The organism is Corynebacterium sp. Marseille-P3884, assembly GCF_017942225.1.
Taxonomy (GTDB): Bacteria; Actinomycetota; Actinomycetes; order Mycobacteriales; family Mycobacteriaceae; genus Corynebacterium.
Genome location: NZ_JAGKSD010000013.1, coordinates 1 through 56,372, shown reverse-complemented (window position 1 = coordinate 56,372; position 56,372 = coordinate 1). Strand labels below are relative to the sequence as shown.

The 56,372-nt window shown below is 63.4% G+C and carries 52 protein-coding genes and 1 rRNA gene (1 of these 53 running past the window's edge); 18 read left to right on the top strand and 35 right to left on the bottom strand.

The features are described 5' to 3' along the window. The 11 genes from pks13 to J5Y21_RS08690 form a co-directional block, all read right to left on the bottom strand. Window positions 1-3,492 carry the 5' portion of a polyketide synthase Pks13 gene (pks13, locus tag J5Y21_RS08740; protein WP_210574539.1) on the bottom strand. 1,308 nt of this gene lie to the left of the window's left edge, so 3,492 of the gene's 4,800 nt are visible here — the first part of the coding sequence; the start codon lies at window positions 3,490-3,492; the stop codon falls past the left edge of the window. A gap of 80 nt (window positions 3,493-3,572) precedes the next feature. Beyond that, complete coding sequence (locus tag J5Y21_RS08735) at window positions 3,573-5,354, bottom strand: FadD32-like long-chain-fatty-acid--AMP ligase (protein WP_210574536.1); 1,782 nt, start codon at window positions 5,352-5,354, stop codon at window positions 3,573-3,575. Window positions 5,355-5,379: 25 nt separating this feature from the next. Next, the gene (locus J5Y21_RS08730; RefSeq protein ID WP_210574533.1) at window positions 5,380-6,312 is read right to left on the bottom strand and encodes a cutinase family protein; all 933 of its coding nucleotides are present in this window, start codon (window positions 6,310-6,312) and stop codon (window positions 5,380-5,382) included. A gap of 26 nt (window positions 6,313-6,338) precedes the next feature. After that, window positions 6,339-6,827: a DUF732 domain-containing protein gene (locus J5Y21_RS08725; protein WP_210574531.1), complete on the bottom strand. Its 489-nt coding sequence runs from the start codon at window positions 6,825-6,827 to the stop codon at window positions 6,339-6,341. Between the two features lie 5 nt (window positions 6,828-6,832). Beyond that, window positions 6,833-8,806: an alpha/beta hydrolase-fold protein gene (locus J5Y21_RS08720; protein WP_210574529.1), complete on the bottom strand. Its 1,974-nt coding sequence runs from the start codon at window positions 8,804-8,806 to the stop codon at window positions 6,833-6,835. A gap of 219 nt (window positions 8,807-9,025) precedes the next feature. Next, window positions 9,026-10,039, bottom strand: a complete 1,014-nt coding sequence (locus J5Y21_RS08715; protein ID WP_210574526.1) for an alpha/beta hydrolase family protein — start codon at window positions 10,037-10,039, stop codon at window positions 9,026-9,028. A 98-nt stretch (window positions 10,040-10,137) separates the two neighbouring features. Then, window positions 10,138-11,937 carry a hypothetical protein gene (locus J5Y21_RS08710; RefSeq protein ID WP_210574523.1) on the bottom strand — a complete coding sequence of 600 codons (1,800 nt, stop codon included), beginning with the start codon at window positions 11,935-11,937 and terminating at the stop codon, window positions 10,138-10,140. Window positions 11,938-11,947: 10 nt separating this feature from the next. Further along, window positions 11,948-12,931 carry a decaprenyl-phosphate phosphoribosyltransferase gene (locus J5Y21_RS08705; protein WP_210574515.1) on the bottom strand — a complete coding sequence of 328 codons (984 nt, stop codon included), beginning with the start codon at window positions 12,929-12,931 and terminating at the stop codon, window positions 11,948-11,950. Further along, the gene (locus tag J5Y21_RS08700; protein ID WP_210574513.1) at window positions 12,928-13,452 is read right to left on the bottom strand and encodes a phosphatase PAP2 family protein; all 525 of its coding nucleotides are present in this window, start codon (window positions 13,450-13,452) and stop codon (window positions 12,928-12,930) included. Before J5Y21_RS08700 ends, J5Y21_RS08705 begins: the two co-directional genes overlap by 4 nt. Next, window positions 13,442-15,379 carry a glycosyltransferase gene (locus J5Y21_RS08695; RefSeq protein WP_246875105.1) on the bottom strand — a complete coding sequence of 646 codons (1,938 nt, stop codon included), beginning with the start codon at window positions 15,377-15,379 and terminating at the stop codon, window positions 13,442-13,444. Before J5Y21_RS08695 ends, J5Y21_RS08700 begins: the two co-directional genes overlap by 11 nt. Before the next feature lie 872 nt (window positions 15,380-16,251). Next, window positions 16,252-16,485: a hypothetical protein gene (locus J5Y21_RS08690; protein WP_210574509.1), complete on the bottom strand. Its 234-nt coding sequence runs from the start codon at window positions 16,483-16,485 to the stop codon at window positions 16,252-16,254. 325 nt (window positions 16,486-16,810) lie between these two features. Here J5Y21_RS08690 and J5Y21_RS08685 point away from each other — a divergent pair, with 325 nt between their 5' ends. Beyond that, the gene (locus tag J5Y21_RS08685) at window positions 16,811-18,115 is read left to right on the top strand and encodes a glycosyltransferase family 87 protein (RefSeq protein WP_210574508.1); all 1,305 of its coding nucleotides are present in this window, start codon (window positions 16,811-16,813) and stop codon (window positions 18,113-18,115) included. An 86-nt stretch (window positions 18,116-18,201) separates the two neighbouring features. Here J5Y21_RS08685 and J5Y21_RS08680 read toward each other — a convergent pair whose 3' ends face one another. Further along, complete coding sequence (locus tag J5Y21_RS08680) at window positions 18,202-18,774, bottom strand: TetR/AcrR family transcriptional regulator (protein WP_210574506.1); 573 nt, start codon at window positions 18,772-18,774, stop codon at window positions 18,202-18,204. A 74-nt stretch (window positions 18,775-18,848) separates the two neighbouring features. On the opposite strand from J5Y21_RS08680, the gene J5Y21_RS08675 reads away from it, so the two are divergent. Then, window positions 18,849-19,523 (top strand): GAP family protein, encoded by a 675-nt coding sequence (locus tag J5Y21_RS08675; protein ID WP_210574503.1) that lies wholly within the window; start codon window positions 18,849-18,851, stop codon window positions 19,521-19,523. A 6-nt stretch (window positions 19,524-19,529) separates the two neighbouring features. Next, complete coding sequence (locus J5Y21_RS08670) at window positions 19,530-19,799, top strand: hypothetical protein (RefSeq protein ID WP_210574497.1); 270 nt, start codon at window positions 19,530-19,532, stop codon at window positions 19,797-19,799. Window positions 19,800-20,018: 219 nt separating this feature from the next. On the opposite strand, the gene J5Y21_RS08665 is transcribed toward J5Y21_RS08670, so the two are convergent. Both J5Y21_RS08665 and glf read right to left on the bottom strand, forming a co-directional pair. Beyond that, entirely contained in the window at window positions 20,019-21,239 is a 1,221-nt protein-coding gene (locus tag J5Y21_RS08665) for a DUF4143 domain-containing protein (RefSeq protein WP_210574495.1), read from the bottom strand. Between the two features lie 135 nt (window positions 21,240-21,374). Beyond that, entirely contained in the window at window positions 21,375-22,562 is a 1,188-nt protein-coding gene (gene glf / locus J5Y21_RS08660) for a UDP-galactopyranose mutase (protein WP_210574493.1), read from the bottom strand. Between the two features lie 143 nt (window positions 22,563-22,705). Between glf and J5Y21_RS08655 the strand changes: the two genes are divergently transcribed. Next, entirely contained in the window at window positions 22,706-24,856 is a 2,151-nt protein-coding gene (locus J5Y21_RS08655) for an N-acetylmuramoyl-L-alanine amidase (RefSeq protein WP_349236977.1), read from the top strand. On the opposite strand, the gene glpK is transcribed toward J5Y21_RS08655, so the two are convergent. Genes glpK through serS form a run of 5 tightly spaced genes read right to left on the bottom strand, consistent with a single transcriptional unit; the run spans window position 24,857 to window position 30,093 of the window. Next, complete coding sequence (gene glpK, locus J5Y21_RS08650) at window positions 24,857-26,377, bottom strand: glycerol kinase GlpK (RefSeq protein ID WP_210574486.1); 1,521 nt, start codon at window positions 26,375-26,377, stop codon at window positions 24,857-24,859. It lies immediately after the preceding gene. Window positions 26,378-26,398: 21 nt separating this feature from the next. Further along, window positions 26,399-27,220: an HAD family hydrolase gene (locus J5Y21_RS08645; RefSeq protein WP_210574576.1), complete on the bottom strand. Its 822-nt coding sequence runs from the start codon at window positions 27,218-27,220 to the stop codon at window positions 26,399-26,401. A gap of 6 nt (window positions 27,221-27,226) precedes the next feature. Beyond that, complete coding sequence (locus J5Y21_RS08640; protein ID WP_210574484.1) at window positions 27,227-27,961, bottom strand: lysophospholipid acyltransferase family protein; 735 nt, start codon at window positions 27,959-27,961, stop codon at window positions 27,227-27,229. Next, complete coding sequence (locus J5Y21_RS08635) at window positions 27,961-28,821, bottom strand: lysophospholipid acyltransferase family protein (protein ID WP_210574482.1); 861 nt, start codon at window positions 28,819-28,821, stop codon at window positions 27,961-27,963. The genes J5Y21_RS08640 and J5Y21_RS08635 overlap by 1 nt, the downstream gene beginning before the upstream one ends. Window positions 28,822-28,830: 9 nt before the next feature. Then, window positions 28,831-30,093: a serine--tRNA ligase gene (gene serS / locus J5Y21_RS08630; RefSeq protein WP_210574480.1), complete on the bottom strand. Its 1,263-nt coding sequence runs from the start codon at window positions 30,091-30,093 to the stop codon at window positions 28,831-28,833. 60 nt (window positions 30,094-30,153) lie between these two features. Between serS and J5Y21_RS08625 the strand changes: the two genes are divergently transcribed. Further along, a complete protein-coding gene (locus tag J5Y21_RS08625) occupies window positions 30,154-31,245 on the top strand; it encodes a septum formation family protein (protein WP_210574478.1) in 1,092 nt (363 codons plus the stop codon). Next, entirely contained in the window at window positions 31,245-31,592 is a 348-nt protein-coding gene (locus tag J5Y21_RS08620; protein ID WP_210574574.1) for a metallopeptidase family protein, read from the top strand. Before J5Y21_RS08625 ends, J5Y21_RS08620 begins: the two co-directional genes overlap by 1 nt. On the opposite strand, the gene J5Y21_RS08615 is transcribed toward J5Y21_RS08620, so the two are convergent. Together J5Y21_RS08615 and pheA are read right to left on the bottom strand one after the other, a co-directional pair. After that, window positions 31,589-32,218 carry a histidine phosphatase family protein gene (locus J5Y21_RS08615; RefSeq protein WP_210574476.1) on the bottom strand — a complete coding sequence of 210 codons (630 nt, stop codon included), beginning with the start codon at window positions 32,216-32,218 and terminating at the stop codon, window positions 31,589-31,591. The two genes, J5Y21_RS08620 and J5Y21_RS08615, sit on opposite strands and share 4 nt — an antisense overlap. Further along, a complete protein-coding gene (gene pheA / locus J5Y21_RS08610; RefSeq protein ID WP_210574474.1) occupies window positions 32,212-33,138 on the bottom strand; it encodes a prephenate dehydratase in 927 nt (308 codons plus the stop codon). The genes J5Y21_RS08615 and pheA overlap by 7 nt, the downstream gene beginning before the upstream one ends. A 24-nt stretch (window positions 33,139-33,162) precedes the next feature. Between pheA and J5Y21_RS08605 the strand changes: the two genes are divergently transcribed. Continuing rightward, entirely contained in the window at window positions 33,163-33,876 is a 714-nt protein-coding gene (locus J5Y21_RS08605) for a CPBP family intramembrane glutamic endopeptidase (protein ID WP_210574472.1), read from the top strand. A gap of 236 nt (window positions 33,877-34,112) precedes the next feature. Beyond that, entirely contained in the window at window positions 34,113-35,450 is a 1,338-nt protein-coding gene (locus tag J5Y21_RS08600; RefSeq protein ID WP_210574470.1) for an LCP family protein, read from the top strand. On the opposite strand, the gene J5Y21_RS08595 is transcribed toward J5Y21_RS08600, so the two are convergent. From J5Y21_RS08595 to J5Y21_RS08585, 3 genes are read right to left on the bottom strand one after another with little or no spacing between them, the layout of a single operon-like run. Next, window positions 35,447-36,799 carry an amino acid permease gene (locus J5Y21_RS08595; protein ID WP_246875098.1) on the bottom strand — a complete coding sequence of 451 codons (1,353 nt, stop codon included), beginning with the start codon at window positions 36,797-36,799 and terminating at the stop codon, window positions 35,447-35,449. The genes J5Y21_RS08600 and J5Y21_RS08595 overlap by 4 nt on opposite strands. A gap of 43 nt (window positions 36,800-36,842) precedes the next feature. Continuing rightward, entirely contained in the window at window positions 36,843-37,757 is a 915-nt protein-coding gene (locus J5Y21_RS08590) for a DUF5926 family protein (protein ID WP_210574465.1), read from the bottom strand. A gap of 24 nt (window positions 37,758-37,781) precedes the next feature. Continuing rightward, entirely contained in the window at window positions 37,782-38,561 is a 780-nt protein-coding gene (locus J5Y21_RS08585) for a glycerophosphodiester phosphodiesterase family protein (protein WP_210574463.1), read from the bottom strand. A 188-nt stretch (window positions 38,562-38,749) separates the two neighbouring features. On the opposite strand from J5Y21_RS08585, the gene J5Y21_RS08580 reads away from it, so the two are divergent. Continuing rightward, a complete protein-coding gene (locus tag J5Y21_RS08580; protein ID WP_210574461.1) occupies window positions 38,750-40,687 on the top strand; it encodes an alpha/beta-hydrolase family protein in 1,938 nt (645 codons plus the stop codon). Between the two features lie 8 nt (window positions 40,688-40,695). Here J5Y21_RS08580 and msrA read toward each other — a convergent pair whose 3' ends face one another. Then, window positions 40,696-41,337, bottom strand: a complete 642-nt coding sequence (msrA, locus tag J5Y21_RS08575; protein ID WP_210574459.1) for a peptide-methionine (S)-S-oxide reductase MsrA — start codon at window positions 41,335-41,337, stop codon at window positions 40,696-40,698. A 127-nt stretch (window positions 41,338-41,464) separates the two neighbouring features. Here msrA and J5Y21_RS08570 point away from each other — a divergent pair, with 127 nt between their 5' ends. Both J5Y21_RS08570 and J5Y21_RS08565 read left to right on the top strand, forming a co-directional pair. After that, window positions 41,465-42,067 (top strand): superoxide dismutase, encoded by a 603-nt coding sequence (locus J5Y21_RS08570; protein WP_210574457.1) that lies wholly within the window; start codon window positions 41,465-41,467, stop codon window positions 42,065-42,067. A gap of 229 nt (window positions 42,068-42,296) precedes the next feature. Beyond that, a complete protein-coding gene (locus tag J5Y21_RS08565) occupies window positions 42,297-43,520 on the top strand; it encodes an MFS transporter (RefSeq protein ID WP_210574455.1) in 1,224 nt (407 codons plus the stop codon). Here the strand turns inward: J5Y21_RS08565 and J5Y21_RS08560 are convergent. Continuing rightward, on the bottom strand, window positions 43,477-44,994 hold the full coding sequence (locus J5Y21_RS08560) for a TM0106 family RecB-like putative nuclease (protein ID WP_210574453.1): 1,518 nt from the start codon (window positions 44,992-44,994) through the stop codon (window positions 43,477-43,479). The genes J5Y21_RS08565 and J5Y21_RS08560 overlap by 44 nt on opposite strands. Before the next feature lie 94 nt (window positions 44,995-45,088). Between J5Y21_RS08560 and J5Y21_RS08555 the strand changes: the two genes are divergently transcribed. Together J5Y21_RS08555 and J5Y21_RS08550 are read left to right on the top strand one after the other, a co-directional pair. Continuing rightward, on the top strand, window positions 45,089-45,727 hold the full coding sequence (locus J5Y21_RS08555; protein WP_210574451.1) for a DUF6474 family protein: 639 nt from the start codon (window positions 45,089-45,091) through the stop codon (window positions 45,725-45,727). A 109-nt stretch (window positions 45,728-45,836) separates the two neighbouring features. Further along, a complete protein-coding gene (locus J5Y21_RS08550; RefSeq protein WP_210574449.1) occupies window positions 45,837-46,151 on the top strand; it encodes an Lsr2 family protein in 315 nt (104 codons plus the stop codon). 18 nt (window positions 46,152-46,169) lie between these two features. Here J5Y21_RS08550 and J5Y21_RS08545 read toward each other — a convergent pair whose 3' ends face one another. Beyond that, window positions 46,170-46,808: a response regulator transcription factor gene (locus J5Y21_RS08545; RefSeq protein WP_210574447.1), complete on the bottom strand. Its 639-nt coding sequence runs from the start codon at window positions 46,806-46,808 to the stop codon at window positions 46,170-46,172. Then, window positions 46,805-48,079 (bottom strand): sensor histidine kinase, encoded by a 1,275-nt coding sequence (locus J5Y21_RS08540; RefSeq protein WP_210574445.1) that lies wholly within the window; start codon window positions 48,077-48,079, stop codon window positions 46,805-46,807. The genes J5Y21_RS08545 and J5Y21_RS08540 overlap by 4 nt, the downstream gene beginning before the upstream one ends. Before the next feature lie 4 nt (window positions 48,080-48,083). On the opposite strand from J5Y21_RS08540, the gene J5Y21_RS08535 reads away from it, so the two are divergent. Beyond that, window positions 48,084-48,701, top strand: coding sequence for a DUF2020 domain-containing protein (locus J5Y21_RS08535; protein ID WP_210574443.1), 618 nt, complete (start codon window positions 48,084-48,086; stop codon window positions 48,699-48,701). 10 nt (window positions 48,702-48,711) lie between these two features. After that, window positions 48,712-49,866 carry an SGNH/GDSL hydrolase family protein gene (locus J5Y21_RS08530; RefSeq protein WP_210574441.1) on the top strand — a complete coding sequence of 385 codons (1,155 nt, stop codon included), beginning with the start codon at window positions 48,712-48,714 and terminating at the stop codon, window positions 49,864-49,866. 2 nt (window positions 49,867-49,868) lie between these two features. Here the strand turns inward: J5Y21_RS08530 and J5Y21_RS08525 are convergent, their stop codons facing one another. Together J5Y21_RS08525 and J5Y21_RS08520 are read right to left on the bottom strand one after the other, a co-directional pair. Continuing rightward, complete coding sequence (locus J5Y21_RS08525; protein ID WP_210574440.1) at window positions 49,869-50,021, bottom strand: hypothetical protein; 153 nt, start codon at window positions 50,019-50,021, stop codon at window positions 49,869-49,871. A 3-nt stretch (window positions 50,022-50,024) separates the two neighbouring features. Beyond that, the gene (locus J5Y21_RS08520) at window positions 50,025-50,819 is read right to left on the bottom strand and encodes a class E sortase (protein ID WP_210574438.1); all 795 of its coding nucleotides are present in this window, start codon (window positions 50,817-50,819) and stop codon (window positions 50,025-50,027) included. Window positions 50,820-50,902: 83 nt separating this feature from the next. Between J5Y21_RS08520 and yidC the strand changes: the two genes are divergently transcribed. Beyond that, entirely contained in the window at window positions 50,903-52,150 is a 1,248-nt protein-coding gene (gene yidC, locus J5Y21_RS08515) for a membrane protein insertase YidC (protein WP_210574436.1), read from the top strand. Here yidC and J5Y21_RS08510 read toward each other — a convergent pair. From J5Y21_RS08510 to J5Y21_RS08495, 4 genes are all read right to left on the bottom strand, one after another. After that, window positions 52,138-52,776 (bottom strand): TetR/AcrR family transcriptional regulator, encoded by a 639-nt coding sequence (locus J5Y21_RS08510; RefSeq protein ID WP_349236976.1) that lies wholly within the window; start codon window positions 52,774-52,776, stop codon window positions 52,138-52,140. The two genes, yidC and J5Y21_RS08510, sit on opposite strands and share 13 nt — an antisense overlap. 175 nt (window positions 52,777-52,951) lie before the next feature. Next, entirely contained in the window at window positions 52,952-53,221 is a 270-nt protein-coding gene (locus J5Y21_RS08505) for a GlsB/YeaQ/YmgE family stress response membrane protein (RefSeq protein ID WP_210574432.1), read from the bottom strand. A gap of 136 nt (window positions 53,222-53,357) precedes the next feature. Then, window positions 53,358-54,260 (bottom strand): universal stress protein, encoded by a 903-nt coding sequence (locus J5Y21_RS08500; protein WP_210574430.1) that lies wholly within the window; start codon window positions 54,258-54,260, stop codon window positions 53,358-53,360. 100 nt (window positions 54,261-54,360) lie between these two features. Next, window positions 54,361-54,507 (bottom strand): hypothetical protein, encoded by a 147-nt coding sequence (locus tag J5Y21_RS08495; RefSeq protein ID WP_210574428.1) that lies wholly within the window; start codon window positions 54,505-54,507, stop codon window positions 54,361-54,363. A gap of 106 nt (window positions 54,508-54,613) precedes the next feature. Between J5Y21_RS08495 and J5Y21_RS08490 the strand changes: the two genes are divergently transcribed. Both J5Y21_RS08490 and J5Y21_RS08485 read left to right on the top strand, forming a co-directional pair. Further along, window positions 54,614-55,075 carry a hypothetical protein gene (locus J5Y21_RS08490; RefSeq protein WP_210574427.1) on the top strand — a complete coding sequence of 154 codons (462 nt, stop codon included), beginning with the start codon at window positions 54,614-54,616 and terminating at the stop codon, window positions 55,073-55,075. Between the two features lie 105 nt (window positions 55,076-55,180). Beyond that, entirely contained in the window at window positions 55,181-56,164 is a 984-nt protein-coding gene (locus J5Y21_RS08485) for a pseudouridine synthase (RefSeq protein WP_210574426.1), read from the top strand. Window positions 56,165-56,253: 89 nt separating this feature from the next. Here the strand turns inward: J5Y21_RS08485 and rrf are convergent. Then, window positions 56,254-56,371, bottom strand: a 5S ribosomal RNA gene (gene rrf, locus J5Y21_RS08480). Between the last annotated feature and the right edge of the window lies 1 nt (window position 56,372).

Here is a 56,372-nt window from a genome sequence, read left to right as displayed (position 1 = left end):
CATCAGGGAGTCAAGGCCCAGGTCGATCAGGGGCAGCTCATCGGGAAGATCGTCGACGTCGTAGCCCATGGACTCGGAGACGATGGAGCGCAGGCGCTCCTCGACGGTCTCGGTCGCCGGGTCCCAGCGCACGACCTCCACGTCGTCCGTGGCACCGCGGATCAGCTGCTCACGGGCGGCCTTCACCTCCGGCGTGGGCTGCGGCGCATCGGTCACGCCGGGAAGCGTCGTCTGGCCCAGGTCCAACGTGGACGCGAAGCCCTCGGCGACGAGGATCGCACCGTTGTAGACGCTGATGGTCAGCCCACCGAGGCCGCGGCGGACCATGGTGGTCAGCTCGCCGGCGGCAGGCAGCGGCGCACGCTCCTCAGCGGCGACGACGCGGGCACCAGCATCCACCTCAGCGGCAGCGAGTTCCACGACCTGCATCGCGGAGAAGATCTGGTCGGCGGGTGCCGCGTAGACGATCGTGCCGTCCGGCAGCGTGACCTTCGGGCCGAGCGGGCCGGAGCCAGACGAGCTCGGGCGCGCCGAGGTCCACAGGTCATTGCGGTGCAGCGGCGTGTGCGGGACATCTGCGCGCGCACCATCGCCAGCCAGCGCCGCGAGATCGACGGGCATGCCGGCAACGTACAGCTTCGCGGCGAGGTCCAGCAGCGTAGCCACCTCGTTCTCCTTGCGCTTCAAGACGAACAGCAGCTGCGCATCGGGCTTGCCCACGGAAAACGCGGTATTCATCATGCCCATGATCGCCACCGGGTTCGGGGAGATCTCCACCAGCGTGGTGTGGCCAGCGGCGAGCGCAGCCTCCGTCGCGTCCTGGAAGAGCACCGGCTGGCGGGTCATGCAGATCCAGTAGTCGACGTCGTGAATCGTCTCACCCGCACGGTGCGTGCCGTCGACGGAACCGAAGTGCGGAATGCGCAGCGGTTTCGCCTCAATGTCAGCAATATCGCCGGCGAGCTCACCCAAAATCGGGTCGAGCATGCTCGTGTGGCCCGCGCCGCGCACATTCAGCTTGCGCGCGAACTTGCTCTCTTCCTCGAGCGCCGCGACCAGGTAGTCCACGGCCTTTCCGGGGCCGCCCACCGTGGTCATGCCCGGGCCCGCGTACACAGCAGGTTCGACGCCAGCAGCCTCAGGATGCTTATCGACGAAGGCCTCCAGCTCCTCCCGCGACAGCTCCACCACGGCCATCGCGCCTTCTTGGTCGGTGCCTTCGACGGTCTTCTCGCCCTCACCCATCAGTCGTGCGCGGGTGCAGGCGATGAGCATCGCATCCTCGGCGCTGATGCCGCCGGCGGCGTACGCGGCGGCGATCTCACCCATGGACATGCCCATCGTGGCAGCCGGGGTGATGCCGTAGCTGGCCAGCAGATCAGTCAGCGCGATCTGGATCGCGGTGACGGTGACCTGCCCAGTCTCAGTGTCGTAGGTCTGCTCGTCGTCGAGAATGATGTCCAGCATGGACCAACCGGATTCGAAGTCGACGACCTTGTCCAGCTCCTGCATCCGCGCGCGGAATGCCGGGGAGAGCTCCACCAGCGGCTTGACCATCTTGCGGTGCTGGGAGCCGAAACCGGAATACACGAACACAGGACCAGACGTCGACGGCGAATCCGCCGACGCGACCCCCTGCGTCACCTTTCCTTCAGCGACATAGCCCAGACGCTTGCGCGCCTCGTCGGCGGTGGATGCAGCGACGACCGCGCGGGAGCGGCCGTGATTGCGCGCGGCGAGCGTGCGTGCGACAGCCCGCAGGTCTGTCTTGTCGGTCAGCGACTCGGCAATGGTGCTGGCCAGTTCCCGGCGGCGCGAGGGAAGCAGACCGGAGACCGGCAGCAAGACCAAATCCGGATCAGCCGGGTCGATGAGTCCGGCGGCCGGTTCACGCTCGGGCACCTCGTAGTCGGAGGCCTTGAAATCGCTGACGACGACGTGCGCGTTGGTACCGCCGAAGCCGAAACCGGAGACACCGGCTACGCGTCGACCGGAGTACTCCGGCCACTCGCGCGGGTCTTCCACGACCTCGATCTTCGTCGCGTCGAAATCGATGAACTTATTGCCTTCGGTGAAATTCGCCGTCGGCGGGACGGTGCCGCGACTGAAAGCTTCGAGCACCTTGATCATGGCCACGACACCAGCGGCGGACTCGGAGTGACCGATATTGGACTTCGCCGAGCCGAGCAGCAGCGGGTCCGCATCCGCACGATTCACGCCGAGCACCTGCCCCAGGGCGGTCGCCTCGATCGGGTCGCCGAGCGCGGTGCCCGTGCCGTGGGCTTCGACCAAGTCCACCGTGGCGGGGTCGATGCCGGCGTCAGCGTACGCGCGGCGCAGCACGTCCACCTGCGCTTCCGGGTTCGGGGCAGTCAGGCCGTTGGAGTGGCCGTCGGAATTGGTGGCCGAGCCCTTGATCACCGCGAGCACCTCGTCGCCGTCGGCGATGGCGTCCTCGACGCGCTTGAGCACGATGAAGCCGGCTGCCTCCGCGCGGACGAAGCCGTCGGCGTCGTCGGAGAACGCGCTGATCTTACTGGACGGGCTGATCACGCCGAGCTCGGCGAATGCCGTGGAGATGAATGGGGAGGCGAGAATATTCACGCCGCCTGCCAGCGCCACATCGGCTTCGCCGCCGCGCAGTGCGCGCACCGCGTGGTGCACAGACACCAGCGAAGACGAGCACGCCGTATCCACATTCATCGACGGGCCGCGGAAATCGAAGGCGTACGAGATCCGGTTCGGAATCACCGCGCTCGACGTTCCGGTCAGCGCGTACGGGTGCGCAGATGCCGGGTCGGAAGTGATGAGCATGCCGTAGTCATTCGAGGACGAGCCGACGAAGACGCCGACGGACTCGCCGCGCAACTCATTCGCGGGAATGTGCGCGTCTTCGAGCGCCTCCCATGCCAGCTCCAGCATGATGCGCTGCTGCGGGTCCATATTCGCCGCCTCGAGCGGGGACAAGCCGAAGAATTCATTGTCGAAGCTGCGGATATCGTCCAGGTAGCCGCCCTGGACATTTTGCTCACGCATCTTCGCCGACATCACCGGATCCTGCGAGTACTCGCTCCAGCGGCCCTCCGGCAGCGGGCCGGTGACGGACTGGCCAGCAACGAGCATGTCCCAGAATTCATCGACATTCGCCGCCCCCGGGAAGCGCCCAGCACGACCGATAATGGCGATATCGCCAGAGCCCACACCTGCGCTGCGTCGGGCGGGGGAGGCAGAACCAAACGTCGATAAGCTCTGCGCGGAGCCTGCCGTCGGCGAAAGCAGACCGTGCGCGAGCGCTTCCACCGTCGGGTACTGGTACGCGACCGTCGGGTCGAGCTTGATGTCCAGCAGGCGCTCGAGCTCGCCGGAGAGCACGACGACATCGCGCGAAGAAAGTCCGAGGTTATCGAGCGGGACGGACGGATCGACCGTGTCAGCCCCCGTCGCATCCGCGATCCACGACTGCAACCAGGTGGTGAGCTCACTTTCGGTCATGCTTTAGCCCTACGTCCTTTTCTCGATCGATTGATTCCTACTGCCTATCTATCGGGCACCGCGGTCGACGCGTTAACGCGTTAGTTTTCTTGCAGGAACTTCCCGCGATTGACCACGCGAGCAATCTTGCCAGAGCTGGAACGCGCGATCTCGTTCGGCGCGTAGAAACGGACCACGTCCGGGCTGATGCCGTGCTTATTCGTCACCGCGCCGCGAATCGCGTCCTCGGCGAGGGCGTCGGCGGCCTCGTCGGCACTCTCGACGCGCTCAACGAGCAGAACAAGCTTTTCGACGTCCTCTCCTGGCACCGCGAACGCCGCCACCGAATCGGGCCGCACGTGGTCGGATGCCTCCATGACGGTGGCTTCGATGTCCTGCGGGTAGTGGTTGCGGCCCGCAATGACGACCAGATCCTTGATACGGCCGGTGATATAGAGATGACCCTGGTAGAAGGCAACGAGGTCGCCCGTGGCCAACCATCCCTCCTCACCGCGCAAGGTGTTGCCGAAGGTCTGCTTGGTGTCGTCCTCGCGCCCCTCGTAGCCGGCCGCGACGTTGTCGCCGTGCAGCCAGAGCTCGCCGATCGCTCCCTCCTCGACCTCCTCGTGGGTCTCAGGGTCGACGATGGCATAACGCATGTCCGGCACCGGCTGACCGTTGGAGGCGAACGGGATGCCGTCTTCTGTTTCTACGATGCGGCCTGCGCCGATCTCCTCGCGGTCGAAGCTCTTGAACAGCGGGCGCTCCTCGGTCTGCGGCGTGGAGACAATCAGCGTCGCCTCTGCCAGGCCGTAGGACGGGCGGATGACCTGCGGGTCCAGTTTGGAGGGGCCGAAGGCGTCCACGAAGCTCTCCACCGCTGCCTTCGTCACCGGCTCGGAACCGACGAGCAGGCCGTCGAGCCCGGAGAGGTCGTAATCGTCCGGGTTTTCCGGTGCCGCGTAGCGTGCGGCGAGGTCGAGCGCGAAGTTAGGCACGACGGTGTAGATGAAGGTCTCGTCCTCTTCGTCTTGCTCGCGTTTGGTGATCTGGTCGACCCAGCGCTTCGGCTGCTGAATGAAATCGCGCGGACCCATGAGCTCGAATTCGATGCCCATGATCGTGACGAAGACAGTGAGGATAATGCCCATGTCGTGGTGCAGCGGCAGCCACGTGGACAGGCGCAGCGGCATCTTCAGCTCCACCGCGTCGTAAATCTGCAGCACATTGGTCAAAATCGCACGGTGAGTGAGCACCACGCCCGCCGGCAGACGCGTCGAACCGGAGGTGTACTGCAGGAACGCGACCTCGTCGACGGCGTCGCCGTCGACGGGTTCATCCGGCGCGGTCCAGGACTCAGCCAGCGAATCCGGCAGCGCGTCGACGACGAGGATGCGCGGGCGCTCCGCGCGCGGCACCTCTGCGAAGAATGCGCGAGTCGCCTTGGCACCGGCATTATTGGTCAGCACCGCCGCCGCCTTCGAATCCGCAAGCACCGCGGTGAGCTGCTCGCCGTGGCCCGGCTCATTCGGGTCGTACAGCGGCACCGGCACCTGGCCAGCGTAGATCGCGCCCATGAAAGCGAAAATGTACTCCGGCGAATTCGCCGCCATGATGGCCACGCGGTCGCTCGGCTGCCCGGTCTGCTGCAGGCGCGCCGCCACCGCCTTGATGCGGGTGATCACCTCGTCGCGCGTGTAGTCCACGGCCACGCCATCGCGGTCTGAAGAGAAGTCCCAGTAGCGCAGCTGGTGCACCTCGCCGGTGCCCATCTCGGCGCTGCCCTGGTAGAGCATCTCGCACAGCTGGAACAGGGACAGTTCCGGCGGCAGATCGATCTTGTCGTCGTCGTAGAACTGGTAGAGCAGCTGCTCGAGATCCATGATGTGTGCGCTCCTTGGCTTCTAGTTAGTTTTTGCTGTCAATACTTTCGCGAATCCACTCTACGGCCCATTGGCTCGCGGTGGAGCCAGGAATCACGTCTGGATTCGATGCGTACATGGCGTGCACGCCCGTGGCTTCCACGAGCTCGCGTGCGCGGCCCAGCGCATTGCCCACGTCTTGGGGCGCGTCGCACACGGTGTCCGCGGGCGAGCAGATCTCGATCGCGCGGTCGTTGAGTGCCCCGAAGCCGCCGTCGCGCGGGCCTCGCATCGTCGCGCCCGGCACGACCGCCTGAACGACGCGGTTGAGTGGCTGCAGCGCGATCTCCGCACCGATGCCGCCGAGCGGGTTGCCCGGGTTGATGCCCACACCGTTTTCGCGGCGTCCATCAGCAATCATGATCGCACCACGAACCTTCTCCGGGGCGACCACGCCACGATGGTTGCCGATGTCGCTGGCGATATCGCCCACGATCACCGCGCCCTGGGAGAACCCGGCGAGAATGAACTCGGTGGAGGGGCACGTCTCGTCGATAAAGCGCAGCTCCGCATTCATCCGGTCCGTGCCCTCGTTGCGCGAGTCGTCGTAGCTCATCTCTTTACGGCCGTGAGAGGTCTGGATGTTCTTGAACTGCGCGGTGTACGGCAACGTCCACACACGGACATGGTTGATGTCGTACTGCTCCTGCAGCGGCTTCGTGATGGACAGCATGAAGCTCTTCGGGTTCGCCTGCGGCGCGAACGGGTCATCGTCCTTCGACGACTCCCACGTGCCCGGCGCGGAGATGACCTCCACCGCCGGGCACCAGTCCGGCTCCTTGGCCTTCGTCTCCTGCGGGCGGGGAGGAAAAGGCGCTTGCGGGCTATCGCCCGTGCCGAGCCATTGGGCCGCGCCGAATGCAATGACGCCGAGGACGGCGAGCGCGGCAATGATTGTGAGAACTCTACGGGTACGCACGAGCGTGCGGCCCTCCTTCTAGCTGCTTAGCAGAGGTTATCGCGTGCCGCGGTCTCGATGAGCTCGGACAGCTCTTCGACGTCCATGTCCGTAGCCTGCTGCTCGACGAGCTGCCCGGCCACGGCGTCACGCGTGACGGTACTTCCGTCGCAAATAGTACGAGCCGTACCTACCAGTTGCTCCTCATTTCCCTCGACGTTGACTCCGCCTTCGCGTAGAGCTTCCAGGAATGCTTCGTCCTTCTCCGGGCGCATCGGTGCGGCGTCGGGGGTGTTCTCCACCTCGCTCGCCGCTCCCTCGCCCGCCGCCGGGTCGTCGGCCGGCGCGGCAGGTGCTGAGGAACTGGACTCAGTCGATGCTTCCTTGCTCGTCGCAGTGGTCGTCTCTTCCGCGGAACTCGGCGCCGCCGGAGACTGAGTCTCCGTCACGTCGTCGCTGTCCACAGTCGCGCCCCCGCATGCGGCGAGGGTGAGCCCCGCCGCCGAAAGGAGCGCTGCAATCGCTGTTTTGCGCATACCGTTTAGTTCTTCCGCTCGCGGACCTGGCCGAAGATCTGGTCCAGGGTGCCGTTCTCGAAGGAGATGGTCAGGCCGCCGGTCGGGATCTCCTTCATATCGGAGGTCGGCCAACCGAACTTGCCCTGCTCCCAGCCGTTCTTGCCCCAGTGGTCGAAGATCTCACCGTGGTAGATCACGTGGGCACCGGTCTTCGGCGACCAGTAGATATTGCCCTTCTCGAATTCCTGGAAGAAGCCGCCCTTGATCTTCTTCTCGTTGTCCTTCGGGAAGCCCAAGTCGGAGCGGGCACCGCCCATCTCGCCGTACTTGGCGCCGATGGCACCGAACACGAAGAAGTGGTCGGTCTTACCGTCCTTCTCCGGGTTGCGGGTCAGGTAGCCCTTCTCGAATTTCTGGACGTAGCCGCCGTCCGCCGGCTTGGCCTCCTCGACTGGGTAGCCCAGGGAGCCCGCCTCGTAACCGGACTTGCCCCATGCTGCGAACATATCGCCCGGGATCGCCTGCGCGCCCGTGTCCGGGGTCCAGTAGACGGAACCGTGCTCGAAGTGGACGAAGCGTCCCTTGCCGTCCGGGGTTTTCAGCTCGCCGGTCTTCGGGAAGCCGAGCCAGCCAGCCGGGCCGCCAAGTGCGTTGTACTTGGCCAGGATGGCACCGAACAGGACCTGCGCCCCGGTCTCCGGGGACCAGAATGCGGTGCCGCCACGGAATTCCTCGGCCTTGCCCTTGCCGCCGGCAACGTCGTACTCGTTGGTGACGCAGCTGCCGATCACACCGTTCTTGGTTGCCTCAGCGATGGCGCCGACCGGCGCACAGTCTGCTCCACGGTCGATCTCGGAGACCTCGAGGGCATCGGCGATGTGCGGCCATGCCTGGGTCATCTCGAACTGCCAGTAATCCCAGGCGTGAACACCGGACGGGCGGTACCGCGTGATGATCGGCACGCCCGCCTTCTTCGCGTAGCGCTCGAAGGTCTGAGTGGACATGCGGGAGATGACCTCCAGGCCCACACCAGCCGGCACTGCCGGGCCGGTGGCAACGGAACCCGGCTGGCCGTAGTCGTCCTGGCCGGAGCCGGCGGAGACGTAGACGGTCTTGCCCTTGAGGTTCTCGATGCCCAGCTTCGGATCGTGGTCGACCCAGTCCTGGGAGCCCAGCGGGCCCCACATCGCCTCGGAGTCGTAGCCGCCAGCATCCTTCTGAGCCGCCTTGATAGCCAGCGGCATGCCGGTGGTGGTGGTGTCCAGGTAGCCGGAGAAGGAACCGACGAAGTTGAACAGGTGCGGGTTGCGCTCCGCCAGGTTGACTGCGGCGGTGCCGCCCATGGACAGACCGACGACGCCACGCTTGCCGTTGGAACGGTACTGGTTGTTCAGCAGCGGCACGAGCTCCTTGGTCAGGAAGGTCTCCCACTTGTAGTTCTTACCGTTATTGGGCTTCTGCCAGTCGGAGTAGAAGGAGGACTCGCCGCCGACCGGAAGAATGACGTTGACGTTCTTGTCAGCGTAGAACTGCTCGATATTGGTCTCGATGGTCCAGCCGGAATCGTCCTCACGTGCGCGCAGGCCGTCGAGCGCCCACACCTCGGGGAATTTCGCCTGCGGGTTGGAGTGCCAGTCGCGGGCCAAAAGGATCTGCACCTGGATCGGCTTCTCCGGCATCGACGGAGAATTGATGAACACGGCGACGCGGCGCTGCGTCAGCCACTCAATGCGGTCGACGGACACGCCCTCGGGCAGACCTTCGATCTGCGGGTGCTCGTCAACCTCGATCGGCGTGCGCGGCGGCGGATCGGACGGACGCAGGCCGTCAGAGATGCCTCGGCCAGAGGACAGGGAGCTGGACAGATCGGAGGAGCCGTTCTGCGCGACAGCCGGCACGACTGCTACCCCGACAGCGAGAGCTGTGGGAACTGCGGCGACTGCGAGCAACTGGCCTTTGGTGACCTTGCGGGGAGAACGTCGGGGTGTAAAGCGCATGTTAGAGAGCCCTTTTATTGCTTGACGGTATGGCGGACTAACGGGCGCTCCGCCCCGGGGGTTCCCCTCCCCCAGGCCGGGCCCGGTCTTCGTGATGAAGTTTAAGTTTCACTTGAGACTTTACCGCAGGGACACGCCGTAAACACAGAAAAACCCTGGGAAACAATGACCACAGCTGTATCTGCAGTCACCGTCACCCAGGGTGAATCTAGCGGCGATTTACCACGCGTTCATGTGCGTGAGCACGCGGCCCTTCGTCTTGTGCAGCTGGCTGCCGAACTGGTCCCAGTTGTGCAGACCCTGCGCCGGGTAGTCGGAGGTGACGCGCAGACCCTGCGCACGCGCCTTCGCCTCCCAGACGCGGGTGGACACCATCGAACCGAACTCGAGCGCCATGCCCGCAGCGCGGTGCTGCGGCAGGTACTTCGCATCGACCGCGCCCGGGGTGCCGGAGCCGGCGGAGACGTACACGTCGCTGTTGCGCAGGCCGCCCATGTTCAGGAACGGGTCATTGGCGAAACGGTTCGGGTTGAGCAGGGAACCGTACATCGCGTTCAGGTTGTAGCCGCCCGCGTCGAGCAGCGACAGACGCAGCAAGGTCTGCATGCCCGGCAACGTGGTGGTCAGGTAACCGGAGAAGGACAGGACCTGACGGAACTGGTTCGGGTGCTTGGCCGCCAAGTTCATTGCCGCCGTGCCGCCCATGGACAGGCCGATGATGGAGTTATTGGACGGCGAAACACCGAACTGACGCTGCAGGTAGCCCGGCAGCTCACGGGTCAGGAAGGTCTCCCACAGGTACGGCTTGCCTTCGCCGTACTTCGGGTCATACGCCCAGTCGGCGTAGAAGGAGCCCTCACCGCCGACCGGCATGACCAGCGTGATGTTAGAGTTCGCGTACACCGCAGCAGCGTTGACGTCATTGACCCATGCGTTGGTCTTTTCCGTCGCGCGGAGACCGTCGAGCAGGTACAGGCCCGCATTACCGCCACGTGCGGCCGGCACGATCTGCACCGGGATGGTGCGCTTCATCGCCGGCGAGTACACATCGCAGCGCTGGACCCAGTACTTGACCGGATCCCAGGTGCAGTGTCCGGTGGCATCGCGGCGCAGCCAGCCGCGGTTATCGGCAGCCTTGGCCCCTTCCGGAGTCGCCACCATCAACGTCATTGCTGCGGCGAGCGCCATGAGCAGGGCCAGCAGCGAACGACGGAGAGACTTAGTCGCGTTCATGTGTCCACCAATCAGATAAGTCAAAGATTTTCAGGATTACACACAGGTGTATCGCAAAGCGTTACCGTGATGTTATCAATCTCTGAATCTTAACTCTACTAGTCCGCTGGCCAGGCAACTCGCTGTCCAGATAGACCGACGTCTTCGCCGCGCGCAATGCGAGCTTTCGTTTCCTCATCGAGGTACACAGCCGGGTCCGAGGCGATTTCCAGGGTGCGCCCCTTCGTCAGCGCGAATTTCATATTCGCCATGAATCGTTCGGCGCTCATCGGCTCGCGCGAGGTAGCCAGCAGTTCAGCGACCTCAGGCGTGCGCAACGCCGCGCGCGCTTCACGCACTTTCTGCTTATCGTCGTCGTTCCCCAGCAGCCCCTCCACGTCCACCGCCGTGTCCGCGAATTTCCAGTGCCCCGGCAACTGTTTGTCGTGGCCGATCCGGCCGTCCTCGATGCGCGGTTGGCGTGCCGCAAGCGGGGTTGCCAGCCCGACATCGTCAAGCACGCGCATCTCCAAGTCGGCATTCGCGCTGATCATTCCCAGGTTGATCAGGTAGGCCGTGGGCGCGATATTCTGCAGATCCGAATCCTTCTCCACGCGATCCAGCGCCACCCAGTCGTAGACGAACGGGTCCTTCTGCTTCAGAATGATCGCGAGCGCACCCGCATTCTTGGCTTCGGCGTCTTCGACGCCTTCCGTCCACCCGTTCATCAGGTCGCTGGCTAGGAAGTCCTCTTTATACCGTGGCGGATCGCCCGACTCGCGCAGCAGCACCGCCGTCCAGAACTCCCGCTCGTCGACGATGGTCAGATTCTCCGGGCCCGCCTCGAACGGTTCGAAACCCAGCTCATGACCACGCGCGACCACGATGCCCGCCCACAGCGCCAGGGCCGCAGTACAGATGCCGCCCACCAGAGTTAGCGGCACCACCGCGACCGGCAACAGCATCGCGAATAGTGGCAGAAGCACCATGCGGCCGTGCATGAAGTCGCCGCCGACCCGCACGACATAGAGCAGGTGCAGCAGACCACAGCCGACCGCGACCGCCGCCACGAGCTTCTCCCGCGAGGACAAACGCAGCGCCCAGTAGATGCCGAGCCCGACAGCGACGATCACCGGTGCCCACAGCGCATACGGGCTGACCGTGTCCCACACGTAGCCTGCACCAGTACCCCAATGAGCACCAGATGCCGACTTCGCCACGGCAGTGTGCGGGGTGAGCAGGCCGTAATAGCCCATGCGGAAGATCTGGTAGGCAGCCGGCACCGGCAATGCCGCCGCCAGAATCAGGCCGATCCGCTTCCAATCTGTTCGCGCCGTCGCGAGCAGCACGATCCCGGTGATGCCGCCGTACAGCGCCAGTTCGGGCCTGACCAACCACGACAGCCCGGACCAGAATGCAAGCCACAGTTCGGCCCGCCCGCCGGCCGACCACTTGACCAGCAGCGCCCACCACACACCGATCCAGGCCAGGGACAGTCCCCATTCCAAACCGGAGGTGGCGAAGTCCCGTGCCGGCGGCAGCGCCAAGTAGATGAGCACGCCGAACGGCGCGACCTGCCCTGGGTGCACGCGCTGCCACAGTGTGCCCGACCCCATCGTCGCCGAAACCACGCCGATCACGGTCAGCACAAGCGCCAGCCACATGGCCACGTCCTCGAGGCGCAGGCCAGGTACCCAACTGAATGCCACAATCAGGTACTGCCACAGCGTCGACGTGTTCGTTTCCACGCGCTCGCCGATATTGAAGACTGGGCCGTTGCCTGCCAGGATATTGCGCACCGTGCGCAGCACGATCAGGCCATCATCGCTGATCCAGCGGCGGGCCCACCCGCCCACAAATGCAAAAACGCCCGCAAGAACTGCCGATACAAGCAGCGATATGCGGGCGCGTTTTTCCATGCGCGATATATTAACCCATCGCAGGCGCGACGTAGACAGCCATCACGATCGCGAGGATCCACAGCAGGGCGAGCGCCTGCAGGACGCGGTCCTCGAGCGCGATCTCGTCCGGCGCCCCGCCGTTGCCGCTATCCACCTCTGCGGCGTAGCGCAGGATCGCGATGATGAACGGCACCATGGAAATCTGGTACCACAGGCCCTGACCTTCCTCGACCCCGTCGCTAAGCGTGAAGCCCCACAGCGCGTACGACATGACCACGGCTGTCGCGGACAGCGTCCACACGAAACGCAGGTACGTCTGCGTGTAGCCCTGCAGGGACTTGCGGATTTTCGCGCCCGTGCGCTCCGCCAGCAGCAGCTCCGCGTAGCGCTTACCGGACGCCATGAATAGCGAGCCAAATGCCGCGACCAGCAGGAACCACTGCGAGAGGTCGATTCCCGCCGCCACGCCGCCGGCCATCGCGCGCAGCATGAAGCCCGACGACACCAAGGCGATGTCGATCACCGGGATGTGCTTCCAGCCGAAGCAGTAGCCGAGCTGCAGCAAGATGTACACGCCGACAACCGTGGCCAGCGCGCGCCCGTCCGTAGCCAAGAACGACAGGCCGATCGCGAGCGCGATGAGCACAACGGCCATGACATACGCGAGGTTGATCGGCAGCATGCCCGAGGCGATCGGGCGGAAGCGCTTCGTGGGGTGCTCGCGGTCCGCGTCGACATCGCGCGCGTCGTTGACCAGGTAGATCGAGGACGCGCCGAAGCAGAACACGATGAACGCCAGCGCGATATCGATGAAGGTGCGCGACGTGAACGAATCCGCCCCCGCGGCCAGCGGCGCGGCGAGCACCAGGACGTTTTTGACCCACTGCTTCGGCCGCAGGCCTTTGATCATCGCATCCGGCAGGTTCTTCGGAGCCGTCTTCTTCCGGTTGTAATCGACGCCCTCGGTGTGGGGCTCGGACTTCAGAAACGGCTCGTCTACAGGCTGTGTCACGCTGTTCGCCTCTCAATGTTGATTGCGGCTCGTGCCACCCCGATACCGAGCAGCGCGCCGGCCAGGGTGTCCGTGGGGTAATGCACCCCCAGGACCATGCGGGAGGTCATCATAATTGGAATTCCGACGTACGGAAGTTTCGACCCGGTGATGTCGGCAAGATGAACCATCGCAGCGCTTGTCGACGTCGCGTGCGAGGAAGGGAAACTCATCTTCGACGGAGTTCCCACACCGATTTTCACCCGCGGATCATCGGGCCGGCGCCGCCGGACAATGCGCTTGAGCACCACCGACGCCGCATGAGAGGTGAAAGCACCCGCACCCATGGCGAGCCATTTGCGCCGCCTTTGCTTATCGACGGCCGCGCCCGCCCCCGCGATCCCCATCCACCCCAGGGCATGCTCGCCAAAGTGGCTCATGCCGCGTGCGGCGGGGAGAACGCACGGAGCGTCGAAAAGCGCGCCCTGAATGCGCTCGAGGACTTCCGCTTCCTTGCTATCCCACGAGTTCTTATTGCTCATTGAAGATCTTCTCCCAGTTCTCGTGGCTGGTCAGCTGCGGTTTCGCCTCCCGGTACGCGTGGGTGAGCTCCGGCCACCGCTCCTTGATCTGCTTGTGCAGGGCGCGCGTTTCAGCCATCAGGTCATGCGCGAGCTGCTTGTCGCGCTTGCGGAACGCCACGCCCGTGCCGCCCGCCGTAGACACCGTCGCCGAATCCACGCGCGAGAGCGTGTACCAGCGTGCTTCCTCGGCCGTGAGGTTGAGCTGCGGCGCCTCCCAATGCGCGCGGTCTTCGTCCTTGCGCATGTGCAGCAGCGACTTCACTGCCCACGGGAGTTTCTTGACCTTGGCCAACCGTCCGCCGAGCTTGTTCGTGGGCACGCCCGGCGCGCCCGTCGGCGCCGGCAGATCCGAAGCCGACTCGATGATCTGCGCGTCTGAGTAGTCTTTGCGCACCCCCTGGATGCGCGGCAGGGAGGACTCGAGAATGTCGAAGAGCTGATCCGGCCCCGCGAGGAAGTCCTTGATCGCCTCGATCTGGATCGCCATCGTCGAGTACTCCATGCACATGAAGTGCTTGTAGCTCGAGCGCAGCATGGACCTGAGCAGGCCATTCGGCTCGCCGTCCAGGTACATCGACGCAACGATCAGGCGGTTGCGCATGTGGAAATACGCCTGCCAGTCAATCGCGTCGTCCTTATCTGCCCAGGCCATGTGCCAGATTGCGGCGCCGGGCCAGGTGACCGTCGGAAAGCCTGCTTTTCCTGCGCGCAGCGAGTACTCCGTGTCGTCCCACTTGATGAACAGCGGAAGCGGCAGACCCATCTGCTCCGCGACCACGCGCGGGAAGAGGCACATCCACCAACCGTTGAACTCGACGTCGATGCGCCGGTGCAGCGGGCGCGACGTGGTCTTGCGCGGGTCGAGGTCCTCTTCCTCCGTGCCCACGTAGCCGAGCGGGTACTTGGCGAAGTCGTGGTCGTACACCGCGTGCGGCGCCGCTCCCCACATGAAGTCCGCGCGCTTGACCTGCTCGCCCGAGGTGCGCAGCTGGCTGCGGTCCTGGAGGTTGAGCATCTGCCCGCCCACCAGGATGGGGCTCTTTGCATAGCGTGCCGCCTGCACCGCACGCAGGATCGAATCCGGCTCAATGGCGATGTCGTCGTCCATGTACAGAATGAACGGCGCATCCGTCTGGTGCAGTGCCTCGTACATGATGCGGGAGTAGCCGCCCGAGCCGCCGAGGTTGCCCTGGCTGAAGATCTTCAACCGGCCGCCGAGGTTCTCCTCTGCCTCCGCGAAGTCCGGCTCGTCCGCCGGGTGCTGGTTGCCCTGGTCCGGCATGAGCACATCCGTGATCGCGCCAAGCACCAGCGGATCTTCCGCCAGCACATGCAGCGCGTTGACCGCGTCGCGCGGGCGGTTGAACGTCGGGATGCCCACCGCGACCTTCTTTTCCGACGGTTCGATCGTCGTCCCGTCCGGCAGCACCTGCGGATCCGGTTCCTGCGGCGAGCACCAGCCCGCATTCGCGATCGTCGCGTCCGACTCAGCGTTGATGTCGAACCACAGCCAACCGCCGTCCTCGAAATTGGCCAGCTTCAGCGGGATCTCCACCCGCTCGTCCTGCGCCTCCACGTTGGTCACCGCGATGCGCACACCGTCGTGCTTGGAGCGGTACACCGAGATCGTCGCCGCTCCCTCAACATCCATGGCCAGCACCACCGTGTCCAGCTGCGACCAGCGACGCCAATAGCTCGCCGGGAACGCATTGAAGTACGTCTGGAACGAGACCTCCGCCCCTTCCGGCACGGTCACCCGCGTCCGGTCGGGCCAGCTCGCCCTCTTCGTGTTCTGCTCCGACTCGATCAGGTAGAGCATCCGCACATCGTGCGGCTCACCCTTTCGGGGCAGCAGAATGCGTTGCAGGACATCCACGGCTTTCATCTCAGTCACGGACTCAACGTTAATAGCTGGGCCAGAAATGCACTCCCCCGGCGCGCGGGGCCGAGACCGTAAAACCGACTAAAACGGCTCTTCCGGTTTCGGAGTGCGTAGCGGGGTGAAATAAAACACTGCGGGTTTAGCGGGTCACCCGCTGGATCTTGCAGCTCCTTGCCACTTTCATTCGTCGTAGGTTTGAGGTAAGCCGGTGACGAGCCGGACATCTTGGAAATCTGGAAAAGGGGTCATCATGTTCAAAAAAGGGCTGGCGTGCGTGAGCGCCACGGTGCCCTGATGTTGGAAATCAGCCGAACGATGTAATCCGGGTGGGGGAGACGACTAACCACACAAACCCGCGCTAAAACAGCAAACATGTATTTAGGAGGATGGCAATGATGCGTAAACAGAAAAGCGCAGCCTACTGGTGGAGCGTTACTGCCGTTGTAGTGCTGTTCATCGCAACGCTTGTAATCAATTATCTAGCAGGAATAAGTGCTGATGAATCATACTTTGGAGCACATTGGTGGCATCGTCTGGCATGGATTACGCCACTGTTGTTCTTGGCTTCTTTGATTTGGGCCTGGTTCGAGCACAGGAAGGTGCATCGGTATCCGCATTGACCCATATTTAGTAGCGTCGGGCGTGAATGAGAGCGGCACAGGCACCAGATCCACTTCTTCAAGCGCGATAGCTCGGATTCCGTCCCGGACAATCACTCCATTACTCACCGCTACAACTCGGTGAAGCCGCACCCAAAGCGATAGGAGTGGGTCGACGTTGACTCGGCCTCCGATTCCGCGGGCGGGCCTGTCAATGGATAATACGAAAAAGCCCCGCACCAGGGCATTCCTGGGACAGGGCAGATTCGGATCGCTTTATGCGGCAACCAGGGATCCGGAGAAGTCACCGGTATCGAGGGTGCCGTCTGCGAAGCGCGAGAGCTTTTCAGCTGTATCGCGGCCGGCGAGCACGGGAACCCAATCGGTCACGTTCGCCCGCTGCAGGTGCTCGCTCAGGGTGTCGCGGAAGATCGTCTCGACGATGTGTGCGCCGAGCTCCTCGTCGAACCGAGCGTGCAGGTCCTTGGAAATGTTGTTGATTGCGATCATGGCATCCTCCTTTCGTATTGCTGATTGCCATGAAATTGAAGGTGCACCCGAGGGGAACCCCGGGGCAAGGTCTCGAGCTCTCGCCCGTAGTTAACCTGACGTTAACTTTAGCAGATGGTTGGTGGACAACAAGCATTGATGACGCACAAACAAATAAGGGTGTCATACGCAGGTACTTCTGCGTGAATAAAAATAAGTCGAGTGTTGCCGCGGAAGCCGCGTTCATGACTTGTTCATTTAAGGACTTCAAAATGAACACTGCTGTTAACCTTATGGTCATTTTGCGGGGCTCGTTGTTCTATTTCGGCGTGCTAATCTCCCGGCTGTGCTTATCGACGACTCCCCTACGACCCGTCGCGCCACCGAGGCCGCGAGCGCACCGGTTCACCGAATCGCAATCCCACTGCTCTACACGCTGATGGGTTTCGTACTGCTCCGTTCGGCGTTCATGTTCCCGCTGACAAATCCGGGAACGGACTTCACGCCGATCTGGACGGCGGCGAATAAATACTGGGCGGGCGAGCCGGTATTCAACTCGGACTACACCATCGATATGCCGCACTATCTCTACAGTCCGGCGGGCACCGTCCTGATCTCACCGGTCGCGTTGTTCCCCACTGAGTCCATGGCCCGAGCCGTGATGGCCTATTTGGGCGCGGCTTCGATCATCGGCGCGATCGCATTGGCGTCGTGGATGGTCTCCCGCCGCTGGTTCCACATCGCGTTCCCGCTCACTGTGTCCTTCTTCTTCATCACCCCGGAGCCTGTCCAGTTCACGTTGGCACTGACCAATATCAACGGCTTCATGCTGCTGCTCGAGGTGCTGTTCGTGTGGCTTTCGTTGCGCCTGCGCGAAAAAGGTGTCGGGTGGAAGGGGCACTTCAACCGCCCGGAAGCGTGGGCCGCTGGCATCGTGGCCGGCATCGCGGTGTCGATCAAGCCGCAGTTCGGCGTCCTTTTCATCGTGTCGTTGGCGTTCGCGCAAGTCGCCGTCGTCGCTGTGGCAGCGCTGGTCTCGATCGTCACATTCGCGATCGGCTGGTTCACGATTGCCGAGCCCGAGCTGTTTTTCACCAACCTCGTCCCCTATTTGAGCGAACCCCGCCCCCGGTTCAACGGTTCCATCGGCGGGCTCGCCATCGTGCACGGTTGGTCGGATGCGACGGAGATGGCGCTGACGGTGTTGACGCTCGTGGGGACGCTGGCGGCCGTCGTCACGCTCTGGCGCTGGAAGGAAGCCGACCCGGTGATGTTCAGCTTCACGGCGATCGCTGTGTGTTTCGCCGGCGGCTTCATGGTCAGCGGGTTGATGCAGAATTACTACGCGATCTGGTTCATCCCGTTCGTGCTCACCGTGTGCCGCCCACACTCCCCCATGCACTGGCCGGTCACTGTCTTGGCGCTGCTGTTCACCGTGGCCAATCCGCTCTGGCCCGCCACCGGCCACGCCACGATCGATGAAATGGTCACGCACATGCCGGGCTTCATGTTCATGACGCTGCCGCTCATCGTCGCGGCGTGGGGGACGGTGCAGATCTTCAAAGATAGGAGCGAGCCAGAAGCGGTTGTTGAACCGGAGAGTTTGCGGTCCAACTCGCTAAGCACGGAGTCAGCATCAGCTGGGTTGTAGCACCACCCACGGCAGCCTTGCTGCATTTCGACGATTGCCTGTATCTCATCTCGCGTGCGCGAATGCTTTTCGGCAACACAAGGAAGCTAGCCGCCGAGAATCAAGCGAAGGCCTTCGCGGAGGTCGCCGACAACACGATCTGCCTCTGACTCAGGAGCTCCCAGGTTGTCAATAGTCAAGCCGTTCACCAGTGCCGTGATCAGCCGCGACTTACGCTCGGCATGTTCCTTGCCGCCTAGCGCCTCTACAACCGAATGCTGGAAATCGTGAAGCACCTGGCCGTAAAGCTCAGCTATCCAGTCACGCGTTGCCGAGGCCGAACCGTAAGTGACCCAGATCGCCGCATCCTCAAGGCGCTCGCCACCGAGGGGGAGAAGTTCAGAAAGCCGCACAACCCAGGCCTCGAACTCATCGTTGGGCACTTGCGCCCCGACCACGCGGGCGTTTTGCCGCTGAAAAGAGCGAATGAACGCGTGAGCCAGCAGGATCTCTTTATTCGGGGCGTGGTACTGCACGGATCCCGCGGCGAATCCGGACTCCTTAGCCACTTCGCGCACACTGACCGCGTCGAGGCCGCGTGACGCGATGATCCTGATGGTCGCATCCGCTACGGCAGCAGCCGATTCTGAGAACTGATGGTCCAGCGAAAAGTCATTCATGGTTGCACACAAGCCTAGCCTGTCGTACGTTCGTAAGAGTCCCTTACGATCGTACGATAAAGAAGGTTCCCGCCATGCAGTCCCTCCTTCCGCTCGCCGGTTTGGCTCTGCTCGACAGCTTGAGCATCGGCACGCTCGTCATCCCTCTTGCACTCATCCTCATGTGGCGAAACGTGCGCGTGCCCGCGCTCGCTGCCTACCTGCTCACCGTCGCGGCGGTGTATTTCGCCCTTGGAGTCGCCATGCTCCTCGGCTTCACTGGCCTCGGCTCGTACGTAGAACGCATCACCGACACGCCCGTCTTCCCCTGGATCACCCTCGTACTGGGAGCAATTCTCGCCATCTTCGGGATCTTCGCACCCAACCCGGTCAAACCTGCTCCGGGCGAGCTACCGAAGCAGCTGAACAAGCCCATCCAAACCAGCCTGCCCAAGATGATCATCTTGGGGCTGGGCGCCTCCCTGACGGAAGCGGCGACCATGCTGCCTTATATCGCGGCGATGGGAATCATCAGCGACTGGGACACCCCGATGGCAGGACAGGTAGCAGCCATCGCCGCGTACTGCGGGGTCATGATCGCGCCGACCGTGATCTTGGCGGCGATCGCGCTCGTTGCGGGACAGAGATTCTTCCCTCGCCTCGAGAAGGCCATTCCCCGCCTTCAGTACGAGGCCAAGGTGACGCTCCTCTGGGTCGCGGCGATTGTCGGCATCTACATGGTCGTCAACAGCGTGGGCGCTATCCGCTAACCCCTAGTGCCCACGCGGCTGATCGGTGCGCAGTCCGCACTCCCCCATACACTGGCCGGTCACCGTCCTGCACTGCTGTTCACCGTAGCCAACCCGCTGTGCCTAGCGACGGGCAACGCAATGCTCGACGAAATGGTCACGCACATGCCGGCATTCATGTTCATCGCACTGCCGCTCATCGTCGCGGCGTGGGGTGCAGTGCAGATCTTCAAAGGCCATTGCGAGCCGGACGCAGTTGTTGAACCGGAGGCCGCGGGCAGGCACGCGCTGACATAAGCCTCGCACCGGCAGAGCCAAATAGTAAAAATAGTAAAGATAGTAAGAGATAGTAAAGAGTGGGCATCCCTGCAATCGCGTGACGTTTTCTCCTTGGGCACCTCCGAAACGCAAAAAAGCGCGATAACCGCTTAGACCTTTTCAAGGCAACAGCTGCGGCAGCTAAAGGCCACACTTGGCTTACCTCCCTTCTAAGCTGCGGTGCGCCGCGCGCCATTGCTACGGTCCCAGCGCCCCGATCGGGATCACCGTGACGCCATCGTTGCGTCGGATGGCCGGGCCACCAGAAGTGATGACCACCAACGCCGGATCGTCCCCTAGCTGGCCAGCGAACCGTTTGAGCGTGTCGGCGGCGTGATCGATTACCTCGGGACTGTAGCCGAGCTTCACCTCAACGAGCACGTCCCGACCGCCGACGTTCGCGACCGCGTCTACCTCTAATTTCGTGTTCAACCGGGCGTGATAGACGGTCCGGCCCGTGAGCGCTCTCAGTTCGTGAACTACGAGGGACTCAAAGAGCTGGCCGAAGTAGGCGGGATCGCGCAGCAGGTGCTCCGGACCGCGGTCGAGTGCAGCCATGGCGAAGGAGGGGTCTGCGAGGTGGCGCTTTGGTGACTTCCGCAGCGTCGCCTTCGAGCGGAGGTGCGTGAACCACGCAGGCTGATCTACGGAGACGAAAATGCTCGCCAGTGCGCTGAGATAGTCCCTTGTCGTTTCACGCGAGGAATCGGAATCGGTCGCAATGGTTTGCAGCTCTAACTCCGTGCCGACGCCGCGAGCCAGCGAACGGATCGTCCGCCTCACGCGCTCCGAGTCACGATTCACCCCTCCAACAGTGTGGATGTCCACGTCCGCAACGGTTTGGATGTAATCCCGGACGTTGTCCAATGCATCGCCAAGCGGAAGCCCAACGTTGTACGGCAATCCGCCTCGGCATACCCTTTCAGCAAGTTCCGGCAGCGTCAGTGCGGGCACAGAGAACGGCAACGGGTCACCAGCGACCACCGCGGCAAGAGAAACCGACCCGTCGGACTCCCCGGTCTCAAATAAAGTCATCGTCGACATAGTCATACGGGCGAACCGGCCCGCGCCCGAGTGGCTCGTCGCGTCCGCCCCGGGTGCCGTGGAACCGGTGAAAATGAACTGCCCTTTCGCCCGACGCTCATCAATCGAGTGCCGCGCGAAATCCCAGAGGCGCGGTTGCAGCTGCCATTCATCGATCAGGCGCGGCGTCGCGCCCTCTAACAACAGCCGCGGGTCCGTATCCATGGCAAGTGAGACACTGGGATCCGTCTCCACGTTGAGGAAACTCGCAGCTTGCCGCTTCGCCGTCTCCGTCTTCCCGCAACCTTTCGGACCCTGAATCAGCACCCCGCCCTGCCGACGGAGCGCCCTCTCCAATTCGCCATCTGCAAGACGCGGTAGATACTCGCCAGCCATGGATCCATATCGTAGCAGCTAGTAGAACCAGGTTGGCGTTTTGAAAAAGGATTGCTTGGCGTTTTGAAAACGGTTTGCTTGGCGTTTGGGAAATTGGCTTAGGGTGAACCGTCGTTTAGCAAAAATGCTCTAGCGCTAGTGCCCGCGCGGCTGGTCGATGGGCTTGCCGTCCTCGAAGTAAGTGCGGACGTGGTTGTCGAAGACGGACAGGGCTGCGCCGATGGCCATGTGCATGTCCAGGTACTGGTAGGTGCCAAGACGGCCACCGAACAGGACCTTGCTGTCGCGGGATTCGGCGGCGGCGAGACGTCGATAAGCTTCTAGCTTCGAGCGATCCTCGGGCGTGTTGATCGGGTAGTAGACCTCGTCGTCGTCCTCGGCGAAGCGGGAGTATTCCTTGACGATGACGGTCTTGTCGTCGCCGTAGTCGCGCTCCGGGTGGAAGTGGCGGAACTCGTGGATGCGGGTGTATGGGACGTCCGCATCGTTGTAGTTCATCACCGGAGTGCCCTGGAAATCGCCGGTGTCGAGGACTTCCTGCTCGAAGTCGAGGGTGCGCCAGCCGAGGCGGCCCTCGGAATAGTCGAAGTAGCGGTCGAGCGGGCCGGTGTAGACGACCGGGGCATCGGGGCTCTCGGCGCGCAGCTCGTCGCGGACGTCGAACCAGTCGGTCTCGAGCTTGACGTCGATGAGGTCGGAATCGGCCATCTTCTCCAGCCAGGCGGCGTAGCCGTCAACGGGCAGGCCTTCGTACTTGTCGTTGAAGTAGCGGTTGTTGAAGGTGTAGCGCACCGGTAGGCGGGAGATGATTTCCGGCGGCAGGTCGGTCGGGTCGGTCTGCCACTGCTTGGCGGTGTAGTGCTTGACGAAGGCCTCGTAGAGCGGCTTGCCGATCAGGGCGATGCCACGCTCTTCCAGGTTGGTGGCCTCGGCCGGGTCCTTGCCCTCGCGCTGTTCCTCGATGAGCGCCTTGGCCTCGTCGGGGCTGTAGTAGCGGCCGAAGAACTGGTTGATCAGGCCCAAGCCCATCGGGAACTGGTATGCCGTTCCGTCGTGCATGGCGAACACGCGGTGCTGGTAGTCGGTGAAATCGGTGAAGCGGTTGACGTACTCCCACACGCGGTCATTCGAGGTGTGGAAGAGGTGGGCACCGTATTTGTGGACCTCAATGCCGGTTTCGGGTTCAGCTTCGGAGTACGCGTTGCCACCGATGTGGGCACGCTTTTCGACGACAAGAACACGCTTGCCCAATTCGCTCGCTGCTTGCTCGGCAATGGTGAGGCCGAAGAACCCGGATCCGACGACGATGAGGTCATAAGTCATAGGCCCAAGGCTAGCGGGGCGCGGTCGGTGGTGGATGGCGCACACGCGACACGCCATAGAATCACATTGACCACAGTTTTCACATTCGTCGCATAGGATCTAGATTAGTCACAGCTGTCACTATTTACTCAGGAGCGTTCACCGTGAAACAACGACGTCGGCTGAATCCGTCTTCTGCCAGGAAGACCCCGGTCCTCGCGGCCGTCACCTCCGTCGCGCTTGTCGCCGCAGGCGCATTCGGCGGCAACGAGATCCTCAAGACCCAAGACGTGGGCGGCGGCGAGGTGAATGTCACCAGCTCGTCTGCTTCCTTCGGCGACGGCGAAAACGTCGTGGTGCAGGACGCAGCCATCGCGACACAGGGCGAGGGCGACGAGCCCCGCACGGTGAAGGAATTCACCCGCGACGAGGAATTCTCCATCTTCGGCCTCACGTGGAAAGGCGAGCGCGACATCGCGGCGTACGTCCGCGCGCAGCGTGCCGACGGCACGTGGTCGGAGTGGTACCGCATGGACCCCGAGCCCGGCCCGGAAGGAACCGAGGTCCAGGGCACCGAGCCGATCTACGTCGAACCGACGAAGAAGATCCAGGTCTCCACCGCCAACGTCGACCTAGGCGAGACGAACCTCGACATGGCCGAGACCGTCACCGACCAGGACGAGATCCCGGACGTGCCGGAAGAGCCGGCGCTTGACGACGAAGCCCTGCCGAGCTCCGAGGTCGTCGACCTGCCGACCGTCCCGGATCCGGGTACCCCGGCAGCAATTGGCGATGTGCCTCGCGCGCTGCCGTCCAACCTCGGCGACATCGCACCTGTCGCAGATGTTGAGGAACTGCCGGAGGAAGCCCCGGCCGCACCGGAAGCAGAGGAAGCTCCGGCGGATGCGCAGCCAACCAGTGCTGATGATCTTGAAGCTGTGTTCATCAACGGCGGCGAGGGCACGGTCGACGGTGAGATCGCGCCGGCGCAGTCCAACGCCAACGGCATGCCGCGCGTTGTCTCCCGTTCTTCTTGGGGCGCTGGCCGCAGCAGCAACCCGACCTACACCGAGCCGGTCAAGGCCGCGACTGTGCACCACACCGCGGGCTCCAATAACTACTCGTCGGCACAGGCGCCGGGCGTCGTCCGCGGCATCTGGCAGTACCACGCCGTGACCCGCGGCTGGGGCGACATCGGCTACAACGCGCTGGTGGACAAGTACGGCAATATCTACGAAGGCCGCGCAGGCGGCCTGGACCGCGCCGTTGAAGGCGCGCACGTCGGCGCCTTCAACCAGCACACCTTCGGTGTGTCCATGATGGGCGACTACAACTCGGCCACCCCGAGCCAGGACGCGCTGCGCGCCATGGGCGAGATCATCGGTTGGAAGGCCGCAGTGGCCAAATTCGACCCGACCGGCAGCTCTTACCTGCAGGCTAACTTCAGCTTCCCCGGCTCCAAGTACGGGGCTGGCCAGGGCAAGACGTTCCCGAATATCAACGCCCACCGCGACTTCCACTACAACGATTGTCCGGGCGACAACCTCTACGCGCAGATGGACACCATCCGCCGATACGCCAAAGAAAAGTACGACAAGACCAACGGCGGCAGCACGTCGCCGTGGCAGCCGTCGCAGCCGAGCAGCGACTCGAATGACTCGACTGATTCGAACACCACTGACTCGAACACTTCTGACTCGAACACGTCTGATTCGAACACCACTGGGACTGTCGCGAATGAGGACGGATCGACGACCACGATCAACAACCTGACTAAGACCTCGAGCGAGATCTCCTTCGAGAAGGTTCTCTCGGGTGACCCGACGGCGATTGCCGCTGCTGTCGGCACCGTCGCCGGTGCGCTGCTGCTGGCAGCGGCCGCGAACGACATGCTGCCGAGCCAGGTACAGCACATCGCGAACCTTGAGATCCTGCCCGGCATGACGCTGAGCAGCATGCGCCCCGTGGTGGGCCAGGTCGTCAACCTGGTCGGCAGCGAGGAAGCCAAGGACACCTGGGGCAAGCTCGAGCCGACGCTGGGCAAGCTCGACGGAGTTATCCAGGGCGTGGGTGGCGACCAGTACGGTTTCTTCGAGAAGGGCATCGCGATCCTGACCGGTGACGGTGAGGAGATCGTCATGCCGGAGAAGGTCGCCAACGCGTGGCTCAAGCAGGGCATGGATTTGGGTCCGCTGGGTCGCCCCGTCAAGAGTGACGGCGCGGCGAATAATGGTGACGCCCGCATCGAATTCGAACGCGGCAACATCACCTACTCGGCGAACACCGGCAACGTGGACGTGAACGTCGAGAAGTAATTAGGCGAGGTCGAGGGAGCGGGAAACCGCTTCTTCCCACTGCGCGATGAGCCGGTCCCGATCGGGGCCGGCCATTTTGCTTTCCCAGGTCGTTTCCCCGCCGAGGCTCAGCGGTTTGTCCGCGAAACCGGCGCCAACGCATGCGGCGCTCGCGGCACCCATCACGGTGGTCTCCATATTGTCCGGGCGGACCACATTGGCACCGAGAGCATCGGCCTGCATCTGCATGAGCAGGTCGTTGCCGGTCATACCTCCGTCGACACGCAAACTGTCCACCGTGATCCCGGAATCGGCTTCCATCGCACGAACGACCTCGACCGTCTGCAGGCAGGTCGCGTCGAGAGCTGCGCGGGCGATGTGGCGGCGATCGGTGAACCGGGTGATGCCGGTGATCACGCCGCGGGCATCGGGGCGCCAGCGTGGGGCGAACAGACCGGAGAAGGCGGGAACGATGACGACTCCTGCTGAGTCGTCGACCTGCGAAGCGAGTGTTTCCGATTCAGCGGAGGATTTCAAGATCCCCAGCTGGTCACGCAGCCACTGAATGAGCGAACCGCCGACGGCGACGGAGCCTTCCAGGGCGTAGACCGGCGGCTTGCCCGCCTCCTGGTACGCGACGGTGGTGAGCAAGCCGTGATCGGAGAACTGCGCCTCGTCGCCGGTGTTGAGCAGCATGAACAGGCCGGTGCCGTACGTCATCTTCGCTTCGCCTTCGCCCAGGCAGCCCTGGCCGAACAGCGCGGCCTGCTGATCGCCGAGCACACCGGTGATCGGCACATCACGCGTGCCCTTCTTGCGGCGCATCGCACCGAAAGACCCGAAGCTGGGACGAATCTCCGGCAGGATCGCGCGGGGCACGCCGATCTCTTTGCACAGTTTCTCGTCCCAGTCCAGGGTCTTTAGATCCATGAGCAGCGTGCGCGACGCATTCGTGACATCGGTGACGTGCTGCACGCGGCTGCGGGAAGTAAATAGGTCGAACATCCCGCCCTTCTTGCTGCTGTGCGCACCGCCGGTGAGGTTCCAGATCAGCCATGTGTCCACCGTGCCGGCGAGCAGCTCACCCTTCTCCGCGCGCTCGCGGGCGCCCTCGACATTGTCCAGGATCCACGCCCACTTCGGCCCCGCCGGGTACGAGTTGGCCAGCAGACCGGCTTTGCGCATGTAGCGGTCCTTCGGCGCACCCTCGGGACCGAATTCCTCGGTGCGGGTGTCCTGCCAGCAGATCGCGTTGTAGATCGGCCGGCCGGTCCGTTTATCCCAGATCACAGCGGTTTCACGCTGGTTGGTCAGGCCGACGGCGTCGACGTCTTCGAGCTCCAAGTCGGCGTCGACAAGCGCCTCTGAAAGCGCGCGCCGCGTATTGCGCCAAATCTGCCGTGGGTCGTGCTCGACCCACCCTTCACGCGGCATGATCTGCTCGTGCTCGAATTGCGCGGTGCCCACCACGTCGCCCTCGGCGGTGGTGATGTAGCAGCGGGTCGACGTTGTGCCTTGGTCGATGGCGGCGATGAACGGCATGGGGCTATTTAACCGTACGGGCTAGAACCATTGCTCGATGACTCGGGCGAGACCGAAATCATCGTTCGACGCGGTGGTCGCATCGGCGGCGTCGTGCACGATCGGCGCAGCGTTTCCCATCGCCACGCCCATTCCAGCCCACGCGAGCATTTCGATGTCGTTGGGCATGTCGCCAAATGCCACGACATCGGATGGGTCGATGCCCAGCTCAGTGGCCACGATCGACACACCAGCTGCTTTGTTGATGCCCGGCGCGCTGATCTCAATCAGACCGTCATTCATCGAATAGGTAACGTGCGCACGCGCGGGGTCCACAGCCGGAGCGATGAGGTCGAATAGCTCGGCAGAGGTCATCGCTTTGTGGCGCACGAGAATTTTCGCGGCGGGCACGGACACGAGTTCGTCGACACCGACGACGCCGTATCCGATATCCCACAAATCCGTGCTGTAACCAGGGGTGATCAAAAAGCACTGGTCTTCCGGGTCGAAAGCCGAATCGCCGACGCGCTCGACGCCGAAGCCGTAGTCGGTGTGGCCCGCAAGCACGTCTATCGCTGTGTTCGCGAGGTCCGCGAGAGTCTCGGGGTCCAGTTCGTGGCGGTGCAGCACGTCATCGCGCGACGGGTCGTAGACCACCGCGCCGTTCGCACAGACGCACATCGGGGTGAACGGCAGCTGGTCGAGCACCGGCGCCAGCCACCTGTGCGGACGGCCCGTAGCCAGCGCGACCTTCGTCCCAGCGCGCACGGCACGAGCCAGCGCGTCACGCAGACGGGGGCTCACGCGACCATTGCTGTCCAGCAACGTGCCGTCGATATCGCTCACGATCAGCTTCGGCGCCACCACGTTCTACCTCCCAGTTTCAAGCTCGGCGTACAGCTTCCGCGCTTCAATCAGCAGCTTATCGACGGCCCCTTTCAGCCGCTCCGTCGCCTCCTCCGCCGTGCCTGAGACATCCACCGGTTCACCGATGACCGTGACCACGGGCAGGTGCGCACGCCCCATTTCCTTGCGGCCGCTTTTCACCCAGAATTTCTGCGTGCCCCATGTGGCCGCGGGAATCAGAGGAGCGCCGGAGGCTTGGGCGATGCGGGCCGCACCAGTTTTGAAGCGGGTCAGCTCCAGCGTTTCGGACAACGTTCCTTCCGGGAAGATGCCGATGAGCTCGCCCTCCCCTAACCGGCGCACTGCTTCGTCAACACTGGCAGCGCCGAGCGACCGGTCGACCTCCACGTGGCCCACTGCGCGGGACACAGGGCCCATGAACCAGTGGTCGAACAGTTCCTTTTTGGCCATGTACCGCGTCGGACGGCGTCCGCGCAGCAGGCCGGGCAGTGCCCCGGAGATGAAGTCGTAGTAGCCGATGTGGTTGCCTGCCACGATCGCGGGCCCTTTGGCAGGCACATGCTCCAGGCCGTGGACGTAGAACCGCGCGCCCTGCAAGCGCAGCACCGTCGCCACCGTGGTCTTGATCAGCCGGTACATGTGCTCGCGGCGCCACCCGGGCTGCACCGGTGTGACCGGGGCGTCTTCTGGGACTAAGAAAACGTGGCTGTCAGCGCGGTATCCCTGGGGCGTATTCATCAGGAACTGCCTTTTGCCTGCTTTTCCTGCTTGGCCTCTTTCCGCTTGCGCTTCTCTTCGCGCTCACGGGCCAAAATTTCATTCGCTTCCTTCAGCGTGGGAGCAGAACCGCCGCGGGAGGCCGGCATCCAGGCCTGACCGCCCGGGAACGGGCCGAAACGGTCCTCGTACTCGTCCCGGTTGGCGTCGAGAAGCCCTTGCATGGCGTCTTTGACGCGCTGCGTATCACGCTCGGGATCGCCGGTCGCGGTCACGGGCTCACCGTAGGAAACGATGATCGGGGTGTGCGAGCGGCCGAGGTTCTTCTTCAGGCCCTTGGTCAACAGGCGTTGGGAGCCCCAGATCACCGTCGGGATCATCGGCACGCCGGCCTCGTGGGCAATGCGTGCAGCCCCTGTCTTGAACTCGGCGAGCTCGAAGGAGCGCGAGATCGTCGATTCGGGGAAAATGCCGACGAAACCGCCGCTGCGCAGCCACTTCGTGGCCTCAACGATGGATGCCGCGCCAGCCGCACGGTCGACCGGGACGTGCTTCATGCCGCGCATGAGCGCACCGACGATCTTCATATCGAAGACCTCTTTTTTCGCCATGAACCGCACGAGGCGGTTGCCGCGCAGGTGCGGGCCGATACCGGCGATGATGAAGTCGTAGTAGCCGGTGTGGTTGATCACGAACAGCGCGCCGTCCTCGGTGGGGACATTCTCAGCGCCGTTGACGTAGAACTGCAAGCCCTGGGCCTGCATGATCTTCTTGAAGCCGCCGATGATTGCCTGGTAGAAGCGCTCTTTCGATTCCACCGGGTGCGGGGCGGGACGCTCGAAATCATCCGGGACATTGAATAGACGGTGGAACCTGCGCATGGTGTGTTTTTATCCCTTCTTCGGGGTCAGAACGTCTTTGCCCACCCAGGGACGAAGTGCTTCGGGAACAGCCACAGAGCCGTCGGCACGCTGGTTGTTCTCCAGGATGGCCACGAGCCAGCGCGTCGTCGCGAGCGTGCCGTTGAGCGTCGCCGCAGTCTGCGTCTTGCCGTCCGCATCGCGGTAGCGGGTGCCCAGGCGGCGGGCCTGGAATGTCGTGCAATTCGAGGTCGACGTCAGCTCGCGGTAGGTGCCCTGCGACGGCACCCACGCCTCAGTGTCGTATTTGCGGGCAGCGGACGAGCCGAGGTCACCAGCGGCGACGTCGATAATGCGGTACGGCACCTCGACGGCAGCGAGCATCTCACGCTCGAGGCCGAGGAGCTTCTGGTGCATCTCTTCTGCGTCTTCCGGCTTGCAATAAGCGAACATTTCGAGCTTGTCGAACTGGTGGACGCGCAAAATGCCCTTCGTGTCCTTGCCGTACGAGCCCGCCTCGCGGCGGAAGCAGGAGGACCAACCGGCGTACAGCAGTGGGCCGTCGGCCAAGTCGATGATCTCGTCGCGGTGATAGCCGGCCAGGGCGACCTCGGAGGTACCCACCAGGTACATATCGTCGCGCTCGAGGTAGTAGATCTCCTCGTCGTGCGCGTCGAGGAAGCCAGTGCCCGCCATGATCTCCGGGCGCACCAGCACCGGCGGAACCATGACCTTGAAGCCAGCCTCGCGCGCTTTCTGCGCCGCGAGCATCAGCATGCCCAACTGCAGCCACGCACCGTCGTCGACGAGGTAGTAGAACCGCGCGCCACCGACCTTCGTGCCGCGCTTCATGTCGATGATGCTGAGCGCCTCGCCGAGATCCAGGTGGTCTTTCACCTCGAAATCGAATTCCGGGACCTCGCCGACATGCTCGAGCACAACGAAGTCTTCCTCGCCGCCGGCAGGGGCACCTTCCACGATGTTCGCAACGCGGTATTGGAGCTTTTCGACGTTCTCCTCCGCCGCCTTCTGCGCTTCCTCCGCCGCCTTGACCTTCTCCTTCAATTCATTGGATCCCTCGAGGAGTGCGGGGCGGTCCTCAGGAGCTGCCTGGCCAATCTTTTTGCCGAATGCTTTCTGCTCGGAGCGCAGCTCATCAGCTTTCTGAATACTGGCGCGGCGCTCCTCATCGGCAGCCAGGAGCTGGTCCACCAGCGCCGGGTCTTCGCCGCGGGCCTGCTGGGAGGCGCGGGCAACGTCAGGGTTTTCACGCAGAAACTTCAGATCGATCACGGGTATCAACCCTACCCCGTGGGATTAGGTCATGGCCCTAGATAAGGCATGATAGACACCATGGCTGCACGGAAATCCTCTCTGAGCACATCCGGCCTGCGCACCATTTTGGTGGCGACACTGGCCGGAGCTCTTGGCGTGGGCACCTACGCCGCCGCGGCAGGTTACGCTGTGAGCGACCAGGCGGGCGACGACCCCGCCGCGCCCGCTCAGCAGACCTCCGCGGCCGACGAAGAACCCACCCCCACCTTCACCGCCGCTGACCGCGGCGCGTGCCTGACCTGGGATGTCGCCGAAGACGGTACCGTTTCCGGCTTCACGGAGACAGACTGCGAAAACGAGCACCGCTTCGAGGTCTCCTCCCGCGAAGACCTGAACACGTACCCGACGGCGGAGTTCGGCCCCAATTCCGAGGCGCCGAATCCCACGCGCCAGGCGCAGCTGCGCGAGGAGCTGTGCCAGACAGCATCCGTCCGTTATCTCAACGGCCGCTACGATCCGACGGGCCGCTACTCCATCGCCCCGATCCTGCCCCCGGCTGAAGCCTGGGCGGAAGGCGACCGCACCATGCTGTGCGGGTTGCAGGAGACAGATTCTGACGGCACCCCGATCCTCACCACCGGCCCCGCCGCCGAGCAGGACCAGGCCCGCGTCGCTGAGCCCGGCACCTGCGAGGTCACCGACGAGGCCAATAACCTGCGCGCCGTCGACTGCACTGAGCCGCACCATATCGAGGTGACCAAGATCGTCGACCTCGACCCAGTTTTCTCCGACCGCACCCCCTCCCCGGAGGACCAGGACAAGCACTTAGGCGCCGCCTGCGCCAAGGCTGCCGAGGAGTACTTGGGCAACGAGGAGAACCTGTACCAGTCCACCTTGCAGGTGTACTGGGGAACCATCTCCACCCAGGCATGGGACGGTGGAAGCCGCTCCGTGAACTGCGGCCTCGTCGCGCCGAAGCACGATAAATTCGCCTCGATCACCGGATCGGCGAAGGACGGCCGCGAAGCGCTCAAGGTCGACGGCCAGACCCCGAAGGCCCCGCCGGAGCGTCGCCCGCTGCGCGAAGAGCAGAAGCGCCAGCAGGAGGCCGCGAAAAGCTCGACCTCGCCATCGCCTTCCGCATCGCCCGCACCTGCAGATCAGCCATGATGGATCCCGTCAGTGACGAAGTCTTCGAGGCAATGATCAACGATGCCCTCGATGAGATCCCCGAGGACTTCGCACGCCACATGACCAATATGGTCGTGCTGGCGCGGCCTTATAACGAGGACAACCCCGAGCTCCTCGGGCTCTTCGAAGGCGTCCCGCTGACCGAGCAGCACTCTAACCACACCGGGTTCCTCCCCGATGCGGTATTCATCTACAAAGACGCCCTGGAGGACCTCTGCGCTGACGAGGAGGAGCTACGCCACGAGGTGAAGGTCACCGTCTTCCACGAGGTCGGGCACTATTTCGGCCTCGAGGAACACGAGCTGCACCACCTCGGCTGGGGCTAGTCGGGCAGCGGGTATTCCGCCCAGCGCACCACGCGCCACTGGCCGAAATCCTCCACCGCATCGCCGGTCGGACCCGCGGCCGGGTCCAGCACGACGTACTGGCAGTTGGGAAGGTAGCTCACCTCGGCGAATTCGGGGCTCACTTCGCAGGCATTGGCCGCAAAAGCGCGGATCGCGCCGCCGTGGGACACAGCCACAGTCGTTCCCTCCTGCGAGGCAAGGGGGAGAAGACCGCCCTTGTAGCGGGAAAGGAAGATGTCGAGGGTATCGCCACCGTCGATAAGCGCCTCAAGCTGGCGGCGGTAGAACCCGCGGAACGCGGTCAGGTACGCTTCGTGCGCCTCGCGCGAATTGTGCATCTCCCAGCGCCCGGCGTGAACCTCGTGAATGCCGTCGATCGCCGGGATATCCGCGAAGCGCTCCCCGAAACCGATCTGCGCAGTCTGCTTCGCGCGGGTCGCCTGCGAGGAGACGACGCGGTCGACCTCGTAATTGGCCAAGATCTCTTCGCCCGCCGCCTTCGCCTGTTCGCGGCCGAGCTCGGTGAGCTCAGCGCCGGGAAGCACAGTGTCCAATTTGTGGTCCACATTCGACGTGGTCTGGCCATGACGCAGCAAGATCAGCATGAGGTTCCTTCCCGGGCCGCGCGGACCCATTGTTCTGCCTGTTCAAGACGTTCTGGATCGACGATGCGCTCGTCCCCGCCGCCATCGAAGCGCGGCCACGAGCCCAAAAACGCGATGGTGGTGGCCCGCAACCACAGCGAGCGCAGCGCCTCTGCGACGGGGACATCATCGATGTGGCCGACGAGGTCGACGTAGAAGTTATAGGTATTCGCCGTCTCGCGCGTCGGACGCGACTCGATACGGGTGAGGTCCACGCCCCGGTACGCGAATTCCTGCAGCGCGCCGACCAGAGTGCCCGGCTCATTCGGCAGCTGGAAAACCACCGATGTGCGGTCGTTTCCCGTGCGCTTCGTGGGCACGCCTGTCGGCCCGGCCAGCACGAACCGGGTGCGCGCCCCGCTCATGTCCGCGATGCCCTCCGCGTGGACGTCCAGCCCGAACAGGTCCGCTGCCCGGCGCGGGGCGGCTGCCGCATCGGCCTCGCCCTCAGCCACAGCTTTCGCGGCGGCGGCATTCGACGACGCGGCAGTGAACTCTGCACCAGGCAGGTTGTCCTCCAACCAGCGACGGACTTGGCGGTGGGCCACCGGGTGCGTTGAAAAGCGCGTTGCTTCACGCAACGGGAGACCAGGACGCGTCATGATGGCGAAGCTGATCGGCAGTTCCACCTCGCGGTAGATCATCACCCCGCCGCCTTCCACGAATGCGTCAGACGTGCTGGTCACTGCCCCATCGACAGAATTCTCAATCGCCACCACGGCACACTGCGCACGGCCCTCACGCACCGCATTCAGCGCCTCCGACGGCGAATCGACAGGCAGCGGCGTGATCTCGCCTTCAATGTGGTCGCGGAACAGCCACAACGCTTCCTCAGTGAACGTCCCGGCAGGCCCCAGGTACGCAACGGTCGTCGTGCTCATGCTTCCACAGCCTACAGTTGACCCATGACCACCGACCGGCGCCGCCTCACACTCGAGGTGCTCCTCGTCCTCGCTGTCACTTTCGGCATGTCCGGCGTGCGCGCGGGGCTCAAGCTTATCGACGCCGCCCTCTCCCCCACCCCTCTCAACCACCAGCGCACGGTACTCAACGACGCCGCCTCGTCCCTGTCCTGGCTCGATGTCGCTTTGCAGCTCGCGTCGGCCGCGACTCTCATGGCCTGGGGCGGTTTGGCGTTATATCTGCTCGGCACCCAATTGCAGCGGCCGCGCTGGCGTGACTGGGCTTGGGGTGCCGGTTTGGCCGCACTCATCGGCATCCCCGGACTCGCCCTCTACGTGGTGTCGCTGCAGATGGGGTGGACCAAAGAGATCGTTCCCGCCACCGACGCCGCCAAAATCCCGCTCCTGCTTGTCTGGTCCGCCGCCAACGCTTTCGCCGAAGAGACCGTCGTGGTGATGTGGCTGCTCACCCGGTTAAAGCAGCTCCGCGTCCCAGTCTGGGCAGCCATCGCCGCCTCCGCCGTCCTGCGCGGAACCTACCACCTCTACCAGGGCTTTTCCGCCGGTGTGGGCAATATCGTCATGGGCGTCATCTTCGCCTACTTCTACCACCGCACCGGCGGCAAGGTCTGGCCGCTCATCCTCGCCCACTTCCTCATCGACGCCGTCGCCTACCTCGGCTACCTCTTCCTCGACCTCGGTTGGTTGGGGTTGTGAAAACCCCATTTCTAGATGTGAGCCCTAGATGTGAACCCCAAAACTTAGTTTCCCCAGGTCACGATTGTCGGCCGATTCTTCCGACCTGGGGTAACTCACATCTGGGGTTAACATCTGCAGCCCGGGTCGGCGCGACAAACCCCCACTAACTATGCAGTGCATAGCGCCGTAAAGTTCCCTGCTGTTACAGCCGTTAAATACTGTGACTAGTGGGGGCGGCGTTTAAGATATATTCCATGTCGACGACCCCGCATTCCAACGACCCCCGGGACAACCCGGGGGATTTCCTCGTGGGCAAAGACGGGAAGCCGCTGATCGACAGGTACGGTCGCCCGATCCGGAAGCGGTCCGCGAGCCGGCCGCCACACGAGTCGCCGGAGCGAACGGTGCGGCCGGTAAGAAGCGAGCGCCCGGTGCGGGAAACTCTGCAGCCGAGACAGGCAGGAGAGCCAAGAGAGCAACGACAGTCGCGACCCCGCCAGTACATGCCGCAGGACACGGCGTACGAGCCGAGGCGAACACCGCTGGCCAATGAGCAGCGGCGCAGGGACGTCCGCTCGCCCAGGCGTGAGGAGCGCTGGGAGCCGGAGTTGGAGCTGTCGCCGAAACGGCATGTTCGGGCGGAGCGTCCGGCCCCCAAGCAACGGAACCGTCCGAAGTTTCGCGTGCCGCGGCCGCGCATGGGCTGCGTGGGGTGCATCCCGACGCTGCTGTCCCTACTGATCGTTCTGGTCGTGGCCGGCGGACTGTTCGTGGACGCGCGACTGACCCGCGTGGACGCATTCCCGGATAATCCGGTGGCGAATACAGCGGGCACGAACTGGCTGATCGTCGGTTCGGACTCACGCGAGGGGCTGACCGAGAAGGACGTGGAACGCCTGGGCACCGGCGGCGATATCGGCACCGGACGCACAGACACGATCATGATCATGCACATTCCCAACGGCGGAAAAGCGACGCTGGTGTCGATTCCACGTGATTCGTATGTGGATATCCCGGGCTACGGCATGGACAAGATCAACGCGGCATTCGCATTCGGCGGGCCGAAACTCCTTGCCGAGACCGTGGAGAACGCGACGAATCTGCGGATTGACCATTACGCGGAGATCGGAATGGGTGGTCTCGCCGGCATCACTGACGCGGTCGGCGGCGTGGAGCTCTGCCCGAAAGAGCCGATCGACGACCCGTTGGCCAAGATCAATATCCAGGCCGGATGCCAGAAGATGGATGGCCCGACGGCACTGGGGTACGTGCGCACCCGCGCGACCGCGATGGGCGATCTCGACCGGGTGGAACGGCAGCGCGAATTCGTCAGCGTCCTGATGAAGAAAGCACTGTCACCGGCTGTGCTGCTCAACCCGTTCCGGCTTGTGCCACTGGTGCTGCGAGGAAGCAGCATGTTCATCGTGGGCGACGGCGACCACGTGTGGCACCTTGCGCGCATGGCATTCGCACTGCGCGGCGGGGTGAACACGGAGACAGTGCCGATCGGCGATTTCGTGGACACCGAAGTGGGCAGCGTGCTCGTCTGGGACGACGTCGCCGCAGAGCAGCTCTTCGCCGGCTTGCGCTAAGAGCTTTCGCTCACTGGCGCCGGCTGCTCCGGCAGCTTGTGGCGGCCGGTTATGTAGTACATCGCCACGCACACCACGCTGAACGCGAGGCCGACAAAGAACGCGCCACGGAACTCGGGCAACCAGACCATGATCCCGAAGGTGAACAGGATGAAGAAGATCGCGAAGTACTGGCCGTACGGGAACAGCGGAGTCTTGTAGTCCAGGTCGGCGACGTCTTCCGCGGTCATCGACCGGCGCGAAGCGAGGTGCGCGAGCAGAATCATCAACCACACGAAGATGGTCGCAAACGTGGCCAGAGAGGCGACGATCTCGAAGATGCGATCCGGAATCAGCGTGTTCGCGATGACGCCGATAACCATGACGAACAGCAAAATCACCGTGGTCATGACCGGCACGTCCCGGACGGTCCGGGCCATGATGCGCGGGGCAAAGTGCTGCTTGGCTAGGCCGGTGAGCACGCGGCCGGCGCCGAAGAGGTCCGCATTGATGGCGGACAGCGCGGCGGTGATGACCACGAAGTTCAGCAGGCCAGCAGCCCAATTTACGCCGAGGGTGGAGAAGATCTGCACGAAGGGGGACTCGTCGCCGGTGATCGTGCGCCACGGGTTGATCATGAGGATTACCAGGATGGACAGCACGTAGAAGAGCAGGATGCGCACCGGGACAGTGTTGACCGCTTTCGGCACAGCTTTCTTGGGATCGGTGGCCTCGCTACCGGCGACGCCGATGATCTCCGTGCCGCCGAATGCGAAGAGCACGAGGATGAACGATGCGACCATGCCGGTGAAACCGTTGGGGAAGAATCCGCCGTCGTTGACCAAGTTCACCGGGCCGGTGGTCTCCGCGGTGGACAGACCGAAAATGAGCACGGCCGCACCGGCGAGAATCATGGCGACAACTGCGCCGACCTTGACCACGGTGAACCAGAATTCCAGCTCACCGAAAGCCTTCGCGCTGGCCACATTGGCGGCGCCGACGATGAGCAGGGCTGCGACAATCCACACCCATCGTGAGACGTCGGGGAACCAGAAGCCCATGTAGATGCCAATGGCGGTGAGATCCGCCAAAGCCACGATGACCATCTCGAAGGCGAACATCCAGCCGGTCAGGTAGCCGGCGGCGCCGCCCAAGTAGGCGCGCGTGTACTCCGCGAAGGACCCGCGCACTGGGTGGCGGACCGACATCTCGCCGAGCGCGCGGAGCAGGAAGTACACCACTGCGCCGCCGAGCAAATACACCAGCAGAACCGACGGTCCCGCGGCCTGGATCGCACCGGCGGAACCGTAGAAGAGGCCGGTGCCGATAGCGGATCCGAGCGCAATGAAATTGAGGTGGCGCGTGCTCAAACCAGCGCGCCCTGACTGAGAAGCCAATGCTGACCTCGAAACGTTAGATGGTGACCTGGCGCGACTTGATGTTCTCCAGCTGCTTGCGCTCATCCGCGGTGAGCTGGGCATCATTGTCGTATTCGGCGCCGATCGCCTCGTTGACCTTCTTCAGCGCGTCGCCGTAGGAATCGGCGGCGACGGACGGGTCGAGATCGAAGACCGGCACGAGCAGGCCGTGGGTGCGGAAGGCACCGGCGAATTTGGTGCCCTCACCGAGGTTGAGCTCACCGCGGGCGGCGATGCGTGCCAGGGCGTCGAGCATCTTGCGCTCGTCTTCCTCTGGGCGGACCCAGCGGATGTGGGCCTTGCCGCCGCCCGGGTTGACCCACCAGATGGAGCCCGGCAGATCAGCGTCGATCTCTTCAGACGGCAGCACAGCGTCATTGGCGCGTGCCAGCGCCTGAGCGACCTGCGGGTTGCCGGCTGCGGACTCGGTGAACCACCAGTTGAAGTCGTCGTGGGCGGTGATATCCAGCTCAGTGGACTCGTCCAGCAGGGTGTTCAGCTCCGGCTGGTTACCGTCGGCGGCAGTCGAACCCAGGGTGGCACCCGGCTCGGCCTCGAGCACCCAGTTCAGGGCGTAGGCGAGGTCGCGGTTCGGGTTCTGGGAGTGGGACTGCACCTGGAGCGCGACGAAACGCTCGCCGCCGTCCTCCTCCGGGCGGCGCAGGGCTGCACCGGCGCCGGGCAGGACGGTGACGATGTTGACTTCAGTGCCCTTGACATCCACCTTCGCCACTGCGGACGGAACGAATTCCTGCAGGGCGACAAGGTCAGTCTCGGCTTTGAAACCCTTGTACGGGCGGGGGTCTTTCTGGAGTGCTTCGCGTTCTGCGGCGCGGGCGGCGAGCTTCGCCTGGCGGCGGCTCATGCCCTCGGGCAGTTCTTCCTTCTTCTTGCGGTTCTTCTTGGCCATGTCGACCAATCTACCGTGGTCAGATCACATGGCCGTGTCTGGGGTGCGGAAAGTCTCCACTGCGATGTGCGGGTGGTCGGTGGCAAAGACGTTGACGCCGTTGTCCCTGCACCAGCGCATGTGCTCGGGCTCGTTGACGGTCCAGGTGTACGTCTTCAACCCGCGATAGCCGAGCAGTTTCGGCTTGCCGCGCAGGTGGGCCAGGGCTGGGCCGACTCCATAGGGGCGCGAGAGCATCGTGTTGGTGGGGTTCCACTTCTTCTCACGGAGGCGGAACAGGTAGAACGTCTCCAGCTCCGGGACGACGTGGGTGAAATAGCGCATCGCGGAGTGGGAGAAGGAAATGAGGTGGACGCGCGGGTCTTCTTTCATTCCACGGTACCAAAGGGTGCGCACGGTCTGCTCGTCTACTTCAGGCCCGAAGCGGGTGGGGTGCTTCGTCTCGATGTAAATGTGCTTGTCGGGATAATCCTGAAGGAGGTCCAACAGATCGTCGAGAAGCAAAAGCTCCTGCGGGTCGTCCTCGGTGCCGTAATTGAATTGGCGCAGCTCGGCGAGATCCATCTTGGCGATGCGCCCGGCGCCGTTCGAGGTGCGGTTGATCAGCGCGTCATGGTGGACGACGAGACGGCCGTCGCGTGTGAGTCGGACATCGCATTCAATGCCGTGGACGCCGTCCATCTTCAACGCTTCGTCGAACGCACGGAGCGTTGATTCCGGGTGAAGGCCCGACGCGCCGCGGTGAGCGACGATGAGCGGGGTGGTGCTGGGTGCCGAAACCTGGGCGGAGGTGGCGATGGTCATGCCTGCGGAGTCTCCCCAAAAAACGCGTGCAAACTTGCCTTCCGACATTAGGCGCGGTTTCGCGCCCCTCAAAGCGCTAACCGCGGTAGACACTGAAGTATCACGCGAAGATAACGCGCCGTTCACCTCTCGTTGGTTTAAGCGGTTCCCAGCAGCGCACGGTTGCGATCTTTGCCACAATAGGGCGCATGCTGATCACTCCGCTCGAGCTTTCCTTCCGCACGCTACGCACTCGCGCCGGAGACTGGGCGGAAAGCGCGAAGGGCACCGTGAAGCAGTTGTGGCCGCGACGCACACACGCGGTCCGCGCGCCGCTGTACGCGGTGGAATTGCTGGCGGATCTCACGCCCGTGGTGCGCATGTCAGGGTTGCGCCGCCTGCCGGATGATTTCGCGGCGGGAATTCTGGGGGCGGAGGTCGCGGCGTGGAGCGCAATCTCGCCGTCGCTGCTCCCGCACCCGTGGTGGGTGACCACGGCGAATGTCGCGATCAGCCAGGCGGCTGGGCACACGGTGGGCGTCGGTGTGTCGAATCTGATTGCCGCGATCGCGTCCGCGCGCAACTGGACGTATCCGCGCGCGCTGCGCCGCAAGACAGCAGTTCCCGTGCAGATCGCCATGGGCACAATGACGGTCGCCTCGTATCTTTCAGCAGCTTTACGACGATCCGAGCACGAGCGCCTCGTCGAAGACCCCACCCGCCTGGGACCACTGCAGACCCTCGCCGGAATCGCGTTGGGTTCCATCGGCTACGGCGCACTCCTGCTGGCAGGTGAGGGCATCCAGGTCACGGCCGACCGGTTCAACACCGAGCTGCGCCGCTGGATGCCGCCGGCTGCGTCGTGGCCGTTGGCAATCCTGGGGCTTAGCGCGCTCGGCGCGGTGCTCACCGACAAGGTCGTTGTGCGCCAGATTCTCAACGCCGCCTACCGCAATGCGGATGAGTTGAACCGCGAATTCCTGCCCGGCGCGACGAAGCCGCGGGAACCAGAACGCTCCGGTTCGCCGGATTCGCTGGAGCGCTGGAAGTACCTGGGCCGCCAGGGCCGCGCCGTTGTCGCAGGCGGGCCGCGCAAGGCTGACCTTGAAGAGGTGCTCGGAGTTGAGGCGAAGGAACCAATCCGCGTCTTCATCGGGTTGAAGGACCGCAGCCCAGAAGAGCAGGCGCTATTGGCGCTGCAGGAGATGGACCGCACGGACGCGTGGTCGCGCAAAGCCATCGCGGTGCTGTCCTCGGCGGGAACGGGGTGGATCAATGACTTCCACACCTCCGGCTTCGAATTCCTGAACCGCGGCGACTGCGCGATCGTGGCGCAGCAGTACTCGTTCATGCCTTCGGCCTACTCGTACGCCTCGGACCGCAGCGTGCCGGTGCGCAGCTCGCGGGTGCTCATCAATGCGATCAGGGAACGCCTTGCCGAGCTGCCCGAGGACAAGCGCCCACGTCTCTATGTCGGCGGCGAATCCCTCGGCGCGTACGGTGTCGCCGACTCCTTCGACAGCGTCGATTCCCTGCTGGGCAGCATCGACGGCGGTGTCTTCACCGGAACGCCGGGCTTTACCGCGCGGCACGTCCAGCTGACCAAGAACCGCGACCACGGCAGCCCGGAGCGCCTCCCCGTCGTCGACGGTGGCCGACACGTGCGCTTCACCGCGCACCCGGACCACTTAGAGCACACCTTCGACGGCAGCGAGTACGAGCAGGAATGGCAATTCCCCCGCGCCGTGTTCGCGCAGCATGCCTCCGACCCGGTGGTGTGGTGGGACTGGTGGCTGTTCATCCGCAAGCCGGACTGGCTGCGTGAGCCGGGCTCACGTGGCGTGAAAGCGCCGGAAGCGCAGCACGTCGACGTTCTGCAAAATATGCGTTGGGTGCCGTTCATCACCGGCTGGCAGGTCGGTGTGGACCAGTTGACTTCGCAACAGCAGCCGGGCGGGCACGGCCACCAGTACCACAATGAAACGGTCGCCTATTGGAATGCGGTCCTAGATGCCGGCGCGGATAAAGACGAGATAGAGAAGATCTCCGAATGGATCCATGCGGACTCCACACGCATTCGCGCCAACGCCGCATCAGCGGCGAAGGAATCGGCGCAGAACACGTTTAGCCGGTCGGCGACCTCTTAGCCCCACCTTTAAATTCCGCAGGCCACCCCAGTGGAGTGATGGGGGCAATAGCCCTGCGGCACCTTGTGCAAGTACTGCTGATGCTCGTCCTCAGCCAAGAAATAGTCCACACCTGATTGCACTTCGGTGGTGATGGGGCCGTACCCGGCGTCGATAAGCGATTGCCCGTATTCTGCGACCCACCCGCGGATGAGCTCGGCCTCGTCTTCTGTGTCGGTGTAGAACGCAGAGCGGTACTGGGTGCCCACGTCGTTGCCCTGGCGGAAACCCTGCGTCGGGTCGTGCGCCTCGAGCGCGGCGCGGACGATCTCCTTGAGGCTGATTTCATTCGGGTCGTAGACGACCTCGACGAGCTCGACGTGGTTCGTCTGTCCGGAGCACACCTCGCGGTAGGTCGGGTTCGGCGTGACGCCGCCGCCATAGCCCACCGATGTGGACTCGACTCCGTTCATATTCCAGTACATTTTCTCCGCGCCCCAAAAGCAGCCAATGCCCACGAGCAGGCGTTTTTGGCCTTCGCGCCACGGGCCCGTCAGCGGGGTGCCCAAAACTGCGTGCGGCTGTGGAGCGGGCAGGACGGGCTCACTGCGGCCGGGCAGGGCACGGTCGGGATCGACGAGTTGCGGGGTGCGTCCGAAGAAAAATGCCATGTACTCCATAACTACTGGGCATGTGCGGCAATTCCCAGGCTCACCGCCAGAAATTTCAAATTTCCCTATCATGGGCGGGGCACGGCGCTTCTACCAAGCGCGAACGAAAGAAGAAAGGACATAGATCATGGCTGTTTACGAGCTTCCCGACCTGCCTTACGAATACGACGCGCTCGAGCCCCACATCTCCGCCGAGATTATGGAGCTGCACCACGACAAGCACCACGCGACCTACGTCAAGGGCGCGAATGCCGCTCTGGAGGCACTCGAGGCTGAGCGCAACGGCGAGGCTAACCCGGACAAGCTGCGTGCACTGTCCAAGAACCTGGCCTTCAACCTGGGTGGCCACACCAACCACTCCATCTTCTGGAAGAACATGAGCCCGAACGGCGACAGCGAGCCGGCTGGCGAGCTGGCTGAGGCTATTAACCGCGACTTCGGCTCCTTCGAGGGCTTCCAGAAGCAGTTCGAGGGTGTCGCCACCTCCCTGCAGGGCTCCGGCTGGGCTGTCCTGGGCTACGACCACATTGCTGGCCGCCTGATCATCCAGCAGCTGACCGACCAGCAGGGCAACATCTCCGTGGACTTCACCCCGGTCCTCATGCTGGATATGTGGGAGCACGCTTACTACCTGCAGTACAAGAACGTGAAGGCTGACTACGCCAAGGCGTTCTGGAACGTTGTCAACTGGGACGACGTCGCTGAGCGCTTCGCTAAGGCTGCTGCCTAAGCGTTTCGCTTCACTGAAATCAGAGGGCCGCGCACTGACCCAGAAAACAGTGCGCGGCCCTCTTTTCGCTATCCGGGGCTGGAGGAACCCGGGTAGCGCAACCTGATTTTCGTTGACGAGATGCGGTCTTTGTTCCGCCCTCAAAACAGAGTATAGGTTAGGCTGCCCTTAGTGCGCAAGGGGGCCCCGTTGTGGCCCTCGTCACTGACACATGCTTGGATAGTTGAACATGGAGCCACACGCACGAGAAGGGATTCGCAAAGGCACCGCCGAATACAGGCGGGCGAGCATCGCGCTCCTTTTCGCCGGGCTGGCTATCTTCAATGCGCTCTACACCACCCAGGCACTACTGCCCACCCTCACCGACGAACTCGGTATGACCGAGGGCGAAGCAGCCCTGACCGTGTCCGCCACCACGGGCGGGTTGGCGCTGTGCGTGGTCCCTGCCTCGATCCTCTCCGAACGCTTCGGGCGCGGTCGCGTGCTGATCATCTCGGCCTTGCTGGCCACATGCCTAGGCCTCTGCCTTCCCCTCGCGGCGACCGGCGGGCAGCTCATCGCCATGCGTTTCATCCAGGGCTGCCTCATCGCGGGCACCCCGGCAGTGGCCATGACGTGGATTTCCGAGGAGATCGAATCCGATGACGCGGCCGGAGCGATGGGGCTCTACATCGCCGGCAATTCCATCGGCGGGTTGATCGGCCGTCTTGTGCCAGCATTCATTCTCGAGGTAGCTAGCTGGCGGTGGGCACTATTCGGCGGCGCAGTCACGGCACTGCTCTTCGCGGTGATCATGTGCATCCTGCTGCCGCAGCAGCGCCGCTTCGAGGCCAAGGCACTCAAGCCCGGCCATGAATTCGCCGCGATGCTCCGGCATTTGAGCGACTGGCGGCTGGTCGGACTGTACGCGACCGCGTTCTTTGGAATGGGCATGTTCGTCTCGGTGTACAACATGTTCGGCTTCCGGGCGATCGACCACTTCGGGCTCCCGCCGGCTCTGGCCGGCCTGGTGTACCTGATGTATCTCTCCGGCACATGGTCGTCGGCGCGCGCGGGCGTGTACGTGAAGCAGGCGGGCCGCGGGCGTGTCCTCGTGGTCGCGGCCGGCATCATGCTGCTCGGCGCCATCACACTGATCAGTGGCAATCTGTGGTTCACACTGGCGGGCCTGCTGCTGTTCACGGCCAGCTTCTTCGCCATGCATTCGGTCGCCTCCGGCTGGGTGGGCCAGGTGGCTACGCGCGATCGCGCAGAAGCCTCGAGCACCTACGTGTTCTTCTACTACATCGGTTCATCTGCACTCGGCGCACTGACCGGGTGGCTGTTCCAGTTCACCGGCTGGAGCGGATTCATCGGGATCGTCGCCGGATTCCTCGTCGCACTGGTGTGCATCGCTGGTTGGCTGGCGCTCACAGTGAAGAAAGGCGCGGAATCCCCGGAGCACCGGCACTGAGGAAGCGGCGCACCGCGGCGGTGGCACGGCAGTCGTCGCCGTTGTAGCGGATGAGCATCTCGCGAGCCGCAGCGTCGCCCAGGCGAGCTTCGCGGCGCAGCGCGACGGAGCGTTCGCCGTCGACATCGTCGTCGTCCCAGACGAACCCGGCCACGGGCGCGACCACTTTGAGGCCGAGCCCGTCCGTGCCCACGAGGTGGCGACGAACATGGGAGAAGACATCTACCCACTCGTTAGAAGCGATGAACGCGCGGACCTCCGCCTCGTCGATGGAATCAAAACGCCGGGCCGATGCCATGAGCCAGTGGTTCTCGCCGCCGGCGGCGTAGCAATAGGCGCGGAACGTCTTCCCCGACTCGTGGGCCTGGGCCCGCACTGATTGGAGCCAGGTCCAGAATGCGAGGAAATTCTCCTCTTCGGCCTCGTTATCGGCCCCGCCGACGTCCTCCCAGGTGGCGAAGGCTCGGTAGCGGTCGCCGTCAAAGGCACCCCACAGGTAGGCGCCCTGGTCGAGATAAGCCTCCATATCCACGTCTACCTCGACATCGGCGCGCAATTCCTCCGCAGGAATGAAGTCCTCCCGGGCGAGCACCGGAATTCCTTCGCGCCAAGCACGGGCGATCTGGCTGGTCTCCCCCATGTTCGCCGCGATGGTCTCTGCCACCGTGGTGATCCCGCGTTCGCGCAGTGGACGCGCTTTTTGGCCGGGGAAGACTAGAGAGATGTCGTCCATATTTTTCAGTTCCGGCTCGCACAACGCCCAGTAGCGGCAGCTCGCGCACTGCTTCAAGCGCAGCGGATGCGTCGGCGTGGGCTTCGCCAAGGCTTCGCGGAGCGCCTCGACATAGCGCGCGGCATCCCCCACGTAGGCGCGCTCGCGGTCCTGGCCGACGACGGCGCCGAGCGGAGACGCACAACCAGCATCGGCAAGAAGCAGGTAGGCCATCGCTACCCGGTAACCGTCCACGGTGTGGTGGCGCGGCTTCGCTGCTGTGTCCAGTGGCTTTCCCAGCCCCAGACGGCGGGTGGGAATGAACTGCATGGTCGCGGTCTGGCTCGGTCGCGCCACACGGTGGTTGGACACGATCACCGGAAGATAAGTTCCGTCGCCCTGCCGGGCCAGGATGTCGATCTCGGCAAGCACCGGCACCCCGTCGATTTCGCCGGTCAGTGCCCCGTCGACGATCAAGGTAGTGCGGTCTTTCATGGCCTTTCGTGTGCTCGCCTCGCGCTCGGCCACCGGGAGCGCCGGGTCGAGGAGAAGGCGGGAGAAGGCTTTCCCGCGGCCGTCGCCAAGCGCCCTGCGCTCCGGCAGCAACCCGAAGACTGCCGCTCGCCCGGCATCGACCTGCGGCTGGCGCTCGAGCGCGTCGGGCAGCGGCGGGATTTCCGGGTGCGTCAGACGCTGGCGGAGGCGGTACCTGCACCCCACCAAGTCGCCTGCCCGCACCAGCGAAACATCATCGCTTTCCATTTCTTTCACCGAGCCCAAGCCTATCGGCTCAACACAGGTAAAGTTGAACGGGACAAATTGCGACGAAACGGAATTATCCAGGAGAACCGACACCATGGGACTGTTCGAATCGATCCGCGCTTCCCGCGCTAAGACCAAGGCAGAGATCAAGGCCGCCGAGGCACGCGCTCGTCAGCTGGCGAAGGATGAGGCCAAGCAGGACAAGCGCACCGCGAAGCTCCTCGATAAGGCAGAAAAGCGCCTGCTCAAGGAAGAGAAGAAGGGCCTGAAGAGCAAGCAGAAGCACGAGAAGCAGCTGGCTAAGGCCGAACTGAAGAAGATCCAGGAAGCTGGCTTCACCAAGAAGAAGGCCAAGCAGTGGGTCGGTGCTTCCCGCATTCTGCTGCCCATTCTCATTCCGCTGGCGTACCGCGCGCTGACCACCTACCAGGAGAAGCAGGTCAACGACCGCGCCCGCGCCGCTGGGCTTACCGCCACGGAAATGTCCCGCTACTCCAGCCAGGGTGCGGAACTCAAGGGCCGCGTGCAGGCCATCCGCCACCAGGTGGAAGAAAATGACGCGCTGGACAACAAGTTCCGCCGCGATGCGCAGGTGCGTCTCGACGAATTGGATGCTGCCGTGAACAACGTCGAGCAGATGAACGACGCTCAGCGCCGCCTCGCGCACGAGACTATCGACCGCGACATCAACAAACTCACCGCGGAAATCCAAGAGAAGACCTTGCGTAACTAACTGTGCGCAGTAGTTTTTTGCCCCTTAGTTCGGCGGTTCTGTTTCGACCAGCTAGTATGTTTATACAAATAAGTAAGTTGTAAAAACTTTTCCGTGAAAGGGGCTGGATATGGCGCGACGTGAAGTCACCCAGTTCTATGACGATCTCGATGGATCGCCGCTGTCAGAGTCTGACCATCAGGCTGTCCACTTCAGCTTCAACGGCACTGAATACGTCCTCGACCTCTCCAAAGAGAATGTGAAGCGCTTCCACGAGGCGCTCATGCCGTATATCGCGGCCGCACGCGAGGTGCCGGCTGACCCGCGCACCCGCGTTGACGCATCACAGATCCGCGCATGGGCGCGAAAGAAGGGAATGAAGGTCGCTCAGCGCGGAAAGATTCCCTTCGAGGTCATCGACGCGTACCGTCGCGCCAACGCGTAACGCTGCTGAATCTTTCTTTTACAGCACTCCCTGCTCGCGGGCCGATGCCACCGCGGAGGTACGGGAACGCACCCCGAGCTTGTCGTAAATATGCACGAGGTGGGATTTCACCGTCGCCTCGGAGAGCATGAGCTGCTGGCCGATCTCACGGTTCGATGAGCCACCCGCGACAAGTTGAAGCACCTCGAGCTCGCGCGGAGTGAGCGAGGAGCGTGGGCTGCGGTCCCGCGTCTGCAGACGGTTGCGCACCATCGGCGACATTGCCTGGTCGCCCTTCGCGGTCGAACGGACCGCGGCGAGTAGCTCACTCGGCGGGGCGTCTTTGAGCAGGTAGCCGACGGCACCGGCCTCTATTGCGCCGAGAATATCCGCGTCGGTGTCGTAATTGGTCACCACCAGCACCTTCGGCGGGTTCGCCATGGAGGAGCGGATCTCCGCAGTCGCCTCCGCACCGGTTGTCACCCGTGCGCCTTGGGCGCCGGCACCGAAGCGGAGGTCCATGAGGATCACGTCGATGCCACCCGCTTGGGCGGTCGCAATGGCCCCTTCGGCAGTGGCCACTTCACCGACGACGATGATGTCGTCGGCGGCCTCCAACACTGAGCGAAGGCCGAGGCGGACGATCTCGTGATCGTCGGCAAGCAAGACGCGAATCATTCTTCCTCCTCAATCTTTCGGTTGATCCTACTCTCCTTGTTGTCGGGCGCGGCCACCGACTCGTCCACGGGCACGGCGACCGAGACGGCAGTGGGCCCGCCCGGAGCGGATTCGAGGATGAGCTCGCCACCCAATTCCCGCGCACGCGTCCGCATTGCATCCACACCCAAGTGGCCGAGCCCGACCGGCTTTTCCGGCAACGCGGCCACATCGAATCCCGCGCCATTGTCCACGACATCCAGGCGCACCTCCCCCGGCGCGAATGTCAGGGTCACGCGTGCACGCGTCGCGCCAGAATGCTTGACGACGTTGCCCACCGCCCCCTGCGCGATCCGCAACAGCCCGGCTTCCACCCGCATCGGCAACTGATGCGGTTCCCCGTCCACGTCGATGTCAATGGCGATATCACCGGTGTGGGCGAAAGAGCCGGCGATCCGCTCCAGTGCCTCCGGGAGGGACGTCTCGGACAAAGGCGCCGGCGTGAGAGCCGCGATCATGGCGCGGGTTTCGGACAGATTGTCCGAGACCGAATGCCGGGCCGTCTCGAGCCTGCCCAACGGGACCCGAAGCTCTTCCTCACTCAACCCCGTACCGCGCAAATCCCGCTCCGCGGCATGGAGCAGCATCTGGATACTGGACAGGGACTGCGCCACCGTGTCGTGGATCTCGTGGGCGAGGCGTTGGCGCTCCTGGGCGATGCCGGCCTCGCGTTCCGTGGCGGCGAGCCGGTCCTGGGTGCTCACCAGTTCGTCGATCAGTGCTGCGCGTTCCGCGCTCACCCGGACGATGACTTTGAACGCGTACGTGATCATTACGACCACGAGCGCGGAGACCGCCGGGCCCATCACACCGCCAAGAGTCAGCCCACGCGGGACCTGCATGAATACCGCGATGGCCAACACCCCCGTCACACCGATGATGCCGATCCAATTGTCGGCCGACCGCATGAACAGGAAGAACAGCGTGAACACCCAGTACACCGCGACGGGAGTGAAGATCATCGCCACGATCCACACGCCGGTGAGTCCAAGCAACCACACGAGGCGCCCGACGGTATTCAAGCGCGGCATATTCAGCGCACCGAAGGCGTACATGAAGCCGAAGACAACGATCAGGAGAACCAGCACCGCCCCTTGCTCGAGGCTCGCGCCGACGATTCCGCCGAAGGACACGAGCAGCAGCGAGAAGGTCAGCAGCGCGATACCGACATCGAGCGCCCGCGTGCCGGGTGCGTCCTCCCCGTTTTCCCCTCTCGGTAGCATGGCTGTCATGCGAATGAGCGTACCTTCTGCCTGCACCCACGCCCGTACCACCGTCATCGGCGGTGCCCTCGTTTGCGCGGCAGCGCTCACACTCAGCGCCTGCACCCCTACCGCCGAACAGGATCCGCAACAGAAGCCGCCAGCCGACTCAACCACCGTGCCCGGGCAGGAAGCAGCGGCCCACGATTCCGGTCTCCCGGCCGACGCGCGTCCCGAGGTCGCCCGCGACGGCGTTACCGACTGCCCATTTTTGGAGACCCAATTCGTTGCGGAGACCAACGGCCAGAAAGTCACTGCGAGCGGCACGGACGAGCGCTTCGACACTCCCGCCTGCGTATTTTGGTCGTACCCAGAGGAGCCGCAGTTGCAGGTCATTGTCCGACACACCGGCAGCGCTGAGGAGGCCCGTGCGGTGGTGGACCACTTCGCGCCGGTGGACCTGACCGATCTGGCGGAAGATCCCGCAGGGTGGAGTGGCGGCCGCGCCGGCGGCGGCGTCATCCCCGGAGCAGACGGCGGCGTCTACGCGGTGGCAAAGGATGCAGTTGCAATCGTTGTTCTGACCAACCAAAAGGAATCGGTGAAAGCGCAGCTCATAGCTGAGCAAGCAATAGCGAATTTGTCCCTTTAATATGTGGGGCATGAACCGCTTCCGCCCCCGAGACCGAGGCACACGTCTCCGCGCCGCCGCCGTCCCGGCGGTAGCGGTGTCGCTGGTGCTCGCGCTCGCTGGCTGCGGATCGGACGGCGAATCCGAACGCGTCACCGTCGAGGTCCCCACCACTGTCACGGTGACTGCTGATCCGAAGGACCTGCCGTCCTCCTTTGATTTGTATGTCGCGCTCGGCGATTCGTATGCGGCAATGGGTTCGGCCGACGGTCCGTTCGAGGGGCCGGAATTCTGCGCGCGCAGCGAGGATAATTACCCGCACATGCTGGCGGATCTCTACCCGGGCATCAACGAGAAGCGCGGCTTCATCGATGCGACCTGCCAGGGCTCCACCACCGCGCACATCTACAGCGAGCGCGACATCAGCGACGCCCTCGACGCCGAAGAGGCGGAAGCAGCCGAGGACGCAGAAAAGGACGCCGAAAGAGACGCAGAATCAACAGCAGAAACCACGTCTCGCCCAACAGCCAGCTCACAGCAGACCTCCGCGACCGCGCCCACGTCGCCGAGTAGCACCAGCACGGAGCCGTCGACAAGCGAAGATGTGGGCGCCGAGAAGAACCCGAGCGTGCTCGCAGCGCAGATCGACGCGCTGGAGCCCGACACGGACCTGATCACGCTGTCGATCGGCGGCAACGACCTCAGTTTCGGGCCGTGGAGCCGCTGCATCACCGGCATGCTCGAAAACCGTGGCGAGGAAGATTGCGACGAAGGGCTCTACGACGAATCTGCCCGCGCATTGCTCGACCTTCCGAGCAGGCTCGACGACATTTACCGCCGCATCCACGAGAAAGCGCCCGACGCGACCATCATCACCACCGGGTACATGCCGATCGCTTCGCTTCGCGACGAATGCGAGGCCACCGCCGATCTGCCCAGCGGCACCCTGAACTGGGCAGCCGGCCTCACGGTGACCATGAACGCGATGGTGCGCGACGCCGCCACCCGAAACGGCGCGCTCTACGTCCTGCCCGCCAACGCGGAATTCCACTCCGTCTGCGCGCCCGCCAACGAGCGGTGGACGGACCCCACAGGCGAGGAAACCAATTCCTTCCCCGCACACCCCACGCCCGCCGGGCAGAAAGCAATGGCGGAAGCGATCGCGGACGTGCTGAAGAAGCTCTAGGGCTACACCGCCACGTCGTTGTACGGCATCAGCGGCGACAGCCACGGGAACACGACGTTCATCAGCAAGAAGAACACCGCGACCAGCAACGCGATGAGAATGAGCACCTTCACGGGAGTCGGCCCCGGCAGCGCACGCCACAAAATTCGGTACATGGTCTACGCGTCCTTTCCGCTCGTCATCGCCGGCGGCGGGCCAGCTGATTTATCCCGCGCGTCGGTCTGCACGGCGTGAATGATCATGCGCTCCGCATTCGAGAATTGCGGGTGGCACGTCGTCAACGTGATCATACGGCCAAGCCCATTTGCGCTCGCCCCTTCAGCGCCGGGCACCGGAGCGAGCACCGACGTGTCGCTCGGCAGCGTGATGTGGCGTCCGAGAACATGCGCGTAGCGCCCTTCCGCGACCTCAGTCAACATCGGTTCGGATAAACAGCTTGACGACGCCGCCGTGCGCCCTTCCTTCCCCTCCTCCATCGGGAGAACCCGGTAGGTGAACCACTGCGTCTGCGTTTCCACCACGATGGCATCGCACGCCTTCAGGTGGCCCAAGTCGTTGAACGGTGCGCCCTTGCCCACGCGGTGCCCCGCCAGCGCGAAATTGCCTGCCTCATCCGGCATCTGCGAGTCCGAATAATGTCCCGGGCCTGCCAGCAGCGTCTCATCGTCGGTGCCTTCCAGCACCGCGTAGTGGTAATCCGCGCCGAAGACGGGGATGTGCAGCTGCGCAAATGCCTCGCCCATTTCCGCGATGTGGTTGCCACGGGGATTACGCCATTCGTCGTCAAGCTGCTGTTGCGCTTCTTTCTGCATCTCACCTGACGTCAGATTCGTCCAGAATGCCTCGTAGAACGCGAAAAGCAAGAGAATAACACCGACGGTGATGAAGATTTCGCCGATCACTTCCCGCACTGTGACTCGGGCGCGTGCGGGAATTTCCACCGATGATGACATGGGCCTAACATTAACCCACAGCACGCCGCACCCCGGCGTTTCTGCTCTGCTGCCGCATCATTCGAGAGGAGTCCGTTACACCCATGCTTCTGCTTCTCGAAGCATTCGTCTGGCCCGTCTCCGCGGTCATGAAGATGTGGCATTGGCTCCTCGCGCAGGTCCTCGGCGTCGCACCCGACACCGCGTGGGTGATGTCGATCGTGCTTCTCGTGATCACGGTGCGCGCGCTACTCGTGCCTTTCAACTGGCAGATGTACCGCTCCACCCGCATGATGCTGATGATGCGGCCCGAGCAGGAGAGACTCGAGAAACGCTACGGCGAATCCACCGAGGTAGAAGATGTCGTCGCACACGATGAGGCCCTCAAAGAGCTGCATAAGGAATACGGCTACAACCCGATGACCGGCTGTATTCCGCCGCTGGTGCAGATCCCGTTCATCCTGGGTCTCTACCGCCTACTCATGTGGATGTCCGTGCCGGAGAACGGCCGCACCAACTCGAATATCGGCCTGCTCACCCCCGAAGACATCGCCAGCTTCCTCGACGCTTCCTTCATGGGCGTGCCGCTACCTGCGTACGTGTCCATGTCCGCCGAGCAATTCGCTGCCCTGGGCACCTCGAACGAACAAGTGCGCGCCGTCGCGATTCCTTTGCTCATCTTCGCCCTGATCTTCACCACCGTGAACACCTTCGTCGGGCAGCTACGCACCCGCACCCACCTGGATTGGAGCTCCACGGTCCCACGCACCGTCTACAAGTGGATGTGGGGAGTGATGGTCATCATTCCGATCATGCTCGGTTTCGCCGGCATGACCGGCCTCATCCCGGTGGCCCTTCTCATGTACTGGTTCCTCGGCAATCTGTGGACGCTGTCCCAATCCGTACTTATCTGGTACGTCCTGGCGAGGAAGTACCCGCTGCGCGAGGAGCACAAGGAGCAGATTCACACCTCCCGCGCCAAGGCCCTGGACGAGCAACGCGAAGTGAAGCAGATCAAGAAGACTGCCAAGCGTTCCTGGCGCCGCCGGAAGCTCAAAGCACTCGCCCACCCGACGACCATCGGACAGGTCCGCCGCGACATCAAGGCCGAAAAAGCGGCCATGAAGGCCGAGCGGAAAGAAGCCAAGCAAGAAAAGAAATCTCTTCAAAAAGCCCGCAACAAGGTCCGCTCCGATATCCGCAAGACCGAGATGGAAAAGCGGTTTGAAGAGCGCAAGCGGAAGAAAGCAAAAGCAGCTGGGGATGCGAGCTCGGATAGCTCCGATAGCTCGGATAATTCTGATAGCTCAGTGAGTTCCGATGGTGCCGCTGATTCCGATCAGATGGAGTAGTCCGCCGGCGGGGCGGACAGCATCTGCCGCGCCAAGTCCTTGGCAGTGAGCAGCGGCCCTACTTCACGGCTGATACGAGCTCCGGTCATGCCGCCGTCGAGAAAGATCAACAGCTGGCTGGCCTGAGTGCCGGACGGGTATCCGTTCTTCTTATCCAGCAGCTCGGTCATCGTGGCATGCATCCAATTGCGGTGATCCACGCAGGCGGCGACGATATTGTGCTCTGAATCCGTCTCCGGGCGCGGGTATTCCGTCGCGGCATTGACAAAGGGAGAACCGCGGAAATCCTTGGCGGGCTCCTCCTCGATGGCCATGTCGAAGAATGCCAAGATCTTCGAATCCGCATCCGTCATTGCGGCGGTGCGCTCGGACCACCGGTCCCGGTATTCGTCGTCAAGCTTTTGCAAATACACGATGACCAGGTTGTCCTTGGAACCCAACAGGGAGTACAAGGATGCCTTTGCGACGTCGGCTTCGCGGAGAATCCGGTCGATGCCGATGACACGGATGCCCTCTTCCGTGAAGAGCTTCGTCGCCGCGTCCAACAGGCGCTGACGCGGGGCCGGCCGGTTCCGTCGACGCGATGCCGGCTTCTTCTTCGCGGTGGCGGCGCGATCCTGAGTCACCACATTTCTCCTTCTAGCTCGACCATCTCCACCACATAATAGACAAACCGGTACGTTCATACAACGCATGGAGTTATGCGTGGATGTGTGCGTGCAGGTGCGGCTCCACGCATGAAAAAGCTCCCGCCCTCGCAGCGCGAGAAACGGGAGCTAGAGTCAGTGACCCCGACTGCCCTTAGCGACGGCGACCGGTGACCTGGTTGACGATCCAGAGCACGATCACGGAACCCAGGATGCATGTCAGGAAGCTGAAGAACCAGCCCTTGGACTCAACGTCAATGATAAGTCCAAGCAGGGCGCCACCGAGCAGACCACCGACGACACCGCAAGCGATGTTGGCGAGAATGCCCATGGAAGCGTCACGGTTCATAATCATCGAAGCAATCCAGCCGGCGATGCCGCCGAGCACGATCCAACCCAGGAAGCCCAGAGAAATAGTAGACATAATTTAATTTCCTCTCATTCTGAATGAAATACCGTACCTATTATGCCTTGTTAATAGGTCGCGTGGGCAACGAAAGCCCCACGGTTAGGTAACGTTTCGCCAACCGTGGGGAACATTTTCGTGCCGCAACCTGCGGTTATTTCGGCAGACGCTCCGGGCGCACGACCATCATCGGGCACGGCGCCGCCTGCAGCAGAGCGCGCGACGTGGAGCCGAGCAGCATGCCCTTGAAGCCGCCACGGCCGTGGGAACCGGTGATGAGCAATTGGGCTTCCTTCGCGTGGTCCACCAGGGCACGCACCGGACGGTCCTGCGTGACCACCTTGGTCACCTTCACGTCCGGGTACTTAGCCTCAAGAGGCGCCAGTCCCTGCTCCAGCTTCTCCCGGCGCTCCTGCTCGAAACGCTTCCAGCTTGCGTCGCCGAGGATCGCACCTGCGACCGGCTCGTGCACCTGGTTCTCCAGGTAGGTGTGCACAGCGATGAGCTCCGCGCCGCGGGCTTGCGCCTCCTCAAACGCGACCTCGGTCGCCTTAACGGAGACATCGGAGCCGTCCACACCGACAACTACCGGGCCGTACTTCGTCTGTTCGGTCACCGCATTGTCCTCGCGGACGACAACGACCGGGCAGGAAGCGTGAGCCACCACGGCCGCGGAGACCGAGCCGAGCACCATGCCGGACAGACCGCCGAGACCGCGGGAGCCCATGACGATCATGGTCGCGTCCTTGGACAGGCCAAGCAGCATGTCGATCGGGGAGCCCTCAGCGACGGTGTGCCCGATCTCCAGATCCGGGGCCACTTCCTTGGCGATCTCGCGAGCTGCCTCGATCTTGTTCAGGCACTCATTCTGCAGATCGTCAAAGAGCTCCTGCGGCGGGACCATGCCCTCGGCGTACAGGAACTGCGGCATGGTGTAGGAAGAGGCGAGCTGCAGCGGGACACCGCGCTTCAGCGCCGTGTTAGCAGCCCAACGGACCGCATTGTTTGAAGGCTCGCCGCCGTCGACAGCGACGATGACCAAATCCTGGTTGCTCATGGGAACGTGCCTTTCCGTAACCTACGACGTGACGCGCCTAGAGGTGGTGGTCACCTGACACCTTCATTGTAACCCTGACGACACAGGGCACGGGCAGAGCTTATTTGGGGATTTCGATCGGGAAAGCGGCCTCTGCGTTGGCCGGGAACAAAGCGGTGTAGATCGCCCACAGGACCTCAGCAATAGACTTGCCGATGCCGTGGCTGGAGAATTCGGTGAGCTGGGCAGTGATTCCATCAAGATTCATGTGACCTAAGTTAATACATGTGACTCGATATAGGAAATGTTCCGTCAGGGAAATCCTCACCGAAACCTCTACAGTCAACACTCGGCTCCGAGTAGAAAGTTGATCAATGAGTCGATTCGACCCCACCCACTGCTTGCAGGTGAACGGTTCATCGACCGACGAGATCTTGCCGATTGTGGACCCCGTCGAGACCGTCAAACGGGCGCCATCGCGCCTCGACGGTAGCACCACTTTCACACTCGCATTGTGGAAATTGCCGCCAGGCATGCGTCTGTGGGACGAGCTCCCCGGAGCGTGGCCCTATGAGTTCCTCCAAGCCATCGGGAGTAGGGAAGCGATGATTATCGAGATTAGCCGCGAGGACGCGTCAGGCGAGCTACACCTCTACCGGCTAGATCACCGTCCAGACTCATCCCACGCTGAGATCGTGCAGCTTGACGTACGGGGCAGGATAGAACGGGTGCGCGCTTCACAACTGTTCGACTCAAAGGAAGCCGCGGAAGTTTTTGCGGACTATTACCGCAACGGTTCCGTTTCTTCGTGCTACACACTTGACCAGCTGCAATAGTGCATCACGCGGTCTCGGCTCCGCTTCAGGATAGGGTCTGAAGTCATGCCCTCCTTTGAGAAAGGACAATAGCTTTGGAACAACAACTGTGCTGGTGACCCAATTTTGACTGACCGTAGCAAGAGCATCCATCACTCACGCCGCAAACGACGCCCTCCGCTCCCTCCGCGTGGTGGCCTCGGCGCCACGAGGGCGCGCGTTCCCGAGGGTGAGCCGATACGGGCATGGGATCTCATCTGGCACCTTGTTTCCACGCAACGCCACAGGCACCCAGAAGACAACGAGAGTGCCGTCAACGAGCGTTTCGCGCGGGGCGAGGTCGTGCTTATCGACGCCACCCCTGTCGCCCCCGACGCCCTGCTCTCCCCCGGGACCGATGTGTTCTTCTACCGCCGGCCCGCTCCTGAAGCACGCGTGCCATACGAAATCGACACAGTCTTCGAAGACGACAACATCCTGGTGGTGAACAAACCGCCCTTTCTGGCTACGATGCCGAGGGGATCGCACATCACGGAAAGCGTCACCGTTCGGCTCCGCCGGGCGACCGGCAACCAGGAGCTGACGCCGGCGCACCGCCTCGACCGGGCGACATCCGGCCTGATTTTGCTGACCAAACGCGCAGAGCTCCGTGGCGCCTACCAAGAGCTCTTCGCCCGCCGTGAAGTAGACAAAATCTACGAGGCGATCGCCGACGATATTGGGCTCAACGCTCCCCTTAAATGGGAGCACCACATCGAGAAGACCGAAGGCGAGCCGGCCGCACGCATTCTCTCCGAGCGGAAGCCGAATGCCCTCACACACGTTTCCGATATCGAACCACTAACCGACCGCCCCGGCGCCGCGCGATATCTCCTTCACCCTGTCACGGGGCGCACCCACCAACTCCGGGTGCAGATGCTCGCCGCCGACATCCCGATTCACGGCGATCCGATCTATCCCCGCATCCACGCTCTTGACGAGGAGGACTTCGCTAAACCGATGCTGCTCAGCTCAGTAGGACTCAGCTTCACTGATCCTTTGAGCGGCCAACGCCGAAGCTTCACGACGCCTGGGTTTTCCGGCCTCCCGATTCCTTCATTCGAACCGTGACGGCCGCGGTACCAGCAATTGGGCGCAACAAAAGACCGGCTACCGTGCCCGTCGTTGGGCCGGCAGCCGGTCTAATATGTGAAGTTTTTGGTCGGCGGTAACTTACTCTCCCACACCCTCCCGAGTGCAGTACCATCAGCGCGGGTGGGCTTAGCTTCCGGGTTCGGAATGGGACCGGGCGTTTCCCCACCGCTATCAACCACCGACA

What these genes read in the sequence shown, in the direction of transcription:
- J5Y21_RS08735 (WP_210574536.1), bottom strand. Translation starts at nt 5,354, where the DNA reads ATGGATCTCGAGCAGCTGCTCTACCAGTTCTACGACGACGACAAGATC.
- J5Y21_RS08725 (WP_210574531.1), bottom strand. Translation starts at nt 6,827, where the DNA reads ATGCGCAAAACAGCGATTGCAGCGCTCCTTTCGGCGGCGGGGCTCACC.
- J5Y21_RS08720 (WP_210574529.1), bottom strand. Translation starts at nt 8,806, where the DNA reads ATGCGCTTTACACCCCGACGTTCTCCCCGCAAGGTCACCAAAGGCCAG.
- J5Y21_RS08715 (WP_210574526.1), bottom strand. Translation starts at nt 10,039, where the DNA reads ATGAACGCGACTAAGTCTCTCCGTCGTTCGCTGCTGGCCCTGCTCATG.
- J5Y21_RS08710 (WP_210574523.1), bottom strand. Translation starts at nt 11,937, where the DNA reads ATGGAAAAACGCGCCCGCATATCGCTGCTTGTATCGGCAGTTCTTGCG.
- J5Y21_RS08700 (WP_210574513.1), bottom strand. Translation starts at nt 13,452, where the DNA reads ATGAGCAATAAGAACTCGTGGGATAGCAAGGAAGCGGAAGTCCTCGAG.
- J5Y21_RS08695 (WP_246875105.1), bottom strand. Translation starts at nt 15,379, where the DNA reads ATGAAAGCCGTGGATGTCCTGCAACGCATTCTGCTGCCCCGAAAGGGT.
- J5Y21_RS08690 (WP_210574509.1), bottom strand. Translation starts at nt 16,485, where the DNA reads ATGATCGCAATCAACAACATTTCCAAGGACCTGCACGCTCGGTTCGAC.
- J5Y21_RS08680 (WP_210574506.1), bottom strand. Translation starts at nt 18,774, where the DNA reads ATGAATGACTTTTCGCTGGACCATCAGTTCTCAGAATCGGCTGCTGCC.
- J5Y21_RS08675 (WP_210574503.1), top strand. Translation starts at nt 18,849, where the DNA reads ATGCAGTCCCTCCTTCCGCTCGCCGGTTTGGCTCTGCTCGACAGCTTG.
- J5Y21_RS08665 (WP_210574495.1), bottom strand. Translation starts at nt 21,239, where the DNA reads ATGGCTGGCGAGTATCTACCGCGTCTTGCAGATGGCGAATTGGAGAGG.
- glf (WP_210574493.1), bottom strand. Translation starts at nt 22,562, where the DNA reads ATGACTTATGACCTCATCGTCGTCGGATCCGGGTTCTTCGGCCTCACC.
- glpK (WP_210574486.1), bottom strand. Translation starts at nt 26,377, where the DNA reads ATGCCGTTCATCGCCGCCATCGACCAAGGCACAACGTCGACCCGCTGC.
- J5Y21_RS08640 (WP_210574484.1), bottom strand. Translation starts at nt 27,961, where the DNA reads ATGAATACGCCCCAGGGATACCGCGCTGACAGCCACGTTTTCTTAGTC.
- J5Y21_RS08635 (WP_210574482.1), bottom strand. Translation starts at nt 28,821, where the DNA reads ATGCGCAGGTTCCACCGTCTATTCAATGTCCCGGATGATTTCGAGCGT.
- J5Y21_RS08625 (WP_210574478.1), top strand. Translation starts at nt 30,154, where the DNA reads ATGGCTGCACGGAAATCCTCTCTGAGCACATCCGGCCTGCGCACCATT.
- J5Y21_RS08620 (WP_210574574.1), top strand. Translation starts at nt 31,245, where the DNA reads ATGGATCCCGTCAGTGACGAAGTCTTCGAGGCAATGATCAACGATGCC.
- J5Y21_RS08615 (WP_210574476.1), bottom strand. Translation starts at nt 32,218, where the DNA reads ATGCTGATCTTGCTGCGTCATGGCCAGACCACGTCGAATGTGGACCAC.
- pheA (WP_210574474.1), bottom strand. Translation starts at nt 33,138, where the DNA reads ATGAGCACGACGACCGTTGCGTACCTGGGGCCTGCCGGGACGTTCACT.
- J5Y21_RS08605 (WP_210574472.1), top strand. Translation starts at nt 33,163, where the DNA reads ATGACCACCGACCGGCGCCGCCTCACACTCGAGGTGCTCCTCGTCCTC.
- J5Y21_RS08600 (WP_210574470.1), top strand. Translation starts at nt 34,113, where the DNA reads ATGTCGACGACCCCGCATTCCAACGACCCCCGGGACAACCCGGGGGAT.
- J5Y21_RS08590 (WP_210574465.1), bottom strand. Translation starts at nt 37,757, where the DNA reads ATGGCCAAGAAGAACCGCAAGAAGAAGGAAGAACTGCCCGAGGGCATG.
- J5Y21_RS08585 (WP_210574463.1), bottom strand. Translation starts at nt 38,561, where the DNA reads ATGACCATCGCCACCTCCGCCCAGGTTTCGGCACCCAGCACCACCCCG.
- J5Y21_RS08580 (WP_210574461.1), top strand. Translation starts at nt 38,750, where the DNA reads ATGCTGATCACTCCGCTCGAGCTTTCCTTCCGCACGCTACGCACTCGC.
- msrA (WP_210574459.1), bottom strand. Translation starts at nt 41,337, where the DNA reads ATGGCATTTTTCTTCGGACGCACCCCGCAACTCGTCGATCCCGACCGT.
- J5Y21_RS08570 (WP_210574457.1), top strand. Translation starts at nt 41,465, where the DNA reads ATGGCTGTTTACGAGCTTCCCGACCTGCCTTACGAATACGACGCGCTC.
- J5Y21_RS08565 (WP_210574455.1), top strand. Translation starts at nt 42,297, where the DNA reads ATGGAGCCACACGCACGAGAAGGGATTCGCAAAGGCACCGCCGAATAC.
- J5Y21_RS08560 (WP_210574453.1), bottom strand. Translation starts at nt 44,994, where the DNA reads ATGGAAAGCGATGATGTTTCGCTGGTGCGGGCAGGCGACTTGGTGGGG.
- J5Y21_RS08555 (WP_210574451.1), top strand. Translation starts at nt 45,089, where the DNA reads ATGGGACTGTTCGAATCGATCCGCGCTTCCCGCGCTAAGACCAAGGCA.
- J5Y21_RS08550 (WP_210574449.1), top strand. Translation starts at nt 45,837, where the DNA reads ATGGCGCGACGTGAAGTCACCCAGTTCTATGACGATCTCGATGGATCG.
- J5Y21_RS08545 (WP_210574447.1), bottom strand. Translation starts at nt 46,808, where the DNA reads ATGATTCGCGTCTTGCTTGCCGACGATCACGAGATCGTCCGCCTCGGC.
- J5Y21_RS08540 (WP_210574445.1), bottom strand. Translation starts at nt 48,079, where the DNA reads ATGACAGCCATGCTACCGAGAGGGGAAAACGGGGAGGACGCACCCGGC.
- J5Y21_RS08535 (WP_210574443.1), top strand. Translation starts at nt 48,084, where the DNA reads ATGAGCGTACCTTCTGCCTGCACCCACGCCCGTACCACCGTCATCGGC.
- J5Y21_RS08530 (WP_210574441.1), top strand. Translation starts at nt 48,712, where the DNA reads ATGAACCGCTTCCGCCCCCGAGACCGAGGCACACGTCTCCGCGCCGCC.
- J5Y21_RS08525 (WP_210574440.1), bottom strand. Translation starts at nt 50,021, where the DNA reads ATGTACCGAATTTTGTGGCGTGCGCTGCCGGGGCCGACTCCCGTGAAG.
- J5Y21_RS08520 (WP_210574438.1), bottom strand. Translation starts at nt 50,819, where the DNA reads ATGTCATCATCGGTGGAAATTCCCGCACGCGCCCGAGTCACAGTGCGG.
- yidC (WP_210574436.1), top strand. Translation starts at nt 50,903, where the DNA reads ATGCTTCTGCTTCTCGAAGCATTCGTCTGGCCCGTCTCCGCGGTCATG.
- J5Y21_RS08505 (WP_210574432.1), bottom strand. Translation starts at nt 53,221, where the DNA reads ATGTCTACTATTTCTCTGGGCTTCCTGGGTTGGATCGTGCTCGGCGGC.
- J5Y21_RS08500 (WP_210574430.1), bottom strand. Translation starts at nt 54,260, where the DNA reads ATGAGCAACCAGGATTTGGTCATCGTCGCTGTCGACGGCGGCGAGCCT.
- J5Y21_RS08495 (WP_210574428.1), bottom strand. Translation starts at nt 54,507, where the DNA reads ATGAATCTTGATGGAATCACTGCCCAGCTCACCGAATTCTCCAGCCAC.
- J5Y21_RS08490 (WP_210574427.1), top strand. Translation starts at nt 54,614, where the DNA reads ATGAGTCGATTCGACCCCACCCACTGCTTGCAGGTGAACGGTTCATCG.